General features: G+C 63.6%; 47 protein-coding genes (1 of these 47 only partly in view). 15 read left to right on the top strand and 32 right to left on the bottom strand.

What is annotated here, in order from left to right; translation table 11 throughout:
- Nucleotides 1-98 precede the first annotated feature (98 nt).
- From PDMSB3_RS23490 to PDMSB3_RS23480, 3 genes are read left to right on the top strand one after another with little or no spacing between them, the layout of a single operon-like run.
- Nucleotides 99-2,450 carry an FdhF/YdeP family oxidoreductase gene (locus PDMSB3_RS23490; RefSeq protein ID WP_165187902.1) on the top strand — a complete coding sequence of 784 codons (2,352 nt, stop codon included), beginning with the start codon at nucleotides 99-101 and terminating at the stop codon, nucleotides 2,448-2,450.
- Nucleotides 2,437-3,834 (top strand): cytochrome ubiquinol oxidase subunit I, encoded by a 1,398-nt coding sequence (locus tag PDMSB3_RS23485; RefSeq protein ID WP_165187899.1) that lies wholly within the window; start codon nucleotides 2,437-2,439, stop codon nucleotides 3,832-3,834. The genes PDMSB3_RS23490 and PDMSB3_RS23485 overlap by 14 nt, the downstream gene beginning before the upstream one ends.
- A gap of 25 nt (nucleotides 3,835-3,859) precedes the next feature.
- On the top strand, nucleotides 3,860-4,849 hold the full coding sequence (locus tag PDMSB3_RS23480) for a cytochrome d ubiquinol oxidase subunit II (protein ID WP_007176404.1): 990 nt from the start codon (nucleotides 3,860-3,862) through the stop codon (nucleotides 4,847-4,849).
- A 47-nt stretch (nucleotides 4,850-4,896) separates the two neighbouring features.
- Here the strand turns inward: PDMSB3_RS23480 and PDMSB3_RS23475 are convergent, their stop codons facing one another.
- The 7 genes from PDMSB3_RS23475 to poxB all read right to left on the bottom strand — a co-directional run bounded on the left by PDMSB3_RS23475 (nucleotide 4,897) and on the right by poxB (nucleotide 14,271).
- Nucleotides 4,897-5,853: a helix-turn-helix transcriptional regulator gene (locus PDMSB3_RS23475; RefSeq protein WP_165187896.1), complete on the bottom strand. Its 957-nt coding sequence runs from the start codon at nucleotides 5,851-5,853 to the stop codon at nucleotides 4,897-4,899.
- Nucleotides 5,854-6,689: 836 nt separating this feature from the next.
- Complete coding sequence (locus PDMSB3_RS23470) at nucleotides 6,690-7,127, bottom strand: PRC-barrel domain-containing protein (protein ID WP_007176401.1); 438 nt, start codon at nucleotides 7,125-7,127, stop codon at nucleotides 6,690-6,692.
- 216 nt (nucleotides 7,128-7,343) lie between these two features.
- Nucleotides 7,344-8,303, bottom strand: coding sequence for an HlyD family efflux transporter periplasmic adaptor subunit (locus PDMSB3_RS23465; protein WP_007176400.1), 960 nt, complete (start codon nucleotides 8,301-8,303; stop codon nucleotides 7,344-7,346).
- Between the two features lie 63 nt (nucleotides 8,304-8,366).
- Nucleotides 8,367-8,567: a DUF1656 domain-containing protein gene (locus tag PDMSB3_RS23460; RefSeq protein ID WP_007176399.1), complete on the bottom strand. Its 201-nt coding sequence runs from the start codon at nucleotides 8,565-8,567 to the stop codon at nucleotides 8,367-8,369.
- Nucleotides 8,551-10,056 carry an efflux transporter outer membrane subunit gene (locus PDMSB3_RS23455; RefSeq protein WP_165187894.1) on the bottom strand — a complete coding sequence of 502 codons (1,506 nt, stop codon included), beginning with the start codon at nucleotides 10,054-10,056 and terminating at the stop codon, nucleotides 8,551-8,553. The genes PDMSB3_RS23460 and PDMSB3_RS23455 overlap by 17 nt, the downstream gene beginning before the upstream one ends.
- Nucleotides 10,053-12,230 (bottom strand): FUSC family protein, encoded by a 2,178-nt coding sequence (locus tag PDMSB3_RS23450; protein ID WP_165187892.1) that lies wholly within the window; start codon nucleotides 12,228-12,230, stop codon nucleotides 10,053-10,055. The genes PDMSB3_RS23455 and PDMSB3_RS23450 overlap by 4 nt, the downstream gene beginning before the upstream one ends.
- Before the next feature lie 319 nt (nucleotides 12,231-12,549).
- Nucleotides 12,550-14,271: a ubiquinone-dependent pyruvate dehydrogenase gene (poxB, locus tag PDMSB3_RS23445; protein ID WP_007176396.1), complete on the bottom strand. Its 1,722-nt coding sequence runs from the start codon at nucleotides 14,269-14,271 to the stop codon at nucleotides 12,550-12,552.
- A 307-nt stretch (nucleotides 14,272-14,578) separates the two neighbouring features.
- Between poxB and PDMSB3_RS23440 the strand changes: the two genes are divergently transcribed.
- Nucleotides 14,579-15,499 (top strand): LysR family transcriptional regulator, encoded by a 921-nt coding sequence (locus PDMSB3_RS23440; RefSeq protein WP_007176395.1) that lies wholly within the window; start codon nucleotides 14,579-14,581, stop codon nucleotides 15,497-15,499.
- 7 nt (nucleotides 15,500-15,506) lie between these two features.
- On the opposite strand, the gene PDMSB3_RS23435 is transcribed toward PDMSB3_RS23440, so the two are convergent.
- The 3 genes from PDMSB3_RS23435 to PDMSB3_RS23425 all read right to left on the bottom strand — a co-directional run bounded on the left by PDMSB3_RS23435 (nucleotide 15,507) and on the right by PDMSB3_RS23425 (nucleotide 20,490).
- On the bottom strand, nucleotides 15,507-18,512 hold the full coding sequence (locus tag PDMSB3_RS23435) for an ATP-binding protein (protein ID WP_007176394.1): 3,006 nt from the start codon (nucleotides 18,510-18,512) through the stop codon (nucleotides 15,507-15,509).
- 312 nt (nucleotides 18,513-18,824) lie between these two features.
- Entirely contained in the window at nucleotides 18,825-19,313 is a 489-nt protein-coding gene (locus PDMSB3_RS23430; protein ID WP_035517056.1) for a DUF3331 domain-containing protein, read from the bottom strand.
- A 214-nt stretch (nucleotides 19,314-19,527) separates the two neighbouring features.
- The gene (locus PDMSB3_RS23425; RefSeq protein WP_405044905.1) at nucleotides 19,528-20,490 is read right to left on the bottom strand and encodes an MBL fold metallo-hydrolase; all 963 of its coding nucleotides are present in this window, start codon (nucleotides 20,488-20,490) and stop codon (nucleotides 19,528-19,530) included.
- Between the two features lie 312 nt (nucleotides 20,491-20,802).
- Between PDMSB3_RS23425 and PDMSB3_RS23420 the strand changes: the two genes are divergently transcribed.
- A complete protein-coding gene (locus tag PDMSB3_RS23420; RefSeq protein ID WP_007176391.1) occupies nucleotides 20,803-21,717 on the top strand; it encodes a helix-turn-helix domain-containing protein in 915 nt (304 codons plus the stop codon).
- A gap of 246 nt (nucleotides 21,718-21,963) precedes the next feature.
- Nucleotides 21,964-23,805, top strand: a complete 1,842-nt coding sequence (locus tag PDMSB3_RS23415; protein ID WP_165187890.1) for an ATP-binding protein — start codon at nucleotides 21,964-21,966, stop codon at nucleotides 23,803-23,805.
- On the opposite strand, the gene PDMSB3_RS23410 is transcribed toward PDMSB3_RS23415, so the two are convergent.
- The 10 genes from PDMSB3_RS23410 to PDMSB3_RS23365 form a co-directional block, all read right to left on the bottom strand.
- Nucleotides 23,795-24,616 (bottom strand): alpha/beta fold hydrolase, encoded by an 822-nt coding sequence (locus PDMSB3_RS23410; RefSeq protein ID WP_165187888.1) that lies wholly within the window; start codon nucleotides 24,614-24,616, stop codon nucleotides 23,795-23,797. The genes PDMSB3_RS23415 and PDMSB3_RS23410 overlap by 11 nt on opposite strands.
- Nucleotides 24,617-24,758: 142 nt before the next feature.
- Nucleotides 24,759-26,480 (bottom strand): FAD-dependent oxidoreductase, encoded by a 1,722-nt coding sequence (locus PDMSB3_RS23405; protein ID WP_007176388.1) that lies wholly within the window; start codon nucleotides 26,478-26,480, stop codon nucleotides 24,759-24,761.
- A 73-nt stretch (nucleotides 26,481-26,553) separates the two neighbouring features.
- A complete protein-coding gene (locus tag PDMSB3_RS23400) occupies nucleotides 26,554-28,080 on the bottom strand; it encodes an alginate export family protein (RefSeq protein ID WP_165187886.1) in 1,527 nt (508 codons plus the stop codon).
- The gene (locus tag PDMSB3_RS23395; protein ID WP_165187884.1) at nucleotides 28,070-29,017 is read right to left on the bottom strand and encodes a VOC family protein; all 948 of its coding nucleotides are present in this window, start codon (nucleotides 29,015-29,017) and stop codon (nucleotides 28,070-28,072) included. Before PDMSB3_RS23395 ends, PDMSB3_RS23400 begins: the two co-directional genes overlap by 11 nt.
- Before the next feature lie 84 nt (nucleotides 29,018-29,101).
- A complete protein-coding gene (locus tag PDMSB3_RS23390; RefSeq protein ID WP_007176385.1) occupies nucleotides 29,102-29,344 on the bottom strand; it encodes a DUF1427 family protein in 243 nt (80 codons plus the stop codon).
- 28 nt (nucleotides 29,345-29,372) lie between these two features.
- On the bottom strand, nucleotides 29,373-30,014 hold the full coding sequence (locus tag PDMSB3_RS23385; RefSeq protein WP_007176384.1) for an HD domain-containing protein: 642 nt from the start codon (nucleotides 30,012-30,014) through the stop codon (nucleotides 29,373-29,375).
- A gap of 190 nt (nucleotides 30,015-30,204) precedes the next feature.
- Entirely contained in the window at nucleotides 30,205-31,677 is a 1,473-nt protein-coding gene (locus PDMSB3_RS23380; RefSeq protein WP_165187882.1) for a mechanosensitive ion channel family protein, read from the bottom strand.
- Nucleotides 31,678-31,716: 39 nt separating this feature from the next.
- Nucleotides 31,717-33,585 (bottom strand): amidohydrolase, encoded by a 1,869-nt coding sequence (locus tag PDMSB3_RS23375; protein ID WP_165187880.1) that lies wholly within the window; start codon nucleotides 33,583-33,585, stop codon nucleotides 31,717-31,719.
- A gap of 121 nt (nucleotides 33,586-33,706) precedes the next feature.
- Nucleotides 33,707-34,342, bottom strand: coding sequence for a hydrolase (locus PDMSB3_RS23370; protein WP_007176381.1), 636 nt, complete (start codon nucleotides 34,340-34,342; stop codon nucleotides 33,707-33,709).
- A 178-nt stretch (nucleotides 34,343-34,520) separates the two neighbouring features.
- Nucleotides 34,521-35,441, bottom strand: a complete 921-nt coding sequence (locus PDMSB3_RS23365; RefSeq protein WP_007176380.1) for a LysR family transcriptional regulator — start codon at nucleotides 35,439-35,441, stop codon at nucleotides 34,521-34,523.
- A 118-nt stretch (nucleotides 35,442-35,559) separates the two neighbouring features.
- On the opposite strand from PDMSB3_RS23365, the gene PDMSB3_RS23360 reads away from it, so the two are divergent.
- The 6 genes from PDMSB3_RS23360 (at nucleotide 35,560) to PDMSB3_RS23335 (ending at nucleotide 43,104) form a co-directional block, all read left to right on the top strand.
- A complete protein-coding gene (locus PDMSB3_RS23360; RefSeq protein WP_165187877.1) occupies nucleotides 35,560-36,213 on the top strand; it encodes a DsbA family oxidoreductase in 654 nt (217 codons plus the stop codon).
- Nucleotides 36,210-37,358: an FAD binding domain-containing protein gene (locus PDMSB3_RS23355; protein ID WP_165187875.1), complete on the top strand. Its 1,149-nt coding sequence runs from the start codon at nucleotides 36,210-36,212 to the stop codon at nucleotides 37,356-37,358. The genes PDMSB3_RS23360 and PDMSB3_RS23355 overlap by 4 nt, the downstream gene beginning before the upstream one ends.
- A gap of 37 nt (nucleotides 37,359-37,395) precedes the next feature.
- A complete protein-coding gene (locus PDMSB3_RS23350; RefSeq protein WP_007176377.1) occupies nucleotides 37,396-38,610 on the top strand; it encodes an MFS transporter in 1,215 nt (404 codons plus the stop codon).
- A gap of 440 nt (nucleotides 38,611-39,050) precedes the next feature.
- Nucleotides 39,051-40,334, top strand: a complete 1,284-nt coding sequence (locus tag PDMSB3_RS23345) for a c-type cytochrome (RefSeq protein ID WP_007176375.1) — start codon at nucleotides 39,051-39,053, stop codon at nucleotides 40,332-40,334.
- Nucleotides 40,331-40,843, top strand: a complete 513-nt coding sequence (locus PDMSB3_RS23340) for a (2Fe-2S)-binding protein (RefSeq protein WP_165187873.1) — start codon at nucleotides 40,331-40,333, stop codon at nucleotides 40,841-40,843. The genes PDMSB3_RS23345 and PDMSB3_RS23340 overlap by 4 nt, the downstream gene beginning before the upstream one ends.
- Nucleotides 40,840-43,104: a xanthine dehydrogenase family protein molybdopterin-binding subunit gene (locus tag PDMSB3_RS23335; RefSeq protein WP_165187871.1), complete on the top strand. Its 2,265-nt coding sequence runs from the start codon at nucleotides 40,840-40,842 to the stop codon at nucleotides 43,102-43,104. The genes PDMSB3_RS23340 and PDMSB3_RS23335 overlap by 4 nt, the downstream gene beginning before the upstream one ends.
- Nucleotides 43,105-43,231: 127 nt before the next feature.
- On the opposite strand, the gene PDMSB3_RS23330 is transcribed toward PDMSB3_RS23335, so the two are convergent.
- Together PDMSB3_RS23330 and PDMSB3_RS23325 are read right to left on the bottom strand one after the other, a co-directional pair.
- Nucleotides 43,232-43,639 carry an Hsp20/alpha crystallin family protein gene (locus tag PDMSB3_RS23330; RefSeq protein ID WP_007176372.1) on the bottom strand — a complete coding sequence of 136 codons (408 nt, stop codon included), beginning with the start codon at nucleotides 43,637-43,639 and terminating at the stop codon, nucleotides 43,232-43,234.
- A 25-nt stretch (nucleotides 43,640-43,664) separates the two neighbouring features.
- Nucleotides 43,665-44,108 (bottom strand): Hsp20/alpha crystallin family protein, encoded by a 444-nt coding sequence (locus PDMSB3_RS23325; protein WP_007176371.1) that lies wholly within the window; start codon nucleotides 44,106-44,108, stop codon nucleotides 43,665-43,667.
- A gap of 252 nt (nucleotides 44,109-44,360) precedes the next feature.
- Here PDMSB3_RS23325 and PDMSB3_RS23320 point away from each other — a divergent pair, with 252 nt between their 5' ends.
- The gene (locus PDMSB3_RS23320) at nucleotides 44,361-44,783 is read left to right on the top strand and encodes a hypothetical protein (protein WP_007176370.1); all 423 of its coding nucleotides are present in this window, start codon (nucleotides 44,361-44,363) and stop codon (nucleotides 44,781-44,783) included.
- 235 nt (nucleotides 44,784-45,018) lie between these two features.
- Complete coding sequence (locus tag PDMSB3_RS23315) at nucleotides 45,019-46,191, top strand: porin (RefSeq protein ID WP_035517054.1); 1,173 nt, start codon at nucleotides 45,019-45,021, stop codon at nucleotides 46,189-46,191.
- 89 nt (nucleotides 46,192-46,280) lie between these two features.
- On the opposite strand, the gene PDMSB3_RS23310 is transcribed toward PDMSB3_RS23315, so the two are convergent.
- From PDMSB3_RS23310 to PDMSB3_RS23295, 4 genes are all read right to left on the bottom strand, one after another.
- Nucleotides 46,281-46,583 carry a hypothetical protein gene (locus PDMSB3_RS23310; protein ID WP_165187869.1) on the bottom strand — a complete coding sequence of 101 codons (303 nt, stop codon included), beginning with the start codon at nucleotides 46,581-46,583 and terminating at the stop codon, nucleotides 46,281-46,283.
- A 6-nt stretch (nucleotides 46,584-46,589) separates the two neighbouring features.
- Nucleotides 46,590-46,958 carry a hypothetical protein gene (locus PDMSB3_RS23305; protein ID WP_157187681.1) on the bottom strand — a complete coding sequence of 123 codons (369 nt, stop codon included), beginning with the start codon at nucleotides 46,956-46,958 and terminating at the stop codon, nucleotides 46,590-46,592.
- 262 nt (nucleotides 46,959-47,220) lie between these two features.
- On the bottom strand, nucleotides 47,221-47,526 hold the full coding sequence (locus PDMSB3_RS37950) for a lysozyme inhibitor LprI family protein (protein WP_232064421.1): 306 nt from the start codon (nucleotides 47,524-47,526) through the stop codon (nucleotides 47,221-47,223).
- 585 nt (nucleotides 47,527-48,111) lie between these two features.
- Entirely contained in the window at nucleotides 48,112-48,576 is a 465-nt protein-coding gene (locus PDMSB3_RS23295) for a hypothetical protein (RefSeq protein WP_165187866.1), read from the bottom strand.
- Nucleotides 48,577-48,728: 152 nt separating this feature from the next.
- Here PDMSB3_RS23295 and PDMSB3_RS23290 point away from each other — a divergent pair, with 152 nt between their 5' ends.
- A complete protein-coding gene (locus PDMSB3_RS23290; RefSeq protein WP_007175844.1) occupies nucleotides 48,729-49,766 on the top strand; it encodes an IS110 family RNA-guided transposase in 1,038 nt (345 codons plus the stop codon).
- 672 nt (nucleotides 49,767-50,438) lie between these two features.
- Here PDMSB3_RS23290 and PDMSB3_RS23285 read toward each other — a convergent pair.
- From PDMSB3_RS23285 to PDMSB3_RS23260, 6 genes are all read right to left on the bottom strand, one after another.
- On the bottom strand, nucleotides 50,439-52,046 hold the full coding sequence (locus tag PDMSB3_RS23285; protein ID WP_165187864.1) for a rhodanese-like domain-containing protein: 1,608 nt from the start codon (nucleotides 52,044-52,046) through the stop codon (nucleotides 50,439-50,441).
- 72 nt (nucleotides 52,047-52,118) lie between these two features.
- Nucleotides 52,119-53,135: an ABC transporter substrate-binding protein gene (locus tag PDMSB3_RS23280; protein WP_232064308.1), complete on the bottom strand. Its 1,017-nt coding sequence runs from the start codon at nucleotides 53,133-53,135 to the stop codon at nucleotides 52,119-52,121.
- A 60-nt stretch (nucleotides 53,136-53,195) separates the two neighbouring features.
- Nucleotides 53,196-53,933 (bottom strand): ABC transporter ATP-binding protein, encoded by a 738-nt coding sequence (locus PDMSB3_RS23275; protein WP_007176363.1) that lies wholly within the window; start codon nucleotides 53,931-53,933, stop codon nucleotides 53,196-53,198.
- Nucleotides 53,926-54,753 carry an ABC transporter permease gene (locus tag PDMSB3_RS23270; protein ID WP_007176362.1) on the bottom strand — a complete coding sequence of 276 codons (828 nt, stop codon included), beginning with the start codon at nucleotides 54,751-54,753 and terminating at the stop codon, nucleotides 53,926-53,928. Before PDMSB3_RS23270 ends, PDMSB3_RS23275 begins: the two co-directional genes overlap by 8 nt.
- Nucleotides 54,754-54,816: 63 nt before the next feature.
- Nucleotides 54,817-56,181, bottom strand: coding sequence for an LLM class flavin-dependent oxidoreductase (locus tag PDMSB3_RS23265; RefSeq protein WP_007176361.1), 1,365 nt, complete (start codon nucleotides 56,179-56,181; stop codon nucleotides 54,817-54,819).
- 39 nt (nucleotides 56,182-56,220) lie between these two features.
- Nucleotides 56,221-57,088 carry the 3' portion of a rhodanese-like domain-containing protein gene (locus PDMSB3_RS23260; RefSeq protein ID WP_165187860.1) on the bottom strand. 797 nt of this gene lie beyond the right edge of the window, so only the last 868 of its 1,665 coding nucleotides appear in the window; the start codon falls outside the window, past its right edge; the stop codon is at nucleotides 56,221-56,223.

Here is a 57,088-nt window from a genome sequence, read left to right as displayed (position 1 = left end):
TGCGAATTTGAAATTGACGGGCATTTAAACAAGACCTGTGTCCGGCGGCGGCTCATCCTTCGACTTCATGTTCCTCAACGAAACATCGGGAAACGGTCATGTCCAAACGAAAGACTATTCGCATCTATAGCGAGCCCGCGGGCGGCTGGGGTGCGCTGAAGGCAACCGGCGAGGCACTCGCGCTACAAGGCGTGGCCGTGTCCGGCGCGAAGACGCTTCTGCGGATGAATCAGCCGGAAGGCTTCGACTGTCCGGGCTGCGCGTGGCCGGACCCGAAACACACGTCGTCGTTCGAGTTCTGCGAAAACGGCGCCAAGGCCGTGGCCTGGGAAGCCACCGCGAATCGTTGCACGCCCGGTTTTTTTGCTGCGCACAGCGTGTCGGAACTGACCGCATGGGACGACTACGACCTCGAAATGGCCGGCCGTCTGACCCATCCGATGGCTTACGACGCGGCCTCCGACCGCTACCTGCCGATCGAATGGGACGACGCCTTCGCCTTGATCGCACGGCATCTGAACGGCCTCGACAGCCCGGATCAGGCCGACTTCTACACTTCAGGGCGCGCGTCCAATGAAGCCGCGTTTCTCTACCAGATCTTCGTGCGCGAGTTCGGCACGAACAACTTCCCCGACTGCTCGAACATGTGCCACGAGGCGACCAGTGTCGGTCTTCCCGAATCGATCGGCGTGGGCAAAGGCACGGTACTGCTCGAAGATTTCGAGCAAGCCGACGCGATCTTCATCTTCGGTCAGAATCCCGGCACCAACAGCCCGCGCATGATGAGCGATCTGCACAGCGCCTCGCGGCGCGGCGCGAAAATCGTCTCGTTCAATCCGTTTCGCGAGCGCGCGCTGGAGCGTTTCGCCTCGCCGCAGAATCCGGTGGAAATGGCCACGCTGGGCTTCACGCAGATCAGCTCGTTTCTTTATCAGGTGCGTGTGGGCGGCGACGTCGCCGCGCTCAAGGGCATGATGAAAGCCGTGATCGAAGCCGACGATGCCGCCCTCGCCGCCGATCAGCCACGCGTGCTCGATACGGAGTTCATCCACGGACATACGCACGGCTTCGACGAGCTGGTCGCCGATCTGCGCGCCACCAGCTGGGATGCGATCGTGCAGCAAAGCGGGCTGTCGCGCGGCGACATCCAGAATGCGGCGGATATTTACGCAAAGGCCAAAAACGTGATCCTCGTATACGGCATGGGGCTCACGCAGCATCACCGCGGCACCGAAAACGTCCAGCAGATCGCCAATCTGGCGCTGCTGCGCGGCAATATCGGCCGGCCCGGCGCGGGCGTGTGCCCGGTGCGCGGACATTCGAACGTGCAGGGCAACCGCACGGTCGGCATCACGGAGAAGCCCTCGCCGGCGTTGATCGACGGGATAGAACGGGCCTTCGGCTTCCGGCCGCCTGCGGCACACGGCCATGACGTGATCGCCGCCATCGATTCGATGATGCGCGGCGACGCCCGGGTGTTCGTGGCGCTCGGCGGCAATTTCGCCGCCGCCGTGCCCGACTGGATCCGCGTGCAGGCGGCAATGCGCAAGCTCGATCTGACGGTTCACATCGCCACCAAACTCAATCGCAGCCACCTCGTGCATGGCAAGGACGCGTTGATTCTGCCGTGCCTCGGCCGCACCGAGATCGACATCCAGGCCGACGGCCCGCAGTCGATTACCGTCGAAGATTCGATGTCGATGGTGCACGCTTCCGGCGGCCGCAATGAGCCCGCGTCACCGCATCTGAAGAGCGAGCCGGCGATCGTCGCGGGCATTGCGCGCGCCACGCTCGGCCCGGACTCGCACGTCGACTGGGAACATCTCGTGGCGAGCTACGACCGCATTCGCGACAAGATCGAAATCGTCTATCCGATCTTTCAGGCGTACAACGAACGGATTCGCGTACCGGGAGGCTTCCATCTTGCATCGAGCGCGCGCGAGCGCATATGGGCCACGGCCACTGGCCGCGCCAATTTCCTCGTCTTCAAAGGACTCGACGAAAACCCGGTTCACAACGATCCCGATGCGCTGTGGCTCACCACCATGCGCAGTCACGACCAATACAACACGACGCTTTACTCGCACTCGGACCGTTACCGCGGCGTGTTCGGCCAACGCGACGTGATCTTCATGAACACGCGTGAATTGCAGAAACGCAACCTGCATCCCGGCGAGAGGGTGGATGTGTATGCGCTGTCCAGCGATGGAATCGAGCGCGTGATCCGCAGTTTCAAGGTGATCGACTATTCATTGCCCGACGGCTGCTGCGGCGCCTATTACCCCGAAGCGAATCCGCTCGTGCCGCTCTACGCGTTCGACCCGAAAAGCCGCACCCCCTCGTACAAATCCGTGCCGGTGAAGATCGCGCGCGCCGCGGCGGTCGGTCCCGACTCCACTTATCAGGCGACCATTGTCGGCGCCACGGGAGCTCATCATGCATCTCGGTGACGTCCTCGATCTGTCTCGCGCCCAGTTCGCGATGACGGCTATTTTTCACATTCTGTGGCCGATCCTGACCATCAGCCTGTCGGCCTTCCTTCTTCTGATCGAAGTGCTGTGGCTGCGCACCGGCAACGTCGGCTATTACCGGCACGCGCGGTTCTGGAGCAAGCTGCTGGTGCTGAATTTCGCGGTGGGCGTAGTCAGCGGCATTCCGATGGAGTTTCAGTTCGGCACCAACTGGGCCAGCTTTTCGCGCTATAGCGGACAGTTCTTCGGCAACATTCTCGGCTTCGAAGGCGCAATGGCCTTCATGCTGGAAGCCGGCTTTATCGGCGTGATGCTGCTCGGCTGGGGCCGCGTGCCGCGCGGGGTGCATCTGTTCGCCACCTCGATGGTCGCGCTCGGCTCCAGCATCTCGGCATTCTGGATCATGGTCGCCAATTCGTGGATGCAGACACCGGCCGGCGTCACGGTGGAGAACGGCAAGATCATCGTGACCGACTATGCGGCGGCAATCTTCAATCCGGACATGGTCTGGGGCGTGACGCACATGTGGGTCGCGGCCATCGAAACGGGCATGTTCGTAATCGCCGGCATTTCCGCATGGAACCTGTTCAGGCGCCGCAATCCGGAGTTCTTTGCACGTTCGTTCAAGATCGCTTTGCTGGTGCTCGTATTCGTCGCGCCGATCCAGATCTGGCTCGGCGATTCGAGCGGCGGCAGCGTGTTCGCGACGCAGCCGGCCAAAGGCGCCGCGATTGAAGGTCACTGGACCACCAACCCGCCCGGCACCGCCGCGTCGTGGTCGCTGCTCGCGTGGCCGGACCAGACGACGCAACGCAACGACTGGTCGATCGAAGTGCCCGGCATGCTGAGCATTCTCGCCACCCATACGCTGCACGGCGAGGTCAAAGGCCTCACCGACTTCGCGCCGGCCGACCAGCCGCCGATGCTGCCGTTGCTCTATTACGCGTTTCGCCTGATGGCGGGCATCGGTTTCGCTTTCATGGTGCTGGCCTTCTGGACCGCCTACGTATTGCGCAAAACGCGCGGCAATCTCGAACGGCTGCTAGAGCAACGCAAGCTGCTATTCGCCTGGGTGCTGTGCATTCCGCTGCCCTATGTCGCGGTCGAAGCCGGCTGGATCGTGCGTGAAGTGGGACGTCAGCCGTGGGTCGTGTACGGCTTGCTGCGTACGAAAGATGCCGTGTCGAGCGTGGCGGCCTCGTCGGTGACGCTGAGCATGGCGATGTTTTTCTGCTTCTACCTGGTATTGCTCGGCACCTTCTTCGTGCTTGCGCGCAACTGGCTGCGCGCCGGTCCCGACCTCACGCTGATTCCACCCGCGGCCGTCAAGGCCGAGGCGGCGTCGACCGTCGCCGAGTACTAAACCCTTCCCGTTCCGAGGCAATCTCATGGACAGCTCCACTCACACGATGCTCGCCGTCACCTGGTTCGGACTGATCGGCCTGATGCTGGTGTTCTACGTCGTCACCGACGGCTTCGATCTCGGCGTCGGCATACTCAGCCTGCTGCGCAAACGCCGCGAGGACCACGACGTGATGGTGCAGACCATCGGCCACGTCTGGGACGCCAATGAAACGTGGCTCGTCGTGCTGGGCGGCGCGCTGTTCGGCGCGTTCCCCCCGGCCTATGCGTTGCTCCTGCAGGATCTGTATCTGCCGGTGATGCTGCTGATCGGCGGGTTGATCATGCGTGGCGCCGCCATCGAGTTTCGTCACAGCGTCTCGCACGGTCCGACCTGGGACAAGGTGTTCGGCATCGGCAGCCTGATCGCCGCGATCGCCCAGGGCGTAATACTCGGCAAGGTGATCACCGGCCTGATTCCGGGAGACATGAGCGGTGTGTTCGTCGCCGTGTCCGCTATCGGCGTGGTGGCGGGTTACTCGCTGCTCGGGTCCACCTATCTCGTGAAGAAGACCGTGGGTTCCATCGAGCAATGGTCGCGCCGTCTCGCGCTGCTGAGCGCGTTCGTCACGGTGGCCGCGGCAGTCGTGCTGACCGCGGCGACGTGGTTCTTCAGCGAGGTGGGACACGACCGGTGGACGCAGCACGGCGTGTTTCATGTACTGATCGCGCTAGGGCTCGCCTCCGCGTTGGCCTTCGCTTACATCATGGGATCGTTGTATCTCGGCAGTGTGCGCGGGCCGTTTCGCGCGTCGGTTGCGCTGTTCGTGTTGTCGTTTGCCGGGCTGGCCGTCAGTCTGTTCCCGGACTTTGTTCCGGGCAAGCTGGGGATTGTCGAGGCTGCGTCCGATACACCCACGCTGGTGTTCATGTTGATCGGGATCGGAATGGTCTTTCCGGTGATGATCGGATATAACCTGTATCAGTACTATATTTTTCGCGGCAAGGTGGTGGGACAGGCACATGCAGGCGAATGAGAGGCCGGCCTTCGCGCGGCGAGCCGGCATAAAAGCCGCGTATGTGTCTACCGATCGACATTCGCTTTCATCCGCCAGCAATACGGTGTTTCTCCAACCAGGCGTTTGAACACCGTCGTAAAGTGAGCCTGCGAACGGAAGCCGCAGCTCAATGCAACGTCGAGCACGTTATGTTTCGACTCCCGCAAAAGCTGCTGCGCATGGTCGATCCGGCGGCGCAACAGGTATTCGTGCGGACGCATGCCGGTGGCGCGGCGAAACTGCGAGGCGAAATGCATCCGGGTCAATCCCGTGCTGTTGGCGATATCGGCGAGTCCGATCGGTTCGGCAAGGTGCGCGTCGACGAATTCGATCGCGCGGTTGAGCCGCCAGAGCGGCAACGCACTCGCCTCGCGCGTCTGCCGGTCTTTCGCGGTGAAATGCCGGACAATCACGCGCGACACGATCGCAAGGCTCACGCTGTCGGTGAAGACCTTGCCGAGCGCGGCGTCGTCGGATTGCGATACGGCGAGCGCCTGTCCAAGACGTTCGAGCGCGGGATCGCGCACGAGCCCGGGATCGTCGATGCGGATATCGCCCGCATGCGGCCGGCCGAACGTGTCTTCGAAGCATTCGCTCAGCACCTGCTGCGAAACGAACAGGTGCAGCACGTCGCCCGGCGATTCGAACACGGCGCGGCACGCCACCTCCGGCGCGGTGATCTGCAAGGCGCCCGCAGTCACCCTGCCGCGCACGAGCGTGCGGCCGGCATGGGAGAAGGTCAGCGACGTGCATTTGAGATTCATCGCGAAGCAATGACATGCCGCACTGCCCGGATTGACGACCTCGATGGGCTGGGTGTCGTTACGGGTCCAACGCGACACGAGAATATTGCCGCGCTGGGCCGTGTCGGCGGCTTCGTCGCCGGGACAGCGCCATTGATGCTCCATGCCGATCCGGCTCACCAGACTTTTCCGGGCGACATCCGCTGCGGGTTCGGGATATAACGTCGACGAACTGATCATGATCGGGGCATCCGTTCAAGTGGTGAGGCAGTGCCCAATAAACGCGGCGCTGCATGGACTCCAAGGTATCGCACGGCGATTGGTCCAACCTGTCCTACCTACGGTTGTCTGCAATGACCATTGGTTGGGTCGTTTCATATCCGGGTTTAATCGAGCGGCAAACGGCGCACGCCGCGCGGGGCGCGCGGAAGCGAACGTCGGGGCGTGCCGGAATCAGTGGAAACTACCGCGCTTCTTTGAATAGAAGCCATGAACGACCTATACCCGCGTAGGAGTCCGCTAGCCTCGAAATCCGCGGACACCACGCACGAATTGCGCCGTCGCGCACACCGCGTTCAACTGCGAGAACTACGCGCCGGCGTCGTCATGCCTTGCGGCGGCTCGATGCCGGGCACGATGACGGCGGCCGGCATCGACATGAGATTGGCGTCGAGCGGCGCTCCGGGAGGAGCTCGGCGGCAGGCTTTCATGACGGCCGGACCGACGGGTGGCCACAGGCCAGCAGAGCGCAAGGAAGAGGTAGGCAGGTACATGGACATGGCGTTCGAGGCGGGCATTCGTTGACGAATACCGGCAGCCTGTCCGTCAGGATGACAGCCAGCGCGGCTGTCAGGGCACATGACACTCAGACCTACCGGCGAGCGATAGCTTTCTGTCTGAAGTGGATCATGCGCGAGCACGCGTCAATGGCGGTACTTATTTTTTCTTAAACCTTCAAAAACCACGGCCGCGACAGACTTCCGCACTTGCGCCGGAAGTCATGTCGCACAGGCGGCCAGGACGTGAGCCGCCATTCACGCGGCGGACATATCGAGCCGCCGCGTGAGACTCATCCATTAATGATGGCCGTAGTCCTTGCGAGCGATAGGAACCGTGCGAACCTTCGAATAGACGAACACGGGCAGCGACTTGACCACCTCACGCGTGGCGCCGGCCCAGACGAGCTTGCCGTTCGAATAGTCCAGCTGCGACATCGGAATCGCCACGTCGTGCTGGGACACGCCGAGGAACTGGTGAGCCGCCACGATCCCGAAGGAAACGGCGTTGTCCGGCGCGACGATGATGTCGTGGAGCACGCCGACTTTCTCGCCCTTGTCGTTGTAGATGCTCTTGCCGAGCAGGCTCTTCTTGACGCTCCAGCCTTCGACGACGAGTTGCGCCTGCTCCACGGTAATGCCGATCGGCTGCGCGCCCGCCACCTGTGCATTTGCCTGCTGGCTCATCGCGCCGAACGCCGACGCTGCCAGAAACACGAGTGTCCACTTTGCCTTCATGATGATTTTCTCCGCGAGATGCGTTGTTGAAAAAAAATGAATCGCAACACAGTGACGGCATCTGACGTGCCGCTGCCCAGGTCGCGCTGACCGCTACTATGAACCGATTGCGGGCGTAGCGCTTTCGAATTTGCACGGCGGCGGAGCTCTCGCATCCGCCATGTGGTCTCCGCCGGTGCCCCGCGCACCGGCCGGGCGCAGCGGCGCGATCGGTGATCATTGGCCTGCATGCGGCTGCAGCGTGACCGTGCAGGTCATGCCCATCGCGAGCTTGAGGCCGGCGGGAATCTGGTCGAGGTGGATCCGCACCGGCACCCGCTGGGCGAGCCGCACCCATGTGAAGACCGGATTGACGTCCGCCAGCAGGTCGCCGTTGCTGGTCGGGTTGTCGCGGTCGGCAATCCCGCTTGCCAGACTGTCGACGTGCCCCTGGATGTCCTTGCCGCCCGACATCAGCCGCACCACCGCGTGATCGCCGATATTGACGTGCGGCAGTTTCGTTTCCTCGAAGTAGCCGTAGACCCAGAACGAGTGCGAGTCGATCAGCGCCATGCGCGCCGTGCCGGCCGTGGCGAAGTCGCCGGGATACAGGTTCAGGTTGGTAATGAAACCGTCCGACGGCGCACGCACCTCGCTGCGCGTCAGGTTCAGCACGGCCGTCTGCTGCGCCACCACGGCCGCCTTGACCGCAGCTTGCGCCGCGCCATAGGCGGCGACGTCGGCGGAATAGTCGGCGGCGGACTGTTTGGCGAGCGCGGCCGAATCCAACCGGCTTTCGTCCGAAATCACGTCGCCAGCCAGGTTGGCCCGCCGCGCCGCCTGGGCGCGCTTCATCGCGAAACCGGATTCGCTTGCCGCCATGCGCGCCCTGGCCTGCGCCAGTTGCGCCTGGGCGCGCAGAAGATCGGCGTCGGCCTGCGCGACCGCATAGTGGAAGCGGGCCGGATCGAGCACGAACAGAATGTCGCCCTTGCGCACCAGTTGATTGTCCTTGACGCGCACTTCGCTCACCAGCCCCGACACATCGGTGGCGACCTGCACGACCTGCGCGCGGACGCGGCCGTCGCGGGTCCAAGGCGAGAACATGTAGTCGAGCCACAGCATGCGGACCAGCGCGATTGCCACCACGAGTAGCGTAAGCGTAAAAATGGCGCGCAGGATGGATTGCGTTTTCATCTTGATGACCTGGCGTGAGCGGGAGCAGTCAGCGGGTTCATGGGGATCAGTAACAGGCGAGCGTCATCGCCACAGCAGCAGCGACACGCCGCTGAACATCGCGGCAAATAGCGCAACGCGGAACAGGCTCGGGTGCCAGGTGTAGCGATAGAAGCCGAGCCTCGCCAGCACCAGGTCGAGGACGACGAACAGCAGCACGCAACCGGCGAGAATCGGCAACAGCCCTGGCACGAGCAGCGCAAACAGATCAATTTCGCCCGGCATCGGCCACTCCTTCCGGCACACGATCCGCCGGCGCCGCGGCGAAACCGCCGCCAAGCTCCTTCATCAGCAGGGCCCATGCGTCGAGCCGCCTGGCCTGCACGGCCGCAAGGCTTTCCTCCTGCTCCAGCTGGGCGGCCTGCGCCGCCAGCACATTGATGAATTCGGTAATGCCGCTGCGATAACCCGTGTCGGCGAGCTGAAACGATTTGCGCGCCGAATCGAGCGTGGTTTCGATCGACGCCTGCTGCTGTTCGAGCGAACGCAGCGACACGACCTGCGTCGCGACGCCCTGCATCGCATTCACCACGCTCTGGTTGTACGCATCCACCGCGGCATCCCGTGACGCGACCGCGACGCCGTAGTGGCCGCGCCGCCGCCCCCCGTCGAAGATCGGCAGCGAGATCGCCGCGCCCACGCCATGACCCACGCCGTCGCTATTGACGAAGTTGAAGAAGCCGCCGAAGGTCGCCGCCGAACCCAGCGAGGCGCTCGCCAGCAGATTGATGTCCGGATAGAAATCGGCGTGCGCCGCGTCGATGCCCTTGTCCGCTTCGAGCACGCGCCAGCGCCCCGCCACCACGTCCGCGCGGTGCCCGATCAACTCGGCCGGCAGAGATGCCGGCAAGACCACCGGCACGTTGAGCGCGAGGCCCGGACGGCGCAGCGCATCGCCATACCCCGGCCCCTTGCCGGCGAGACCGGCGATGCCGATGCGCTCCAGCGCGAGTTGCTGCTGCGCCTGCCGCACCCGCGTCGTGCTCATCGCGAGCTGGGTCTGCGCCTGGCTGACTTCGAGACCGCTGCCGACACCCGCGCGCCAGCGGCGCGTCGCGATGTCGAGGGTGCGCTGCTGTTCGGCCTGCACTGCGTGGTAGACGTCGAGCAATGCATACTCCAACGCCAACTGCACGTAGCTGCGCACCACGGCGGTCTGCAATTCGATTTCCGCGAAGCGCGCGTCCGCGGCTGCCGCGTGCACATTGTCCAGCGCGCCTTCGCGAAGCGCGCGCGACTTGCCCCACAGATCGAGGTCATAGGAAAGGTCCGCCTGGATGGTGTTGCTCCACACCGTGGTGCCGCCCGGCGGCGCCGGGGTCGTATAGCGCGCATAGCGCCTGCGCTCGAAGCTGCCGCTCGCTTCGAGTTGCGGCAACTCGTCGGCGCCGGCAATCTGCGCCTGGAAGCGCGCCGCGTCGATCCGTTGCTCGACCGCGCGTAAGCCGGGGTTGCCTTCGGTGGCGTCCTGCACCAGCGTATCGAGTTGCGGATCGTTCCATTGACGCCACCACCCGCTCGCCGGCCACTTCGCATCGGCCTGCGTGGCGCGCAGCGCGGCGCCCGGGTCGAGCGTCGCGGGGTCGAGCATCGACTCGTGCGTGCGGATGCCGCCGCTGTCGATGCACGCCGTGAGCAGCAGCGCACAGGCGAGCGCGGCCGCCACCGGCCGGCACGTCGCGCGCAGCGGCAAGAACAGGCGCCGGGGCTTCATGCCGGCGCTCCGCTGGCTTGCCATAGAGCGAGACTGTCGTCGCGCAGCGTCAGTTCGGTGAAATGCAGCAGCGCTCGCATCCGGTAGCGCGCGAGCGTCTGCGCGTCGACCGCGATGTTCGGTCCGAGCGGCAGCAGGTCCAGCGCCTTGCGCGTCGCGGCCAGCGCGCGTTCGGCGGCCCGCGGCGTGGCCGCCGCGAACACGTCGGCGAGCGCCGCAAGCCACGCATCCTGCTCCGCGGGCCAGCCCGCCGGAAGGCTTGCGGCGAGCTGTTCGCTATCGAGTCGCAACTGGATCATCGAGCGGCCAATCTCCAGCGCGGCGAACGCCCAGCCGATCAAACGATCGCGGTCCACCCGCGCGTCGACCGGCGCCGACGCGATCTGCAGGATGAAGTCCCGCAAGCTCAATTCGAAGCTGTAGAGCAGATCGTCGAGGTCGCCGTCGCGCGCGTCATACGCGATCAGCCCGCGAATCTGCTTCATGTACTGCGCCGAGATCCAGTCGCCCGCGCGCGGCACGAGCACCGAAAACGCGACTGCGGCCACCCCGATACCGCATAGCAGTGCGAAGCCGGTGTCGAGATAGGCACTCGGGTGATAGACGGTGGGATTCGTGATGCCCACGATGAAACAGAAATACAGGCTGAAGCCGAGCCCGAGAATCGCCGTCTTTGCAAACGTATTCAGATAGCTGCCCACCATCACGACAATCGCCATCGAAGCGGCCAGCAACCCGAAGGTATCGATCCGCGGCAGCACCAGAAAGTTGAACGCGAAGCCGGTGAGCCAGCCGCCGAGGCAGCCGCAGAAAATCTGCCAGCTTGCGACCGCCGGATTGGGCGCCAGCGCGAACAGCGCGCTCGTGATCGCGACCGCGACAATCGCGGTCGCGCCGCCAACCCAACCCGAGGCAATCCATGCCGCGCCGACCGCGAGCACCGCCACGGCCGCGCGCGCACCGGCGATCGTCGCGGCGGTACGGTTGGCCGTGGCGCGGGTTCGGCCGATCCGGCTGATGGCCTGAAGCACCGATTGCGGCCACGACAGCCGGCCGACAGTGCGCACGTCGATATAGCTTCGGCACATCACGCGCAAATCGGCGATCGAGAAGAACAACGCCGCGCCGGTGGTCGCCACGAACTGACGCTGATGCGGCGAAAGATCGGCGAGCGATTGCAGCAGCCGGCCCAGAAGCGCCGGCAAGTCGCGCTCGAAAGCATCGAGGCGGCTCGACATGATCTCGACCTGCTCCATCGTGACCAGATCCGGTTGAGCCTCGTTCGGCACGACCGCGAGCAGCCCGCCGATCAGTTCTCCGACTGCCGCGAGCGCGCGCGGATCAGCCTCGGCGGCAACCCGCGCCTTCAACTGGTGAAGTGCGTGAATCCATGTGACGGTATCGAGAAAGCTCCGGTCGAGATCGAGAAACACATGGTTGCGCAGACGGACGGAAGGATCCTCGAACACGGCGCCGCTGCGCAGACTTTCCACGCCGACGCGCTCGCGAATCAGATCGAGAAACGTGTCGAAACCCGCGACGCCCTCCGTGCGGCCGAGCATCGTATGCATCGCGCTCAGCAGGTTCGTGAAATTCTTACGGCTCGCCGCGTAGAGGGCCGGCGCGACCGGCTGCGGAAACACCACCGCGCTCACCACGCTCGCGCACACCACGCCGATCACCACTTCGCTGACGGTGAACACGACGTTGTCATAGACGCCGTAGGGATTGGACCAGACCGGTATCGCCGTGATGGCGGTGCCGTAGCCGGTCAGCACGAAACCGTACGACTGGAAATTGCGGTAGTAGGCGGCGCCGAATACGCACACGCCGATCCACACCGCCAGCACGGCAAGGAACAGCAGCGGCTGCTGCGGAAACAGTGCGATGAGCAGCAGACCCGCGAAGCTGCCGCACACCATGCCCAGCCCGCGATAAAACCCCCGCGCGATCACCATGCCGCTTTGCTGATGCATCATCACGATGACGCATGAAACCATCGCCGTGGCCGGCGTGCGCAGTTCGAGGCGCATGCACAGCCCCATCGCGAGCGTCATCGCGATGGCCACCTTTGCGATATGCAGCAGGCGCGGGCCGTCGTCCTTCCAGTAGGTGATCAGCTCGTCCCGCCATCGAGGCTGGACCGCGCTGCCGGCAGCGGCTTGCTGGGTCATAGGGCTCTCGTCAGTCGCTCAACGTGTGCTGGTTCGTGTGGGTATTCGTGCGCGTGTTCGTGCGCCTGTTGCCGGGTCCGCCGGCCGCCAGGCCTTGCGAATACCGCTATGTCTACGATGCGTAGTCTGCAATAGACGGGCACGGCGCATTTGCGCAATCGCACGCTTTTTTTCGTATGCGCTGTGTGGCATGCATCTGTGTGGCATGGGCTGCGCAAGCCCGTACGCTGCGTGAAACGCCTTCGCCGCATGCGCACGTTGCACCAAAGAGGCGCCTGGAATGCCAGGCGCCCCGCTTCACTGCAAGCCGTTCGTACGGCTAGCGCAGGTTGGTGCGCGCCAGTTCGACGATCTCGTCGCCGCGTCCGTTGAGGATCGCCCGCATCATGTAGAGGCTGAAGCCCTTGGCCTGCGCGAGCTCGATCGTCGGCGGCATGGCCAGTTCGTGTTTCGACGTGACCACGTCCAGCAGCGCCGGACCGGGATGGTCGAACACCTGCTTCAACGCGCCCGCGACGTCTTCCGACTCCTCGACGCGGAGACCGAAAATACCCGCCCCTTTCGCGATTGCCGCGAAATCGGTTTTGGCGAGGTCGACGTTGGTGTCGAGATAGCCGCCCGCCTTCAACTCCATCGAGACGAAACCAAGCAGGCTGTTATTGAACACCACCACCTTGATCGGCAGGTTGAGCTGCCGCGCGGTGAGCAGATCGCCGAGCAGCATCGACAGGCCGCCGTCGCCCGACAGCGACACGACCTGGCGCCCCGGATGCGCGCCTTGTGCGCCGAGCGCCTGCGGCATCGCGTTGGCCATCGAGCCGTGGTTGAACGAGCCGTGCAACTGGCGCTTGCCGTTCATGGTCAGATAGCGTGCGGCCCAGACGGTCGGCGTGCCGACGTCGGCGGTGAAGATCGCGTCGTCGCTCGCGGCTTCGTCGATCATCTTCGCCAGATATTGCGGATGGATCGGGCGGCCCGCGCCGGCCGGCGTCGCGAGATCGTCGAGCCCCTTGCGCGCGGACGCGTAGTGCTTGCGGGCGTTGTCGATGAAACCGCGGTCGGTCTTGCGCTGCAGCTTCGGCAAGGTGGCGGCGACGGTTTCCTTCACCGTGCCGACGAGACCCAGCGCGAGCGGCGCACGGTGGCCGAGCTGCGAGCCCTTCCAGTCGATCTGGATGATCTTCGCGTCGGCCGGATAGAACGGCCGGTAGGGAAAGTCGCAGCCCAGCAACAGCAGCGTGTCGCACGACATCATCGCGTGATAGCCCGAGCTGAAGCCGATCAGCCCGGTCATGCCGACGTCGTACGGATTGTCGTACTCGATGAACTGCTTGCCGCGCAACGCGTGAACCACCGGCGCGCCGAGCGTGTCGGCAAGCGCGACCACTTCGTCGTGCGCGCCCTGTGTGCCGCTGCCGCACATGATCGTGACCGCGCCGGACGCGTTCAACAGCGCCGCGAGCCGATCGAGATCGGCTTCGGCGGGCACGATCCGCGGCGGCGCGCTTTCCGTCCACGACGGCGCTTCAGACGGTCCCTCGCTCAACGCCACGTCGCCCGGCAGCACGATCACGGCAACACCGCGCTCCTCCACCGCGGTACGCATCGCGCGCGCCAGCACGCGCGGAAACTGCGCCGCGGAGGACACCAGTTCGACATAGTGGCTGCACTCCTTGAAGAGCTCCTGCGGATGCGTTTCCTGGAAGTACCCGAGGCCGATTTCGCTCGACGGGATATGCGCCGCGATCGCGAGCACCGGCTGGTGATTGCGATGGCAATCGAACAGGCCGTTGATCAGATGCAGGTTGCCCGGTCCGCAACTGCCGGCGCACACCGCGAGGCGCCCGCTCGAAGCCGCGTCGGCGCCGGCCGCGAAGGCGGCCGATTCCTCGTGACGGGTATGCATCCAGCGGATCGAGCCGACCTGATCGAGACTGTAGGCGAGTCCGTTCAGGCTGTCGCCCGTCACGCCCCAGATCCGTTCGACGCCCGCCGCGGCGAGCGTGCGGGCGAGATAAGCGGCAATGGTGTTGCTGGCCATGCTTGACTCCTTTTTCACGGTAGTGGCAGAACGACCGGGCGCCGAAGAATCGGGACCGCGGTCGGGAAGACCGGAAGAAAACGTCACGGGAAACGGCGCGGCACGCCTTGGCCGATCCTTTTAAACTAGGCGACTATCCGAAAAATGTCCTGAAATAGCCCTGAAAACACCTTAATGACGCGGGCACCATACAGCCGGTTCAGGTTCGCAGAAGCGGATTGAAAGGCCGCCGTCCCTCGCGCGCGGCACTCGCGAGAAGCGGGGATTCCAGTATGCTGACGTACCTCCTCATATCCGGCTGTACGACATGAATCTCTCGTTCGAAGTTCTGCAGGTGCTCGATGCCATCGATCGAACCGGTACTTTTGCCAATGCGGCGGAACAGCTTCACAAGGTGCCGTCGTCGCTGTCGTACCTGGTCCAGAAGCTGGAGCTCGATCTCGGCGTCAAATTATTCGACCGCAGCGGCCGTCGGGCGATCCTCACGCATGCGGGGCGGGTGGTCGTGGAGGAAGGGCGGCGTCTGCTGGAAGCGGCGGAAGATCTCGAGTGCAAGGCGAAACGTATCCAGCATGGCTGGGAGTCGGAGCTGCACGTCGCCATCGACGAGATCATTCCGTTCGATCTGCTATGGGATCACGTCGACGCGTTCTACAAGCTGAAGCTGGACACGCGGCTGCATCTGTCGAAAGAAGTGCTGGGCGGCTCATGGGACGCGCTGTTGACGCGCCGCGCCGATCTGGTCGTCGGCGCCGCGGGCGAGCCGCCGCCAATTCCCAATCTGATCGCCAAACCGATCGGCTCGCTGCGCCACGTGTTCGTGGTGGCGCCGCATCATCCTCTCGCTGCGGCGCCGGGACCGCTGACGCTGGAAATGGTCGCGCGGCATCGCGCGGTGGCGATCGGCGATACGTCGCGCAAGCTCGCGCCGCGCACCATCGCGCTCGCCGCCAACCAGGAGGTCATGACGGTCCCCACGCTGGAGGCGAAGCTCGCCGCACAGATCAAAGGGCTCGCGGCGGGCACGATTCCGGAGTGTCTGGCCGCCGAGCCGCTGAGCCGGGGCGAACTGGTGCAAAAGGAGGTGCTGGGCATGCGCGACGTCACGCATTTCTTTCTCGCGTGGCGCAGTGACGAAACCGGCAAGGCGCTGCGCTGGTGGGTCGATCAGTTGGACCGGCCGGATCTGATCGACGAAGTTGCGCAACAGAGAATGTTGCACGGCTGAGCGCCAATCAGCTGCCCGATCTGATTCGGCGCGACGGCGCGACGTCGAGCGCTTCCGCCGCACGACGGGAGGCAGATGGACAGATCATCGGGACGGCAGCGCGCGCTTCGCTCTCCGATGTCGTGATCCGCAGCAGATGCGCGGCGGCCTGATAATCGTCCCAGTCGAGACCTTCGGTGACTCTCGCGCAGGCGGATTGCAATAGTTTCGCGGCGTCCGCGCTTCGGCCCCGCATGTGCCAGAGGCCGCCCAGACTGGTCGAGGCGCGCAACTGGAGCGAGCGGCAGCCTTGCACCAGCGACACCTCCAGCGCCGCGACCAGACACGCCTCCGCATCGCGCATCACCATTTCGGACTGCGGCATGTCCGCCTGCCTCATGAACAGCAATTCGCCGTGGATGCGCTGGAGTTCCGCGGCGTACCAGTGGTCGCCGGTTTCGTCGCAGCGCGCCAGCACGCCGACCACGGTGGCGATGCCCTCTTCCCGCCGCCCCGCGCGCCCGAGTGCGAGGCTGTATTGTCCGGCCAGCATCGCGCGTTGCGCACCGAAGTCGAGCGACTCGAGATCGTCCAGCGCCGCGCGGAACGCTTGCAGGTGCTGCGCGCCGCCGTCCTGCACCGAGCGCAGATACTCGTCGAAGCAGCGGCAGCAGGCCTGCGCCACGCTCAGGCCCGCGCGCGCCGAGGTGTCCCGCAGCAACGCGATGGCTTGCGCCGCACGCTCCCATTTGCCCGACAGCAGCGTCAGCGGCACCAACGCCTCCACCAGCACATAGCAGGTGACAATGGCCTGTTGCTGATCGCATGCCGCGATCACGCAGTCTTCCGCGAGCCGCAGCGCCTGATCGCGCAAGCCCTGCAGCCAGAGCACCCGCGCGAGCGTCGCATGGCCGACGAGGCGCTGATCCACCGACTGCCCGAGCGGCAGGCCATGCTGCAGTTCCCCGCCGTGTTGCAGCAGTTGTTCGAGCGATGCGCGCGCCTGCTGTTGATCGCCGCTGTAATGCGCCGCGATCCCGAGCAACCGGTAGGCCAGAATCGTTCCGCTGGCGTCGCCCACCTCGGCGGCGAGCAAGGCAAAGCGGCGCGCGAACGCCTGCGCATTGCGCGCCGCGCCGGACGACTGGCTCGCATTCCACATGCCCCACAAAGCGCGCGCCTCGAACACATGATCGCCCAGCGCGATCGCCGACGCCAGAATCTCCGACCAGACGCCGAACGTTTCCCGGTTCGGTCCGCTGACATAGACAAGCGCCGCGGCAAGCGCCGCCTGAAGCTGCATGCGCACGCGCAGATGACGCGTCGAACGCGAGCCCTGCTGCGCGACGGCTATCGTATCGAGCGCGCGTTGCGCCCACGCGCGGCATTCGTCGACGAGCGACAGTTCGTAGAGCAGAAAGACGAAGTTCACGGCCAGCGTCTCGCCGAGCGCCTCGTCGCCCTTCGGCGACAAGGCCCAGGTCAGCGCGGCGCGCAGGTCGTCGAGCAACGCGCGCATGCGGTAGTGCCAGCCGTCGGAGAGCGCCAGCGCCGGGTCGGCGCAACGCGGCGCATCGCGTTCCAGCACGCTCAGAAAGTAGCGGGCATGCTGCAGCGTGACGAAACGCCGTTCGCCGTTATCGTCGAGCTTCTGCATGGCGTAGGCGCGCGTGGTTTCCAGCAGACGATAGCTGGCCCTGCCGCGCTCCATGTGCGTCACCACCAGCGATTTCTCGACCAGCCCCGACACCGCCGCAACCACGTCGATTTCATGCAGCGCCCCGTCGCCGGCAACGGCGATCGCCGCTTCCATCGTAAAGCTGCTCACGAAAACGCCGAGCCTGCGCAGCGTGGTGCGCTCGGCGTCGTCGAGCAGCGCGTGACTCCAGTCGAGTGTCGCCTTCAAGGTCTGATGCCGCGGCAATGCCGTGCGGTTGCCGCCCGTCAGCATATTGAAGCGGTCGTCCAGATGGCCGGCCAGCGTTTCGATACCGAGGATCGCCGCGCGCGCCGCCGCCAGTTCGATGGCGAGCGGTATGCCGTCGAGCCGGCGGCATACCGTGCCGGTCAGATGAATGCTTTTTTCATCGGACGAAAAGCGCGCGTCGATCGCGCGAGCGCGCGACAGGAACAACTTGACGGCGCTGCATTGCAGTACCTCCTGGCTCTGATCGTCCTGACCGGGCACCTGCAGCGAAGCGACCCAATACAGATGCTCGTTCATGATGCGCAGCGGCTCGCGGCTCGTGGCCAGCACGCAGATTTCCGGGCCGACGCCGAGCAAGGTTTCAGCGAGTTCGGCCGCGGGGCCGAGCACATGCTCGCAGTTGTCGAACACGAACAGCACACGCCGCTCGCCGAGCTCTTTGCCGACGCGCGCGAGCGTGAGCGGGCCGATGGCCGGATTCACGCCCACGCTGGCGGCGAATGCCGCGAGAACGCTGCCTGCGTCGGAGGTGGACGCGAGCGGCACCAGATAGACGCCGTCCGGAAAGCGCGCCAGCAAGCCGCGCGCGACTTCGACCGCGAGACGCGTCTTGCCGATGCCGCCGGAACCGACGAGCGTCACCTGCCGTGCGGCGGCGAGCGCCTGCGAGACGTCGTCCAGTGCCTTGTCGCGTCCGATCAGCGGAGAAAAATGGACCGGCAGATTGTTCCGGACGCTGCCGCTTGGCGGGAAGTCCGCGGGTTCATCGCCGGCATTCGATTCGCCGGCACGCGATTCGCCGGCCGCGGCCGGCGCCGACGCGCTCTGCACCAGCCTGTAGCCGCGTCCCGATACCGTTTGTATCAGCCCGCGGCTTTCGCCGAGCAGCTTGCGCAGCGTGGACATATGCACCTGCAGGTTGTTCTCTTCGACGATCGCATTCGGCCAGACCTGCCTGAGCATCTCGTTCTTCGACACCAGCCCGCCGTTCGCGGCGATCAGCACGGCAAGCATGTCGAAAGCACGTCCGCCGATCCGCACAGGCGCACCATCGAGAAACACTTCGCGACGGTCGATGTTCACCTGAAGCGGGCCAATGCAAATCATGCGGAGTATCCAGGACGCGACGCTGAGAAAGAGAACGGGAAGGAACGGAGAAACTGCGGAATCGCCGCCGGGCGTGGCGTCCCAGAAGTCTAGATCAATGGGAGATCAGCGTGCGCGGAAAAAACTGAACCTATTGTTCAAATTTTTTGCACTAAGCGGACACAATGAGAAGACCGTCATGCGTCGGCTCGCGCCTGAAGTGCGGGAACGTCGGATCGTGCCGAAGCGGTCGATCAATGGGACAGGAGTTGGGGGAAACTGCGCCGGGCTCACTACGTATCCCGGCAGCAACGCAGCACAGTTGCTGAAGATCTAACGCGCATCGTCCGCCGTGGTCAGGGCGGACATTTGCTCGACCACCGAGGCGAGAATCATCGCGGTAGCGTTGGCCGGCATGCTCGCCCGCACTCGCGGCTTGTAGATCGGATCGTCACGACGGATCACCGCTCCGCTCAGCGCACAGTAACCCTTCTGGCGGGCGCGGCAACTGATCCACACCTGGTCGTCGTAGCGGCAGCGGGTCGCATCCTGCCAGAGCACCGCCACCGACGTATCGGACAGACGCTCGATCACTTCGACCTGGATATGCGGCGACGGCACGCAAGCGGCCATGCGAGGCGTGCGCCGCTCGCGGGATGCTTCGCCGCCTTCGCCGCGATAGCCCGGCAACAGAGCGTGAATCACGTGATCCCACACCGAGGCGCGCAGTCCGTCGGGGGACGCGTCGGCCGGCTCGCGCGGTGCGCAACATGCTTCCCGGCTTGCCTCGCCGCGCGGCGTCAAACAGGTTTCGCTATGCATCATGCTTGCTCCCATCAACTGGCAGTGAACCTTGCGACGCGGCCGACGATTCCGGCAAAACCGCGATCGTCCACCGTCGCCCTTGCTTGACTCATCCGGCGGACGAACGATATCCAGCCCCACGTTGCGCCCGTCGTATCCCGTCCCCAGGTCCGTTTCGCCATAGCCGGGCAGATCCGGCGCAATAGCGCGGTTTCCCGGGCGCGAGCCGGGTTCAATGCCCCGGCTCGGCCTCGTAGTTGACCGGCACCCAGTCGTACACGCTACCGTTTTTCCTGATATGCCCCAATCCGGGAAAAGCAATATGCGCGGCGCCGACAAGATAATGTTTGTCCGCTGCGAGCTTGAGCGCATAGCGGCGCGAGCGCTGCGCCGCGGCGGCGGCGGTATCGTATTCGACGGATGCCGTGGGGTTGCGCAACTGGATCGCCGCCACATGAATGACATCGCCCCACACGAGCAGATCTTTCGAATCGCTCTGCACGAGATAGGCGGTGTGGCCCGGCGTATGACCGGGGAGCGCGACCGCGCGAATGCCCGGATCGAGTTCCACGTCGCCGCTGAACGGCTTGAAGCGGCCGGCCGCGACATAGGGCGCGACAGACGCGATCGCGGCATCGAAAAAAGAACTGAGAAAAGCGGGCGCGCTGGCTTTATTAGCCGGATTCAGCCAGTAGTCCGATTCGACCTGGCTGACCCGGACAATCGCGTTGGGAAACGCCATTGCGCCGTTCACGATGACACCGCCGACGTGGTCCTTATGCAGATGCGTGAGCAGGACTTCGTCGACCTGTTCGGGCTGATACCCCGCGGCGCGCAGGTTGCCGGCCAACCGGCCGCAACAGTCGCCATACAGCACGCCCGCGCCGGAGTCGATCAGAATCAGCTTCGCACCGGTATTGATCAGGAATGCATTGATCGATCCCTGCACCGGCGCCTGCAGAAAATCGCGCGACAGGTCTTGCCCGATTTCGGACTTCGGTACGCCTTGAACGACGGTATCGATCGGAAAGGGATGCGTGCCGTCGAGCAATGCGGTCACTTCGAAACCGCCGACCATGATCCGGTAAAAGCCCGGCCCCTGTGTCCTGACCGGCGGCGCGGCGGCCAGCGCGGCGCGCGGCCCGACGCCCGCCGCAACGCTCAAAAAAAGTGCGCACCATAAGCCTAAGTGCATGAGCCATCTGCGCTGAATCAGTTCCGACATTCCGTTTCCCATGCCTGGTGCAATCGTGAAAAAAGCATACGACGGCGCGTCCCAAACCGGTGCTAATTTTTATTAATTGTCCTGAGGGGCGGTAATCAGCGGTTCGTATGAGCAAACATTCGTCGAATTCCCGATAGCGGCACTCGACCTGAACGAAAATAAATATTCAACGATAATAATTTCCGAGATAATCGCGGGACTCCGCCGGATATAAAACATCTCTCGATTTTGGCAACGCGAACGGGCATGTGAATGTAGCGCGACGAACCGAGGTGACGGATCATGTTCAACCAGACTGAAATTGCCCCCATCACTGCTGCACGCAAGAAAGACTCGCTGGGCTGTCTTGCGAACCAGTTGCACAAGGACATCGAACTCGAAGCAGGCGACTTCACGTTTTATCGCAAGTGCCGCCGTCAGGAGAAGACCAGCGAAGTCGCCACGCCGGCCTCCGATCGCGGCGTGCTGATCGGCGTTTCGCTCAGCGCGGGCCATCGGCGCCGCATCATCTCGGGCAACCGCTCGGCCATGCACGAATTCGACAAGGACTCGGTCTATATCCGCAATTTCGAAGAGGACTACCGCGCCGATCTGCACGGCGCATTCGACTTCGTGCTGGTGGAATTCTCGCGCGCGTTCATTACGAACACCGGCTACGAACGAAGCGGCACGCATATGACCGGCTTCTCCGCGCAGCCGGGCGGCAAGGATCCCATCTTCGGCCACCTCGCGCAGGTTCTCGCGCTGGCGCTGGATCGCGAGAGCGAAGCGAGCCCGCTGTTCATCGAACAGCTCGGCGTCACCATCGGCACGCATCTGGTCGATCATTATGGCGGCGCGCCCGCTCAATCGGTCAAGCCAGGCCGGCGGCTTTCGGGTCTGCACGAAGCACGCGCCAAAGATATGTTGCTCGCGAAGACCCAGGACAATGTCTCGCTCGAAGAGATCGCGAATGCCTGCAACCTGTCGCGCAGCTATTTCATCCGCGCGTTTCGCGAGACCACCAATCGCACGCCGCACCAGTGGCTGCTGGAACAGCGCATTGAACGCGCGCGCCATCTGCTTCGCAGCTCCGACGCGTCGCTCTCGGAGATCGCCATTGCATGCGGGTTCTCCGATCAGAGCCACTTCACGCGCACCTTCACGCAACTGGTCGGCACGCCGCCAGGAAGCTGGCGGCGACTCGCCGGCAGCTAGGCGAATCGCGCGCGCCCGGCCCGCCTGGAAACCAGCCGGGCCGGGCGCCGTCGCGACCACGAACGCGACCCCGATCACGACAATAGACTTTCCTACAAAGCATCGCACTAACGTGCAAGACATGTCTGCCGGGGCGCGGTACTTTTGCTCCTGCCAGGCCCGGCGCACGCGACCCTCTCTCCCCTCATTGCCGGCCCGCCGACGTGATCTCCGTACTTCGCCCGCAATCCTCAACCTGTCGACGCCATGATGGAAATAGGCAGCTTTCAGATCGATCTGGAGATGCGCAATTTACGGCGTGACGGCGAAGTCGTGCGCCTCGGATCGCGCGCATTCGACATCCTTGCCGCAGTCTCGTCAGCCGCCGGCCGTCTCGTCACGAAAGACGAGTTGATGAATGCGGTCTGGCCCAACACGATTGTCGAAGAGAACAATATTCAGGTTCACCTGTCGGCGCTGCGCAAGGTGCTTGGGCCGGACCGCGACCTGATCCTCACCGTGCCCGGCCGCGGTTATCGGCTTTTGCAGCGCAAGAAAAATGCTCTGCTCGACGAAGCGAGTTCGCAAGTCTCCCTGGCGCACCGCCTGCCTCCGCCCAAGTCCGGCTTGCTGCCCCGCGACGCCCAGGTCGAACTGATCCGCTCGATGCTGCAGCACGCACATGTGTTGACGCTGGCCGGCGCCGGCGGTATCGGCAAGACCCAGCTCGCCATCGAGGCGGCCCGCCATAGCGCGGCGCAGTTCGCCGATCCGGTCTGCTTTATCGAGCTCGCCGCCTTGACCACGCACGAAAGCGTGCTCTGCGCCATTGCCGAAAGCTGTGGGCTGATTCTCCCAGGTACGCAAATCGACGTGACGCGCGTGGCCGCGGCGCTCGCCGGCAAGCCCAGGCTTCTGCTGCTCGACAACGCGGAGCATGTGGTGGGCGCGGTGGCGCAAATCGCCGACGCGCTGGTAGCCGGCAACGAACGCCTGCGTGTGCTCGTCACGAGCCGGGAGCCGCTTCGCATCATGGCCGAGACGGTGTTCCGGGTCGACCCGCTCGATGTACCGCCGCCGGATGCCGGCGATGAGGAGATCCTGGCATGTTCCGCGGTGAACCTGTTTCTTCTGCGCGCCAGCTCGTTGCAGGAAACCGTGGCCGCCGGCAGCGCGGAGCTGCGGCTGGTCGGCGAGATCTGCCGCCGGCTGGACGGCATTCCGCTCGCGATCGAACTGGCGGCGGCCCGCGTCGTCGCGCTCGGTGTGGAAGGCGTGTACCGCCGGCTTGACGACCGCATGGCGATCCTGGCGGGCGGTTATCGCACCGCGCTGCCGCGCCATCAGACTTTGCGCGCAACGTTCGACTGGAGCTTCGCGCTGCTCGATCCCGTTACGCGCGCCGTATTCCGCCGTCTTGCGGTATTCAGCGGCACGTTCTGTTTCGAGTCCATGTGCGCAGTGGTCTGCGACGAGGAACACACCATGGCGAATGCGATCGGCGGCATCACCGAACTGGTGGCGAAGTCGCTCGTGAGCGTCCAGTTCGTGGGAGCCGCGGTGAAATACCGGCTCTCGGAATCGACCCGGGCCTACGCACTGGAGCAGCTCAAGGCTGAAGGTGAACTTCGGGAGATCGTTGCACGCAACGCGCGTTATGTGTCGCGCTGCGTCCAGGCCCGGCTGTCCGGCGACAGGCGGGACAGCGAAAACGAACCTGCCAGTGCGCATGATCTTCAGCCAATGCTCGACGACGCGCGCGTCGCTTTCGACTGGGCGTTTTCCGCCGATGGCGACCCGCGAACCGGAATCGAACTGGCGTCGAGTCTCGCCGATGCATTGCTCGATGCGGGCCTGTTCGAAGAATGCTGCGCACGCGCCGCACAAGCGGTCGATGCATTGGAACGCCAGCCTTTGGGAACGGTGAGCGCGACGAGCGAACAGCGGGTGCGTGCCGCGCTGGACGCAGCGTCGCGCGCTGTTCGCGAGCCGCTGCCGGCGCCTGCGCAACGCGCACGCAATCCGCTGCCGAAAAAACAGGAAAAGCACGAACCGCATGCGCCGACGGCCGCCGCAATGGCGCCGCCGGCCTGCTTCATTACGACTTGATGAACTCCAGCAGGTCCGCATTCACGCGGTCCGCGTGCGTGGTGCACATACCGTGCGGCGCACCTTCGTAGATCTTCAGCGTGGCGTTCGGCATGATCTTCGACGACAGCTTGCCGGAGTCGTCGAGCGGCACGATCTGGTCGGCGTCGCCTTGCAGCACCAGTGCCGGCACCGTCACCTTCTTCAGGTCTTCGTTGAAGTCGGTTTCGGAGAATGCCTTGACGCAGTCGTACAGCCCCTTGATCGAACCGAGCATACCGATCTGCCAGAACGAATCGATCGTGCCTTGCGACACTTTCGCATCCGGGCGATTGAAGCCGTAGAACGGCACGGCGAGATCCTTGAAGAACTGCGAGCGGTTATTCTGCACACCTTCGCGAATGCCGTCGAACACGGACATAGGCAGGCCGCCCGGATTCGCTTCCGTCTTCAGCATGATCGGCGGCACGGCCGAGACCAGCACCGCTTTGGCGACACGCTTCGTTCCATGACGCGCGATATAGCGCACCACTTCGCCGCCGCCGGTCGAGTGACCGACCATCATGATGTTGGTCAGATCGAGCGCTTCGATCAGTTCGGCCAGATCGTCTGCGTAGGTGTCCATTTCGTTGCCGTTCCACGGCTGCGACGAGCGGCCGTGGCCGCGACGGTCATGCGCGATCACGCGGTAGCCGCGTTCCGCGAGGAACAGCATCTGCGCGTCCCATGCGTCCGCATCGAGCGGCCAGCCGTGGGAGAACGTAATCGGCTGGCCCGTACCCCAGTCCTTGTAATAGATTTGCGTACCGTCTTTGGTGGTGATGTATGCCATTGCTATTGCTCCATTTGAGGTGATTGTCCGGCACATGCCGGCGTCCTATACGCCAATCGAGTATTGCCGACGGCCAGTCCCCGCTTTTTTCTGATCGCCCGCATTTTTCAGATTCGCACGCTGCGAGCGGGTGGCTTATCGCCTAAGCGGCCGCCTTGGCGAGCTGGCTCAGATACGCGTGAATCTGACTCACGACAGCGGCGCCGTCGCCCACCGCCGCCGCTACCCGCTTCGCGGATTCCGAGCGCACGTCGCCGACGGCGAACATGCCCGGCACGCTGGTTTCGAGCGGATAGCGTGCGCTCGATGCGGAGAAGCCCTGCTCGCTGCGCGCAAAACCGGTCACGACAAAGCCCCGGTTGTCGAGCTCCACGTCGCTCGCTGCGAGCCAATCCGTCTTCGGGTCCGCGCCGATAAAAAGAAACAGGTGGCGCGTGGGAATGACTTCGTCCGCGCCCTCGTCCTCATGATGGATGTGCAAGCCGGTCAGTCCGCTTTCGTCGCCTTCGAGTCCGCGCAACACGCAACGCGTGCAAAGCGATACGTTCGGCAAGGATCCGATCCGGTCGATCAGGTATTTCGACATGCTGGCGTTGAGGTCAGCGCCGCGAATCAGCACGCGGACGCTGCGCGCGAAGTTCGCAAGAAACACCACTGCCTGGCCCGCGGAGTTGCCGCCGCCCATCAGCACGATGTCCAGTCCCTTCACGAGCCTGGCCTCGATCGTCGACGCCCAGTAGAAAGTGCCGCGCCCTTCGAAACGGTCGAACCCGGGCACCGTCGGCTTACGGTACGCGGCGCCGCTCGCCACCACGACGGTGCGCGCGCTGATGCGCTGCCCGTCCTGCAGCGTCAGCGTGAAGATGTCTTCATGGCGGCTCACGTCCATGACCTTGCCGGGAATCGCCAGATGCGCACCGAATTTCAACGCCTGCTGGAACGCGCGCGCAGCCAGCGCCTGGCCCGAAATGCCGGTGGGAAAGCCCAGATAGTTCTCGATGCGCGAGCTCGCGCCGGCCTGCCCGCCCGGCGCGCGCTGATCGAACACGGCGACCGACAGACCCTCGGTCGCCGCATACACGGAGGCCGCCAGTCCCGCCGGGCCGGCGCCGACGATCGCCACGTCGTAGACATGCGATTGCTCGAAGGTCGGCACGAGCCCGAGGCACGACGCGAGCTGCGCCTCGTCCGGCGCGCGCAGCACGTAGCCGTTCGGACAGAACACCAGCGGGAAATCGCCGGGGCCGGTCGTCATGCCGCCCAGCAGCTTGATCGCGTCGGGATCGGTGCGGGCGTCGATCACCATCGCCGGGTAGGCATTGCGGCGCAGGAAGCCTTGCAGCCGGATCAGCCGCGCGTCGTCGCCATTGCCGACGATCACCGGCCCGAGCCCCTGCTCGATCAGCCCGAGCCGCCGCAGAATCAGCGCGCGCATGATGTGCTCGCCCAGTTGCGCATCGGCGACGATCAGCGCGCGCAAGCGCTCCGGCTCGATCACGAGCGTCTCGACGTCCGTCAGCGCGATGCCGTCGATCAACGCCGGCTTGCCGGAGAGCTGCGCCATCTCCGCCATGAAGTGTCCGTCGTCATGTTCGGTGACGACGGTCGAGCGCCCGAAGCTGTCGCGCGATTCGATCCGCACGCGGCCATGCAGCAGCACGAACAGGCCGAGCGCCACCTGCCCGGTTTCGAAGATCAGTTCGCCGGCCTTGAACGACATCGGCCGCGCAAAGCGGCGCAGGCTCGCAATCTCCGCGGCGCAAAGACGGGGGAACATCTGATGCCGGCGATACTCCAGCGAGGAAAACGGAATCTCGAGTTCCGAGGGCGTGGCTGCGTCGACGGATGTGCCCGGAGTGCTCATAGCTTGACCTCGTCTAGCCCGTCGCCGTAACGACAGTGTGCGGATTGCGCTCGTGCTGCCGCGTGTGCCATCTCTACCAGCCGAACTTGAGTTCGGCGCCCACGTAGTCGGCGTTGCGCGCGCCCAGATCGCGCAACGAAGGACCGACCTGAAAATGCACGGCTTCCAGCGCCGCCGCGAGATTGGCGGTGACCGCATAGTCGGCGCGCAGTTGCGTATAGAAGCCGGTCCAAGGGCTGCCGTGCCCCGCCGTTCCCGGCACGACCGCCGAACCCTGGCCGTACACGGCGTCCGCGGTGGTCTGACGCCACTGCAGACCCACGCCCGCCAGCAGCGTGAGCTTGCTGCTGGGCTTGAGAATCAGAGTCGGCTTGACGTGCACCAGGTTCGTGTAGCCGGTGTAGCCGGCCAGCGCGAAGTAGTAGCCGTTCGGAAACAGCGGATTGAAGGTGCCGATGCGCCCGTCCCCCGGATGACTGTCGCCCGAGGCGGCATCGATCTGAATGCCGAGGCGCGGGGTCCACGGCAGGGAAGCCAGCGTGTAGCCGGCCAGCGAGCCGACCGCCCACGCGCCGATGGTCTTGTTGCCGACATGACCGGACTGATACATCGCCTCGACGTCCCAGTCGATCGGCGCGACATTGCCGGCGTAGCGCGTGTCGAACACGTCGCGGTGTTCGTCGCCGCTCGCGTCGAGGAACTTCGCGTTGCTGCGGTTGTAGCGCGAGTAGTACGCGGACAGGTCGCCCGGTCCCACGTTCTTGCGCTCCACGCGCACGCCGCTGAACGTCAGATCGCGATTGGAGACGTCGTCGAAATCCGAGTTGTCGCGGTATTGGACCGGCTGCGTCGCGTAGGCGATCCAGCGCCACGGGCCGGTTTCATAGTCGGCCCAGATCGCGTCGAACGCCTGACGCACGTTCGGGCCGTCGCGCACGGAAACGAAACGCTGCAAGTCGAACGCCATTTCCTGGCGGCCGACGCGGAACTTCACCGTGCCGGGCCCGAGCGGCTCGGTAATCGCGACGAACGCCTGGCGCAAGTCGAGCGGGTTCTTGTCGACCGGCGTGACGACGTCTTTGCCATAAGGCTGTGCGTCTTCGAATTGCGTGAAGATCTGCACGTGGGGGCCGAGGCGCACGTCCGCGTGAACTTCGAGCCGTTGTAGCAGGTAGGTATCGTCGTGCTGCGCGCCGAGACCGAAGAGCGGCGCGTCGTTGATTTCGAGCCGCTCGCGCAGCACCACGCCCAGCGAAATGTACGCATCCGGATTGCCGAACAGCGGAATGTACTTCAGCGAATCGAAGGGCTTTTTCGGCACGCAGGGATTGGCCAGCACCGACCAGTTTTCCTGCCAGCGATTGAACATGATCGCGGGCCGCGCGCACGAGGCTGCGGCAGCGCCGGCAGCAGTCGTGGCGGTCGCCGGGCTGCCGGTCGTGGAGGTATCGTCCGCGCCGCCGAGCGCGGTGTCCGCCGCCGCGGTCGGCAGCGCCGCCGCCAGCCCCGTACTGAGCAGCAATGCGCGGACGGCGTGCCGCGCCCGCCGGCGCACGCGCCGCAGCGTGAACGACGGCGCGACGTGCGTCTCACTTGCCATCGTGCACTTCGGCAATGTACCCGCCCGGAAATTCGAGCATCGCGGTCTTGCCCGATCCGACCGCATACGCCGGATACAACACCTTCGCGCCGGCCGCCTGCGCGCGCTCCAGCGTCTGCGCCACGTCGTCCACGTTGTAGCCGGTGGTTTCACGTCCGAACGGGAACGGCAGCTTGCCGTCCGTCACGAACACGATCATGCGGCCGAAGCCCGACGTGATGCGGATCTCGCGAATCGTTTCGCCTGGTCGGCCGATCACGCCGGCGTCCGCGCGCGGATTGTCCGACACCACCTTGCCGTGCGAGAAGTGCAGCCAGCGGCGCACGAAGTTGTTCGCTTCGTAACGCGACACGTACACGCGGTTGTCCGGCACGCTTTGCAACGGCGCGTAATTCGGCGCCTTGGTGTGCCAGTAGAGCTGCATGGTCAGGCCGCCCGGCCATTGAATGATCGCGTCCTTGCCGATCGGATCGTCGAACGGCTCGACCAGCACGTCCGCGCCGGCCGCGCGCGCCGCTTTCACGCCCTGGTCGATGTCCGTGACGAGGTAGCCGGTGCGTTCATTGCCGAACGGATACGGGATCGGCGTCTCGAAGCCGAACACCGACAGCATGCCGACCGGCGTCTGCACATATTGCGAGGCGGTCTTGCTCGGCGTCGGCGTCACGGTGAAGACGGCGCGCTGCGAGGCCTTGCCGCCGAAGGTCGCGAGAAAGCTGTTGACGAACGCGTCGAGGTCGGCCGAGGCGACGTACACATGGGTGGTGTCGTACTGCGCGCCCACCGACACGTCCGGGTGTTTGACCAGCGCGGTCTTGCCGCTCGACACTTCCGGCGGCCCGGCATCGGCGAAGGCTGACGAAACCGCCGTCGACCCGATCAGCAGCGCGGCGGAAACGAGCGCAATGGCGCGGTACCTATGAAGCGACTTGAACATTTGAATACCCATTTGAGTTGGCAATATCTGAACCGCAGGCCCCGGAACGGCGCCCCGCCCCGTGAGCTGCATGCACCCTCCGCATCAACCGCCGTCCTTGCTCGCCTCGGGCTTTTGCACGGCGGCGCCCTTCGTCTGTTCGGCAACCTGCGCCGTGGCGGTCTGCGCAAAGAGCTGCGCTTTCACGACCGGGATGGCGTGCTCGCCCAGCACCATGCCGAGCAGCCCGGCCAGCGCGATCAGCGGCGGCGCCGGCGACTGAACCTTGAGCAGCCAGTAGAGGAGCCCGATGCCGAAGCCGACTCCCAGTGAAATGATGTAGCCCATGCCGATCGTCCTTTGTGTCAAACATCCATCAATTCGGCCAGTCCGATCCCAGCACCAGTCCGCAGAAATTCAGGCGGCGATAGTTCGGATCCCACCGGTCCAGCACATCGGCATTCACGCTCCCGAATGTCGTCTCGGGACGATGCTCCATGCCGTGCGCGTATGCTTCGATCAGCTTCTTCTTGAAGCCGGATTCGCGCGGATAGGCCTGCACGATTTCGTCACGCTGATGCGCGGTGAATTCGTCATAGCGCGCGCCCCGCACGTCCATCTGCACACCGGCGCTGATGAGCGCGACCAGCGCCGACAGGTGTTCCGGTATGCCGGGGGTCGTGTGCAAGGCGATCCCCACCCAGACCTCTTCGATCTCGCGCTCGGCGACGCCGTGCCGGCGCAGAAAATCGCGCGCGGCGTTGGCGCCGTCCACCTCGAAGCGGTATGGCGAGCGCTCGTACTTCGCGTTCAGGCCGACGTTGTGAAACATCGCCCCGACATACAACAGTTGCGCGTCGAACGTCAGGTTCTCGCGGTATCCGGTCAGCGCAGCGAACAGGAAGGCGCGCAACGCGTGATGAAACATCAGTTCGGACTCCGTGCCGCGAATCAGGTCAGTCGCCGCCTGGGCCATGACACCCTCGGGGATGTCGACGCCGGCAATGGTCTTCTTCATGTCAACTCCTCCATGTCAGCTCCTTTCCCGACGCGCCCTGGCGCGCATGCCGACCGGGTGCCGCAACCCACCCGTGCGCTGAACCGGCGGCAGTCCGGGGACTACCACCGCAGCGTAGCGAAACAAATCCATAAAGACTTTGGCGGAATCTTAAAAACCCTTAATCGCCACGCTACTTATGCGCATTCGCTCAAAGCGTCAGTTCATGGAAGCGCCGCACGCCGTCGCGAATCCATTGCAGCAAGCCGCCGGTGTTCTCGTCCAGACTCGCCGGCGAGGCCAGCAGCATCTCCTCCTTGGCATGGTGTTCCGAGAGCAGCCGGCACATTTCCTTGACCACCTCCGGGCGCCGCGTGAGAACCGGCGTCAGCGCGCTCTTGTCGAGCCGGAAAACCGTGGCGCGCGTCAGCGCCCGCACCACCACGGCCGTCCTGACGCCGGCGAGAATCCCCGACTGGCCGATCGAATCGCCCGGCGCGAGCCTGCGCAGTTCGATCTCCCCGCCGTCCTTGGTCACGATCACTTTGGCTACGCCCTGCGCCAGAATGTGCAGCTCGTGGCCGCTTTCATCCGTCGCGGCGTAAATCGTGTCGTCGGCGTCGAACTCGTGCTGCGTGAGTTTGCCGGCGAGTTCGGCAAGTTCGTCGCGCGCGAGCGTCTGGAAGATCAGCACGTTGCGCAAGAGCCGCAGCTTCTCGTCCGCGGTGCCGCCCGTCACGGGCTCAGGCACCGATAGCGGCCGCAACGCCACCCCGCGCGAAAGCAGATGACGGTGCGCGAGATCGAACAGATCGTTGCGCACGGCGATCTTTTTGCCCAACTCGCTGACATAACAGACGATCTCGTACTCGATCGCGTCGTTGGTGGCGCGCCGCACGCTCACGACCGGTTTCGGATCGTCGAGCACATCGCGCGAGCTTTGGGCCGCGCTGGAGAGCGCCGCCAGCACCAGCGCCGGCCGGATCGACGGCTTGACAGGCAGCACCACGCTGATGCCATGCGTATGCGACGGTTCGTTGGCGTTGACGATATGGGCGCGCGCCGCCACGCTGTTCGGAATCACGACGATATTGCCCTGACCGTTGAGCAGGCTCGTTGCGCGCCAGTTGCTCTCCACCACTTTTCCTTCCACGTCGCCGATCGTCACCCAGTCGCCGAGTCGAAACGGCTCGGTCGCGTTCAACACGACGCCGGAAAACACGTCGTTGAGCGTGCTCTGGATCGCGAGACCGAGCACGACCGCAAGCGCGCCCGACGTCGCGAGCAGGCCGCGCACCGGCAACTGCAGCACGAACGCGATCGCGCCGACCGTGGCGGCGAGAAAAACCAGCGCGCCGAACACGTCCTGAAAGAGCCGCTCCTTGTGCCATGCCTCGGGCAGCACCACGCGGTCGAGCAGAATCGTGACGAGCCGCGCCCCTTGCAGCCACCACACGATTTCCAGCACCTGCGCGAGCAGATGGCGCAGCGGCTCGGTCGGCCAGGGCGCCGCGCGCAACGGGTTCATGCCATAACTGAACAGCACGTAGCTCGACAGGGCGAACATCAGCGCGCGAAAGGCGAGCCGGGTCTGGTCGCTCTTGCGGCTCATGAAGCGCCAGGCGAGAAAGTCGAGGACCAGAATGACCAGCCCAAACAGCACGCCGTCGGTCAGGGTCGGCATAAAAGCCCTCGCTCGCCTGGTGGCTCGAACCCGGCGTGATCAGAACGCGAAGCAGCTACATCCCAACGCGCCCCAGAAGCCGTTCGAATCGCCGACCGGTACGTTCTTGCGCCACGCCCAGCCATGCGCGTGGGCGTGCACGCCGCACAGGTTCAAGCAGCCATCCACGCACGCCACCGCCGTCGGCTTGTAGCGGCTGTAGCCGCCGAACTCCGCCACCGGCGACCACGACGGGCTGACCGGCAGATCGGGCGGCGCGAGCGGCGCGAATTCGTCGTCCGCATAGACGACCTTGCCGCCCACCACCGTCATGTTCGAAGTCAGGTATTTGATGCGGCTTTCGTCGATGCTGAAGAAGTCTTCGCTCAGCACCGCGAAGTCCGCGAACTGGCCCGGCACCAGCGCGCCCTTCTTTTCCTCTTCGCTCGAGAACCATGCGCTGCCCACCGTGTAGCGGCGCAACGCTTCCATACGGTCGAGTTTGTTTTCGCTGCCGTACATCGCGGTGCCGCCCACTGTCTTGCCCGACACCATCCAGTACAGCGACACGAACGGGTTGAAGCTCGCGACGCGCGTGGCGTCCGTACCTGCGCCGACCGGCAGCCCGGCGTCGAGCATGTGGCGAACCGGCGGCGTACGCTTCACAGCCTCTTCGCCGTATTGATGAATGAAGTACTCGCCCTGATACGCCATCCGGTGCTGGATCGCAATGCCGCCGCCGAGCGCCTTCACGCGTTCGATGTTCTGCTGCGTGATGGTCTCGCAGTGATCGAAGAACCAGCGCAGGCCGTTGAACGGAATCTCGGCGTTCACGCGTTCGAACACGTTCAGGAAGCGCTCGATCGATTCGTTGTAAGTGGCGTGCAGACGGAACGGCCAGCGGTTCGCCACCAGCAGCTTGACGACCGCTTCCAGTTCGGTCTCCAGCGACTCGGGCAGGTCCGGGCGCGGCTCGAGAAAGTCTTCGAAGTCCGCGGCGGAGAACACCAGCATCTCCCCCGCGCCGTTCACGCGCAGGAAATCGTCGCCTTCGCCGGGCTTGGTCATCTTCACCCACTTGGCGAAGTCTTCGATTTCCTTCTTCGCGTTCTGCGTGAACAGGTTGTAGGCGATACGAACGGTCAGTTCGCTTTTCTTCGCCATCTCCATGATCACAGCGTAGTCGTCCGGATAGGCCTGATAACCGCCGCCCGCGTCGATCGCGCTCGTCACGCCGAGGCGGTTCAGTTCACGCATGAAATGCCGGGTGGAATTGTGCTGATCTTCCGGCGCGAGCTTCGGGCCTTTAGCGAGCGTCGCGTATAGCAAGCCGGCGTTGGGCCGCGCGATCAGCATGCCGGTCGGGTTGCCGCGCTTGTCTCGCTGGATCTCGCCGCCCGGCGGGTTCGGGGTGTCTTTGGTATAGCCGACCGCGCGCAGCGCCGCCGCGTTCAGCAGCGCGCTGTCGTACAGATGCAGGATGAACACCGGCGTGTCCGGCGCGATCGCATTGATTTCTTCGAGCGTCGGGCCGCGCCGCTCGGCGAACTGGAATTCGTTCCAGCCGCCCACTACCCGCACCCATTGCGGCGCCGGCGTGCGCGCCACCTGTTTGCGCAGCATGTCGAGCGCGTCGGCGAGCGACGGCACGCCGTCCCAGCGCAACTCCATATTGAAGTTCAGGCCGCCGCGAATGATGTGCAGATGCGAATCGTTGAGGCCGGGAATGACCGTGCGCCCTTTGAGGTCGACATGGCGCGTGTTGTCGTTTGCGTGGCGCATTACCGTCTCGCGCGAACCCGCAGCGAGGACGCGGCCGTTCGCGACGGCAAGCGAATCGGCGAATGAGCGCCTGTCGTCCTGGGTGGCGATCTTGCCGTTGAAGAACACGACCTCGGCCGGCGTCAATCCGGAAGTACTGGAATTCATGGCGGACCTCATAGGGAGCGCACCGCGTTTCGGCACGCGGAGCTATTCCGGGGAAGCGGGGAAGCGGGAAAAACCGGAAAGTGCCCGCTCGCGACGAGCACCTTTCCGCACGGCATGAAGCTCAGCCCGCCTCGCTCGCGTGCTCGCCGAGAATCGCCTTGGCGTAACGCACGCCGATCCCGTATGAGCTGTGCGCTTTCAGGATGTCCATGCAGCCTTCGTAGGTTTCGCTGCGCGCCCAATCGCGTTGCAGTTCGAACATGAATTGCAGCGACGTCATCGGCACCGCGCCCGCCTGGATGATGCGCTGCACCGCGCGTTCGTGCGCTTCCTGGCTGACGTCGCCGCATGCGTCGGTCGGCACGTAGATTTCGTAGCCTTCGGCGATCATCTGGATCGTCGGGAACGACACGCACACTTCCGTCCACAGGCCGGAGATAACGATTTTCTTGCGACCGGTTGCTTCGATCGCCTTGCGGAAATTGACGTCTTCCCACGAGTTCATCGACGTGCGGTCGACCGGCACATATTCCGGAAACACCGATTGCACTTCCGGCACCATGTCGCCGCTGAACGACTTCGCGGCGACCGTGGTAAGGATGGTCGGAACCTTGAACAGCTTCGCGGCTTTCGCGATCGCTTGCACGTTATGCAGGATATTGGTCCGTTCATGCGACATCGTGCCGAAGAACATTTGCGGCTGATAGTCGATGAGCGCCACGGCACAGGTGTCGGGGGTCAAAAGTTCTCTGGACATTTCGGGCTCCGTATGAAATTGAATGGGCAGTCTGAACAGACGTGCCGCGCTCGCCGGTGTAGCGAGGAAAACTGGAGCCCATTCTAGCGACGGGTTTTTGAAGAGTCCTTGGCCAAAGACCTTAATAGTTCTTAAAAAAGATGTACCGCAAAGCGCGCTTCGCGGCGAGCGCCGCCGTTCAACCTTCGAGCGACGCGCGAAGCCGCGTTTCCAGAAACTGAACCAGCGCGCGCACTTTGCTGGACTGGCGGCGATTAGGCAGATACGCGGCGTAGACGACGGCGTCGCCCGCCTGAGGACTCGCGTCGAAGTGTTCGAACAGACGCAGCAGGCGGCCCGCGCGAATGTCGGCCGCGACCTGCCATTCAGGTAGCAGCGCGATGCCGCGTCCCGCCATCACGGCTTCGAGCAGGATGTCGAGATTGTTCGACAGCAGATGGCCGTGCACGTCGACGCGTTGCCCGGCGTCCTCGCGCCGGAAGGTCCAGGTCTGGTGCGTGCGGTAGCCGCCGCCATAGGCGAAGCGCAGGCACTCGTGCTCAGCGAGATCCTGCGGCGTTTGCGGCGTGCCGTTGCGTTCGAGGTAGTCGTGGCTCGCCACCACGTAGCGCGGATTGTCCGCCAGTTTTTTGACGATCAGGCTGGCGTCGCGATCGGCGAGGCCGATCCGGATCGCAACGTCGATCCGGTCGAGCGCGAGATCGGCGAAGTGATCGGCAACCACGACGTCGAGAAACACCCGTGGATTTTCGGAGAGAAAGGCGGCGAGGTGCGGCGCGAGGCGAAGCCGGCTATAGGTGGACGGAACCGAAATCCGCAGCGCGCCGACCGGCGACGCGCCGCTGTCGAAAACGCTCTCGTCCGCCTCGGCAAGATCGTCGAGCACCTTGGCGACCTGTTCGACGTAAGCAATGCCGGCATCCGTCAGGCTGACCTTTCTCGGCGTGCGGGTCAGCAGCGCGGTGCCGAGCGAGGCTTCTAGCGAGTCCATCAGGCGCGTGACCGACGAGGTCGCCACCCCGATACGTTGCGCCGCCTTCGAAAAGCCGCCGGCGTCCGCCACTTCCAGCAGCGTTTTGATGGCGAGGAATTTGTCCATATGCGGCTCCGTCTGCAATTTGGTTGCGATCAGCGCAACACCAGCTTGCATTTTAGACCCATTCAACATAGCTAACGCAACAGATAAGCTGCCTCCATTACCTAGTGAGGGATGCAACATGCAAGCCATTCAGGTCGAGGTCAATTACGACTTCATTTGCCCGTGGTGCTGGATCGGCCAACGGAATCTCGCGGCGGCGCTGGCGGAAACCGGCATGAACGCGACTGTTTCGATCCGCTATGTGCCGTTCGAATTGAATCCGGCCATGCCCGCCGAAGGCATGGACCGGCGCGCCTATCGCAGCCGGAAATTCGGCAGCTGGGCGCGCTCGCAAATCATGGATGCGCAGGTCACCGCCGCCGGACTGGCGGCTGACGCGCATTTCCATTACGACAAGGTGCTGCGCACGCCGAACACGCGTCTTGCGCATCGTCTGATGCAGTTCGCGCAGCAGCGCAACGACCCGAGCGCGACGGCCGCGTTGTATCAGGCAATCTACGCCGCTTACTTCTCCGAAGGCCGCGACATCGGCTCGCTCGACACGCTGGTCGCGATTGCCGCGGAACATGCGTTCGACGCGGACGCAGTGCGCGCGTCTCTGCAAGGCTCCGCCGGCAACGAGGCAATCGACGCGGCGCGCGCGCGGGCCGACAGCCTGGGCGTTCAGGCCGTGCCGACTATCCGCATCGACGGCGATGTGATCAGTGGTGCGCAGCCGCCCGCGGTCTTCATCAACACACTGCGTGCGGCAGCGCAAAGGAAAGCAGCATGAGATCGCTCGAAAAACCGCGTGCCGTGGTGATCGGCGGATCGCTTGGCGGCTTGCTGACGGCCAATACGTTGCGGGCGGCCGGCTGGGACGTCGACGTGTTCGAGACCTCGCCCAATCAGCTCGAAAGCCGCGGCGGCGGCGTCGTGCTTCAGCCGGACGTGCTGGATGCGCTCGCCTTCGCCGGCGTCGAACTGCCGGACCCGCCGGGCGTGGCCTCGGGCGATCGCATCTATCTGGACCGCGAGGACCGCGTGGTCGAACAGCTCCACATGCCGCAGATGCAGACTTCGTGGAGCCTGCTGTACCGTGCCATGAAAAACGCGCTGCCCGCGTCCAACCTGCATGCCGGCGAGACCTTCGTCGACTTTCGCATGGAAGGCGAGCAGATCGTCGCGCAGTTCGCGAGCGGCCGCAGCGAGCAGGCGGATCTGCTGGTGGGCGCCGACGGCACCCGCTCGACGCTCAGGCAGCGCCTGCTGCCCGAAATCGTGCCACAGTATGCGGGCTATGTGGCATGGCGCGGCCTCGTCGAAGAACCCGATCTGCCGCTGCACGCGGCGGAGATGCTGCGGGAGCGCTTCGCCTTTCAGCAAGGCGACGGACATTCGGGCCTCTCCTATCTGATTCCGGGCGAGAACGATTCGACCGTGGCCGGCCAGCGACGCTTCAACTGGGTGTGGTATCGCAAGTACAGTGCGGCAAGACTCGAGGAGTTGCTGGTCGATCGTCACGGCATACGGCGGGCGTTTTCACTGCCGCCCGGCTCGACCAAGGGCATCGACATCGTACAGTTGCGCAAGGACGCGCAGGCCTCGCTAGGCCCAACTTTCCGCGCCCTGGTCGATGCCACCGACGATCCCTTCATGCAGCCGATCGTCGATCTGCGCTCGCCGAAGATGGTGTTCGGCCGCGCGGTGCTGCTCGGCGACGCCGCTTCGGTGCCGCGCCCACACACGGCGGGTAGCACCGCGAAAGCGGCCGCCAATGCGCATGCGCTGGCGCTCGCGTTGTCCTCGACATGGCATAGCGGCGCCACGATCGATTCAGCCCTCAAGCGTTGGGAGAACCAGCAGTTGCAACGCGGCAGGCTGATGACCGATCTGGGCATTTCGCTCGGTGACCGTGTGATGAATCTGGCGCGCTAGGTCTTCGTTTTCCATTTGTTTTCTTCAAGGAGTTGTCATGTCAACCGAGGTATCCACGACGACGGCCGGGACCAACCCCGTCAAGCTGACACGCGGACTGATCGCGCTGTTCGCGTTCTGCTGCGGCGCCATCGTCGCGAATCTGTACTACGCGCAGCCGATCACCGAACTGATCGCACCGGCCATCCACATGTCCGGCGGCACCGCCAGCCTGATCGTCTCGCTGACGCAGATCGGCTATGCCTTCGGTCTGTTCTTTCTGGTGCCGCTCGGCGACCTGCTGGAAAACCGCAAGCTGATGATCATCACCGCGCTGGTGTCGATCGCCAGTCTCGCCGCCGCGTCGTTCGCGCAGCAACCGGGGGTGTTCCTCGGCATTTCGCTGCTGGTCGGCTTCAGTTCGGTTGCGGTGCAGATCCTGATTCCGCTCGCCGCGCATCTCGCGCCGGACGAATCGCGCGGCAAGGTGGTCGGCACCATCATGGGCGGCCTGCTGCTCGGCATCCTGCTGTCGCGGCCGATCTCCAGCGTGGTGGCCGGGCACTTCGGCTGGCGCGCGGTGTTCGGTTCCGCCGCCGTGCTGATGGCGATCGTCACCAGCGTGCTCGCGCTGACGATTCCGCGCCGCCAGCCCGATCACCAGGCCACCTACTTCGAACTGATCGGCTCGCTCGGCCACCTGGTCCGCACAATGCCGGTGCTGCGCCACCGTTCGTTTTACCAGGCGCTGATGTTCGCTTCGTTCAGCCTGTTCTGGACCGCGATTCCCGTCGAGCTGACCCGCCAGTTCGGGCTTTCGCAAACCGGCATCGGTATCTTTGCGCTGGTCGGCGCGATCGGCGCGACCTCGGCGCCGGTAGCCGGCCGTCTCGCCGATGCGGGCCATACGGTGCGCGCGACGTTGATCGCTTTGGTGGTGGGCGCGTTCGCCTATACGCCGGCGCTGATCCATCCTGCCTGGGGCGTGATCGGACTCGTCGCGACCGGCATCGTGCTCGATTTCGCCGTGCAGATGAACATGGTGCTCGGTCAACGTGAGATCTATGCGTTGCATGCGCCGAGCCGCAACCGTCTGAACGCGCTGTATATGACGAGCATCTTCGTGGGCGGCGCGTTCGGTTCGGCGCTCGCCAGCCCGCTTTACGAACACGGCGGCTGGCCGCTGGTCGCCGTGGTCGCCACGGCCTTTCCGCTCATCGCGCTGGCTCATTACCTCGTGATCGGCCGTCCGTACGCTGCCCGCCACGCCTGATAGACGCACATCGCTGCATGACCGGACGGTTCGCCGTCCGGTTTAACAACGTTTCAGCGCGGCTTCAGGATATTTCGCGGGACCGGCGATACGCTGACTGGCACTGTCATTCATCTGAGCACCGGAACACCTGAACGACGCCCGCTTGCTCGCAAAGGAATCACCATGCCCTCCCTTTCTCGCCTGCTCGGCGGCTATGACTTCTCGGGACCGCGTTTGCCCGACCGCGTTGCGATAGCGCCGACGCATCGCTCGCAGTCACGAAGCCAGCCGGCCAGTACGGCAGCGACGCGGCCGGTTATATCGACTGTCCGCTCCAAGGCAGAGCCCGCCAGGGCGCGCAAGCAGGCACCGCAAGCGCATCACGCAAGCGATGCCGCAAACATCCGCCGCGATCCGCGCGGCCGGTTCGATTCAGGACTTTTGTGAGAGGTGCGTGAATGACCCGCAAGTCCAGACTTCTGGCGGGCGGCGGCGTGGTTGTCGTGGCCGCGCTAGCCGTCGCCTTTCTGCTGATGTGGAAGCCCGCCATCGCGCCGGTCGACCCTCCGGCGCCAGCTTCGTTCGACGCGCAGACGCGGCTCGCGGGCGCGCGTGTCGTTGCGCTGGGCGACTGTATCGTGTGTCACACCGCAAAGGGCGGCAAGCCGTTCGCCGGTGGCCTGCCGCTCGCCACGCCGTTCGGCACCATCTACGCGACCAACATCACGCCGGATCTCGAAACGGGCATCGGCAACTGGTCGCTCGAAGCCTTCATGCGAGCGCTCCGTCATGGCGTTGCTCGTGACGGGCATCTGCTGTATCCGGCGTTTCCGTATATTCACTTCACGCGCATGTCCGATGGGGACATCTCGGCAGCCTACGCGTATCTGATGACACGCGAGCCGGTCAACGCAGTCGCGCCAGCCAACGAACTGATCTTCCCGCTGAACTTCCGGCCGCTGCTGGCATTCTGGAACGTGCTGTTCCTGCATCCCGGCGTACAGCAGCCGGACGCGTCGAAAGATGCCGACTGGAACCGCGGCAAGTTGCTGGTGGATGGCCTCGGCCACTGCGCTTCGTGTCATTCGCCGCTCAATCTGATCGGCGGCGAAAAGTCGGGCCACGCGTTCGACGGCGGCGTGGTCGACGGTTGGGAAGCGCCCGCGCTCAATGCACTGGGCGCGGCGCCCAGGCCGTGGACCCAGGACCAGCTCGTCGCGTATCTGCGCTCGGGCCGCGCCAGCGAACATGGTGCGGCAGCCGGCCCGATGCTGCCCGTCACGCGCGATCTCGCCACCGTGCCCGAAGAGGACGTGCAGGCGATCGCCACCTACGTGCTGTCGATCCAGAAAGCGCAGCCGGTCGCCGCGAACGTTTCTACCGCGGCCCAGGGCGGCAGTTCGCCCGAAGCGCAGCGCGGCGCGACGCTGTTCGCGGCGTCGTGCGCGCAATGCCACGGACCTGCCGCGCCGATGCAGTCGATCGGCGAGCGCCCTACGCTCGCGTTCAGCACCGCCGTCAACGCCGCGACGCCGCGCAACGCGATCCAGATGATGCTGAGCGGCAACGGCTGGCACGGCGAAGACAGCGAGAACTACATGCCGGCCTTCAGCCAGATCTACGACGACCAGCAGATCGCCGATCTCGCTGCCTACATTCGCGCGACCTATTCGCAGCGCGGCCCGTGGCAGGACGTCGAGACGACGGCGGTCAGGCTCAGAAAGGAGAACAACGCGCGATGATCAATCTGACCGTGAATGGCGTGCAGCACGCGCTCGATATCGATCCTTCGACGCCTCTGCTCTATGCGCTGCGTAACGACCTGCAACTGCACGGCGCGAAGTTCGGCTGCGGCCTCGGACAATGCGGCGCCTGCACCGTGATCGTGGATGGCGAGGCTGTGTTCTCGTGCCTGGTTCCGGTCTCGTCGATCGGCAAGCGGCCCGTGCGCACGATCGAAAGTCTCGGCACGATCGAACACCCCGGCCCGTTGCAGAAAACGTTCATCAATCACCAGGCGGCGCAGTGCGGTTACTGCATTGCCGGCATGATCATGCGCGCGCAGGCGTTGCTCGATCGCAATCCGCGGCCCACCGAGCGCGAACTGCTCGAACATATGGAACCGAATCTCTGCCGATGCGGCACCCACACCCGCATTCTCGCCGCGATCCGCGAAGTCGCGCATCTGCCGGCCGGCGACGCCACGGCGCCGACGCCCCAGCGCACGGCCAGCCAGGGAGGCGCGCAATGAGCGTCAAGGACGAGGAAATCAACGAAGGACGCCGACGCTTTCTGCTGTCCGGCGCGCTCGTCGTGAGCTTCAGCATGGTGCCGGGCGTCGGCGCGATGGCTCAGGAAGTCATCGCGGACGAAGGCGCCGCCGTGCATGTCGGCAAGGAAACGCAAGCGCTCGCCGGCAGCCTGAAGACCAACCCGTACCTCGATTCGTGGATCAGAATCGATCGGGCGGGCAAGGTGACCGTCTACACCGGCAAGGTGGAACTGGGCACCGGCGTGCGCACCGCGCTTTTGCAGATCGCCGCGGAAGAACTGGACATGGCGCCCTCGCTCATCACGTTCCTGACCGCGGACACAGGCGCGTCGCCCGACGAAGGACTCACAGCGGGCAGCCACACGATCGCCGACAGCGGCAGCGCGTTGCTGAACGCGTCGGCTCAGGTGCGGGGGCTGCTGGTCGATGCCGCCGCCCAGCACTTCGGTGTTGCCGGCAGCGTGCTGAGCGCGCGCAATGCGGTGATCAAGGCGCCGGACGGCCGCAGCATGACCTACGGCGAAGCGGTCGGCCTGGTCGACCTGCATCGCATGGCCTTGCCCGTCTCGCCGCTGAAGAACCCCGCCACGTTCGCCGTGATCGGCACGTCGTTGCCGCGCGTGGATATTCCCCGCAAGGTGACCGGCGGCGTGAGTTATGTCCAGGACCTGACGATGCCGGGCATGCTGCACGCCCGCGTGGTCATGCCGCCCGTCTACGAAGCGCGGCTTCTGCAGACGAACACGCCCGTGATTCTGAAGATGCCGGGCGTCGTCAAGGTGGTCAGAAACGGCAGCATGCTGGCCGTGGTCGCGAAAGGCGAATGGCAAGCCGTGCAGGCGCAACGCGCGCTCGCCGCAGGAAGCCAGTGGACGCCCGGACGCGAGCTGCCCGATCCCGCCACCGTACACCGCGATCTGAAGGCGATTGCCACCCAACACATCGAGATCGCCAACACGCACGCCGCCGCCGGCGCGGCTGTCAAAACGCTCGGCGCGAAATACACCAAACGCTACATGCTGCACGGCTCGATCGGACCGTCCTGCGCGGTCGCTCTGTTCAAGGACGGCGCGATGACCGTCTGGACCCATTCGCAAGGTGTCTACCCGTTGCGCGACGGGCTCGCCGAAATGCTCTCGATGCCGAAAGACAAAGTCCGCTGCATTCATGTCGAAGGATCGGGCTGCTACGGCCACAACGGCGCCGACGACGTAGCCGCGCACGCCGCGTTGATCGCGCGCGAAATGGACGGTCAGCCGGTGCGCGTGCAATGGATGCGTGAGCAGGAACAGACCTGGGACCACTACACGCCCGCGATGGTGACCGAAGTCAGTGCTTCGCTCGACGCGAGCGGCAGCATCGTCGACTGGAACTACGCGCTGTGGAGCAGTTCGCACAACGAGCGTATCGTCAACGCCGGCCGGCTGATTCCGGCGCAGTGGCTGGAAAAGCCGTTCGTCCCGGCGCTTTCTGTCCCGATGGTGCAGCCCGAAGGCGGCGGCGATCGCAACGCTATTCCGCTCTACGCGTTGCCGAACCTGCACGTGGTGAACAACTTCTCGCCGACCATGCCGCTGCATACCTCGGCAATGCGCTCGCTCGGCGCACACATGAACGTCTTCACGATCGAGATGTTCATGGACGAGTTGGCCGCCGCGGCCGGCATCGACCCCGTGGCGTTCCGGCTGAAGCACATGCAGGACCCGCGCGCCCGCGACGTGATTCAACTCGCCGCCGCGAAATTCGGCTGGCCGCGTGCGCCGCGCAAGCGCAATCACGGCGTGGGCTTTGCATTCGCCAAATACAAGAACCTGATGGCTTATGTCGCGATCGCCGTCGAGGTGTCCGTCGTGCCGGAAACCGGCCAGGTGATTCTCGAACACGCTGAGGCCGCAGTGGATTCAGGACAGATCGTCAACCCCGACGGCATCCGCAATCAGATCGAGGGTGGCGTGATTCAGTCGGCAAGCTGGACGCTGTATGAACAGTTGCAGTTCGATACGAAGAGAATTCGCAGCTTCGACTGGAGCAGCTATCCGATCCTGCGCTTCTCCGCGGTGCCGCGCAGCGTCAACGTGCATCTGATCGATCAGCCGGGTGCGCCGTTTCTCGGCGCGGCGGAAGCGTCGATGGGGCCGACCGCGGGTGCGCTCGGCAATGCGCTATTCGATGCCACCGGCAAGCGCCTGCGCGACCTCCCTCTTGCCGGCGAAGGCCTGCGCAAGCTGATCGACGTTTAGCGGCCCGGCAAAGCTGTCGTGCGCATGATGCTGCGTGCGGAGGACTCGCGCCAATGCACCGGCCTTGTCCTCCGCGACAGCCCGCGCGTCAACCTACGTTGCCGACGTGAGCCGACATTAATCGACGTTAATCGACGGCCACCTCGATGCGTCGCGGCCGCGCCTCTTCGCGCCGTGGAATCGACAGCTTCAGCACGCCGTCCTGGAGCTTCGCCTCGATCTTCGACGTATCGAACTCCGGTCCGAGCGTAAACGACCGCGCGAAGTGCGGCACGCGAACCTCCGCGTGCTGCAGACGCAGCCCTTCCCGCGTCGGTATGTTGGCGGATGCTTCGATACGCAGATTGCCGTCCTGCACCCTGATCTCGAGATTCTCTCTGGGCACGCCGGGCAGATCGGCCCACAGTGTCACGCCGTGCGCGTTTTCGATCACGTCGACTGCCGGGCTGAGCGTCACGCGCTGTTCCGTTCGTTCAGGCTCCGCACGATTGATGGAGTTCGAGTCACGGCGAGCGAGTTGCGTAGTGTCGTTCATGATTGGCTCCTTTTCGTCTGTCCTGTTACTGCACGGTGATCGCGCGGGGTCGGGAAGACTCGCGCTTGCCGACCGTGATGCAGAGGCAACCGTTCACATAGCGGGCCTCGACCTTGTCGGGATCAGCGTGCTGCGGTAACTCGATGACGCGGCGAAATGCACCGCTGAAGCGTTCCCGCGCGTAATGACGTGCCGCCTCATCCGACGCATCCGGCGTCACGGCAGCGCGTTCGCCGGCGATGGTGAGGAGGCCCTTGTCGATCGAGACCTCCAGTTGCTTCGGATCGATGCCCGGAGCGAACGCGACTATGTCGATAGTGTCGTCGGTCGTACCGATGTTGATTTGCGGAAACGCCGACAGGCGGTCCGAACGGATGCTGGAAGGATAGCCGCCGAACAGCGTTGCCATCTGCTGATGCAGACGATCGAACTGGCTGAACAGGTCGGTCGTGAAGTAGAGATCACTCATGGTCGTTTCCCCGGTAAATGCGGCGAGGATGCGAACGGGCCTACGCGCTCCAGTCCGCCTGCCCCACCGCGGCAAACAAATCGAAACACGCAGCGCACGATACGGGACCGTGCGGCTGCCTGAGCGAAATACAAAATAGACGTTGCTGCACGGATTTCAAGGGCGGCGCCAAAAATTTTTTCGCTCTTGAAAAAGCGTTCTGAAACCCTATCCTCCGCCCAGATATCGCGGACATTTCTGGCAGGAGGATCTATGGAATTCGATTCTGACTGGCTCACGCTCGGCAGGCACCGCGTTCGTCTGCGCTCGCCGAGGGGCTTTCCTACCGAGGGCATGCGCACGGCGGTGGACGTGATGCGCCTCGCCATCGAAAACAATATGAGCGCCCGCGCCCGTCTCGTCGATGTGGCGGTGCGTGAAGAAAAATCGTATGACGTCTCGGTTGGCACGACGTTCGCCGAAGACCGGTTGTGCGTCCCCCAACTCGAGGCGGCGATCGCGGTCGTGCTCGGCCTGTTGCCCGGGCAGATCCGCATCTTTGTGACGGTGGTAACGCAGGAGGAGGTCGATCTACATTTCGGCGTGTACGAGAGAATGCTCGCGGAAAAAATCGGCGGACTCGCGCCCATTTCGCAGACGTACTCGGCCAACGCAAGCAACGCATCGGACGGATGAGCGCTCTGGGGGTATCCGCGTTTCATTCACGCAACGCCAAACGGTGTGCCGATTGTCGGATAGCGCCTGGGAATTCGCGCGCAAGCCTTGTCATAGAGAGATTTTGACCGCCATATGACAAACATTCCGCTGCGCCGCCGTGACGGCAATTTTTGCCATAGGCGAGTATGGTTTCCGAAGGCAAATTCCTGCCGCGATGAATGAACGTGTGTTGCTCATTTCCCCGGAGGCGCTCGTGAAAAAGATTTCCACTGTATGTGCTATTTCTGGCCTGATGGCTGCCTCGGCAGTTCATGCACAGAGCTCGGTGACGCTGTACGGTTTGATCGATGCCGGCTTGATGTACACCAACAACGTGTCGAAAAGCGGCTCGAGCGGCGCGCTTGTCCAGGCGACCAGCGGCAACATCAACGGTAGCCGCTTCGGTGTGCGAGGAGCCGAAGATCTCGGCGGCGGGCTGAAAGCGATCTTCGTGCTGGAGAACGGTTTCAATGTTCAGAACGGCAAACTGGGCCAGGACGGCCGGATGTTTGGACGCCAGGCTTATGTCGGCCTCAGCACGTCGCAATTCGGCACCGTCACGCTCGGCCGGCAATATGATTCGCTGGTTGATTTCGTGGCGCCCTTGTCGGGCACGGCGGGCACGTTCGGCGACACCGGCTTCGCTCACCCGTTCGACAACGACAATCTGAACCATTCGGTGCGGATGAGCAACGCGGTCAAATACACCAGCACCAACTATGCGGGGTTGACGTTCGGCGGCCTGTACGCTTTTTCGAACAGCACCAGTTTCGCGGTCAATCGCGCATACAGTGCCGGCGCGAGTTATGCCTACGGGCCTTTCACCGCAGCCGCCGGTTATCTGCAGATCAACGGTTCGACGAGCACGACTTCGGGCAGTGCGGGCGCGGTCGACATCGTGGAATCGACGGCTAACGGCACAGGCGGATTCAATCTCGGCGCGGATGTTCAGCGTACGGTAGGCGCAGGCCTCAGCTACAAAGTCGGGCCGGCCGTAGTCGGCTTTGTTTACACGCATAGCCAGTTTCAAGGAACCACGTCGTTCGGCCAGACCAATGTCGGCAACAGTGGCACGATGCGGTTCGACAACTACGAACTGAATGCCAAGTATGCGCTCACGCCGGCGATCAACCTCGGCATTGCCGACACGTATACCGACGGCCATGTCGGCAACGGCAACAACACCACGTACGGCAACGATCCGAAGTGGAATCAGGTCAATCTGCAAGCGGTCTATCTGCTGTCGAAGCGCACCGACGTCTATGTCGAGGGGATGTATCAGCACGCAATCGGCCACCGTTATGTCGCGTTCATCAACACGTCGGGCGGCGCTTCGTCGACTTCCAATCAGGTCGTAGCCACGGTCGGTCTGCGCACGCGTTTCTGATTGCGCTTACGTGGTGCAGTATTCATGGGCGGGTGCGAGGCCGCACCGCCCGGTGCAAGTGCGGCGCAGGTAATGTCGGGTTTGATCCGTCATTCGCGAATGAGTGAGAGTAAATACAAGATGGCGGGCGGGTTATATTTGGCGGTTTCCTTCCGCCCGAAGGCCGATACCGTCCACACAATGCTAAACGCGGCGATCCACTTGGGAAATTCGAAGGCCCATTTTCTGCGCTTCATTGCGTAGACAAACGCGAGCGGATTGGCTGTGAGGCTCGCGATTATTGCGCCCCAACCTGTTGGCTTTAAAGGCAGGCTCCATAACAAAACGGCGTCCACTGATGCCTCATACAGAAAGGCCAGAAGAAACGCGATAAGTGAAAAGCGGCGGGTCATAGTGTTCTATCGGCGCTCGTCAAGCGTCTTTCTTATAGCTGCACATTTTGGAATTGGGGACGTTTCCATATCGTCAGGGCATACGAGCCACTTATAAAACTCAAGCTCCTGAGCCGCGATTTTCTTTCGACACTCTGAAATCTGGAAGTCAGTATCCGGTGCGTAGTCTTCTCCCCAATCATTAAATGAATAGCCTAATACCGAGCAATCCGATTTAATTTTGTCCTTCCATATTTGATAATTCTTATCTAATGCAGCCCGCTTATCTCCTTTGGCGAGCTCCCTGACCTTCAGATATAGCTTTTTTCGAGTCGGAAAGTATCTTGTCAGCATCAATTTGTGAGCACTTGAGAAAATCATCACGCGTTTTTGCATGCTTCTCACATGCCACATCCGCAAATACAGCCGTTGCAAACACAAAACCAATTGCCGAAATGATTGCTTTAATGACTCGAATCATAACTCCCGCCCTTGAACATATTTCCCTCCGCGCGGCGTCGTCTTAAAATGCCACGCGGCTGTATGTGGCCTTGACGCGTTATTCCCTCAAACCCTAAATCGCCGTCAATAAGGGCGGGGCTTTGTTATGCAGCCAGAAATAACGGACAGGGCATTATCGAAAAGACTATTTCCCTTACTAGTCTTCATTAGCCGTTGTCAATTCGTTAAGCCTGTTTCGGGTGACCCGGGCCATACAATCCCAAAATTCCACAAACCGAAGGGATGCCGGACCGACTTCGTATGTCCTGGCGTAGCATTGATTGTCTCTGTATCGCTTCCAGTTTGCCTGGGCTTTTTTCAAGTAAGGAGTTGCTTCCGGCTCCCCGTTCGCACGGCGGTCCTTGTCGCCAATTGCGACTTCTCTTTCAATTTCGCTGAATTTCTTATCGAGCTCTTGGGCCACCCCCTCAGATCTGAATTGAGCACATACCGATAGATCTATCGTCGCGCTGGCGACTTTTTCGCAATATATTTTTATTTCCGCTTGTGTTTTCCCGGAAAAATAGATATTTTCAGGTTTTGCCTTCTTGTAGTCGAACGCCGAACCATAGATTGATTCCGATGAATATACCGCAGTACAAATAAAGAAAAGCAGGAAGAATAAATTAAGTGGCTCGCATGATAATTTCCGGGCTCGGAAAGTCGCGCCTCCAGGCGGCGGCGGTTTGGCACACGGGTCGCGAAAAATACCCGGATCACGTCCCGCATTCTATTGAACTCCCCTCTGTTTAAAAAACTTCCCAGATAACGCGAGCGGGTTTCTGGAAACTACGGGTCGACTTCACGTTTGGCTGGACAGCCTTGTCCCACCACCACGGCTTTAGCCACTACAAGCTCAAATCATCTGTCGAAGCCTGCGCGTGCGTATATGGGATAAATCGGAAAAGGAATGTGACCAATGCGCGCTGCATGGCAATGCGCACCGGAGTTGATAGATCGCAGATCAGCCCGAGTGCCCCGCATGCATCAGCGAAAAAAAGCGCGATGCTCCGCGCTTTCTTCCTGGCTGCAACGTCCCCGCACTCGGCTAGTGCGACATGGACGCGTGCGCCGCGGCGTCGCCGCGTGATGCGACGTCGCGCGGCAGAATCTTGCGTGATGCCGTGGCGGCACTCTCTGCACCAGCGTCTTCGCCGGTCTCGTTGGCTGCGTCCGCAAGGAGATTTGCCGCACATCGTGCCGTGATGCGCCGGTGGGGTACGCCCTTGGCATCCAGTGCGATCACGAGGAAAAGCTCAAGGTCACATTCGATCTCGCGCTCATAGCTTTCGGCGGTTTCTACCAGTAGTTCCAGCAAGGATTGCTGGCTATGCCGTTCGGCCATTGTCAGGGAAGAGCTTCGACGGATAGATGCCGCAAGCCTCGCCAGGCGCTGAAGTCTGCCCAACTGGCGTGCGCACAGTTCGTGCGCCGAAAGCGCCAACTTTTCATACTGGAGCGCATCCACGGGCGGACGGGAAACGGATTTTGATTTCTTGGTGTTGTTGCTCATGATGCGGATTCCTGATTGTCTCTTCTGGAAACCCGTCACCACCAACAGGGGTGAGCGGGCACGTGGCAAGGTTAATGGAATGGACGCCCCCTCTCCTGCGGTACGGATATGCCAAAGTAAGGGTCTCAAACGTTAGCGCGAAGGAGAGCATCATGAAGATCGCGACCATTGGCCTTGACCTTGCCAAGAACGTTTTTCAGGTCCACGGCGTCGACCCGCGCGGCGTCCCCGTCTTAAGGAAGCAGCTAAAACGCATTCAGGTGCTGCCATTCTTCGCCACGCTGGAACCCTGCCTTGTCGGCATGGAAGCCTGTTGCGGTGCACACTTCTGGGCGAGAAAGCTGCAGGCGTATGGGCATACGGTGAAGCTCATTGCGCCACAGTTCGTCAAACCTTACGTGAAGAGCAACAAGAATGATGCCGCGGATGCAGAGGCAATCTGTGAAGCCGTCTCGCGACCGAACATGCGGTTCGTACCCGTCAAAAGCGTCGAGCAGCAGGCGATACTGGCACTGCACCGGGTCCGGCAAGGATTTGTTACCGCGCGTACCGCCCACGCCAACCAGATCCGCAGTCTGCTCGCAGAATACGGTCTGGTTGTGCCGCAAGGTATTCATCATCTACATCAGGATGTCCCTGATCTTCTGGAAGACGCCAGTAACGAACTGCCGGGCGTATTCCGGCAACTGGTCATGCGTCAGCTCGACTATCTGCGGGAGTTGGACCACCAGGTGCAACTGCTCGAAGCGCAAATAAAGACCTGGCATCGGGAGAACGAAGCAAGCCGCAGACTTGCGCAGATTCCCGGCGTCGGACCCATCACCGCTACTGCGCTGGTCGCATCAGTGGGCGACGCGCGATGCTTTGCAAGCGGCCGGCAACTAGCGGCATGGATCGGTCTGGTGCCGCGCCAGCACTCAAGTGGCGGCAAACAGGTGCTGCTCGGCATCGGCAAACGTGGGGACGCTTATCTGCGCTGCCTGCTTGTCCACGGTGCACGGGCTGTGATCAGCGCCGTACGCCAAAAAGACGGCACCTCCACAAGCTGGCTAGGTCGTCTGCTTGCACGGCGACATACGAACATCGCAACCGTGGCACTTGCCAACCGCAATGCGCGCATCGCCTGGGCCTTACTCGCACATCACCGGGAGTTCTGCTCCGACTATGGGCGCGCAGCACCGGTCGTCTGACACATGGACACGGATATTAGATGATACAGGATAACTAACTAATGAATAGGTGGTAGCTTCCAGCGATTGCGCGGGCAATCATGACGTGATGGCAAAACAGGTGAGACCGGGATCGGGAAAATTCTGTGGTCTGCCACGCGCTTCGAGCGCGATGGGTTAACGAGAAACCGATCTGCACATTCCATCAGGGACAGAGGCAAGTCCTCACAAGTCCGGATGTATGGCTGCAATCCTTCATCTGCTAACGATCACCGAATGACGGCTGTGCAAACTGGGGGCGTCCATGTATGACAGACCGGGAGTAAAACCATAACCGGCGAGCCTTGCGGCTCCCTCACCACGACCCGCCCATTGGAACGCGCATGGCTGGGCACTACCCACTTTCGCAGGTAGTGCGGTTTCACTCAGCAGGCTGTCAAACCCGCGCCGTTTTGTCTAACGGCAGACACAATCTAACCCATCATTTTTTTGGGAGGATCAGTCAGACAGGCTAAGGGCGAAATTATAGCTGCGCCTCGCGGATGATTGAAAAAATGTGTGATAAGCCTCTGAAAGCACATCTATACAATCCCATGCATTCCTATGCATCCACCTTCTCGTCAGACTCGCCGCCGAGTTCACGAAGCTCGATCACGCCCGCATCATGAGTTTCATACTCCATCGCAGCCCACGTTATTCCGGCGCGGCAACCACCCGAGTCAATGGACGGAACGCGCTACGCTCAAGCTCATCGAGTTGCCCGAGCAAGCCCAGCTCCCAAGAAAGATATTCGCGGGACGCCGCCTTGTTGCCCGCGTGCCGGTCGTGAGTGAAGAACAGATAGTCGATACGCGCGGACGGCGGCAATACATCCGCAACCGCGTCCGCATCCGTTTCCACACGCCAGCCACCCGCCGGCCAGGCGGCGAAGCCACCATCGAGCACGCTAAACGTGTGCCCTTCACCACCGGGGAGATCACTCACGGCCCAAGCGGCGATACGCGGATCGTCCACTACGAACGTCACGGCCTGCTCGCATTGCGCGAGCGTGGCCGCAAGACGCGGGCGAATCGACCAGACGCTACCGGGAATATGCGCGGCCAGCCACGCCGCGCTCGTACGCAGATCGACGACCGACTGACCGCCTGCCGCAAGGCGCTGCGCGAGAGTATCCCCATCGACCAAGGGAAGCGCGGCGGGTTCGGGGATCCGCGTGTCGGCCAGCGCGAGTCCGCTATGCAGTCCGCCTTCCAGCACCCACGCTTCGTGTCCCAACTGACGCAACCAGCTGGCGGTGACTGGCGCGCGAATGCCGTCGTCGTCGAACAGCACGATGCGTGCGTTGCGCACACCGATGTATTGATCGGTCGCCTGCTGTAGCTGGCCACCCGGCGCATGCTGCGCGCCGGGCAAAGTGTTCGCCGCGAACTCTTCCGGCGTCCGGACATCGCACAGATACAGCGTGCGACCGTCCGCCTTCGCCCAGTCGCGAACGGTATCCGCATGAACCCATTCCACGCCCGCGCGCTCCGCCACCGCACGCGCGGCAGCGACGCGCGCCGGTTGCGGCCGCAGGTCGGCCGGATAGCCGCGCTGCTGGCCTCGTTCGAGCGGCAGATCCGCAAGGAACCAGCCCTGCGTTCCGTTTTCGAGCGCGTACACCGGGTTGCGAATGCCGAGATTAAGAAGCGTCTGCGCGCCGATGATGCTGCGCGTCCGCCCTGCACAGTTGATGACGATCGGCGTCTGCGCATCCGGCACGAACGCGTCGATGCGGTAGGCAAGTTCGCCGTTCGGGCAACACGACGCGCCGGGAATGTTCATCGTGCGGTACTCGCCCGGCGGGCGCCCATCGAGCACCACAGGCGGTGTATCTGACTGCTGCCACTGCAACAGCGTCTGCGCCGATATGTGGGGCGTGTGCGCGACCTGCTCGACCAGTTCGCCGAACGCCTTGGAGGGCACGTTCACACCCTTGAACAAGACGAAGCCCGCATCTTGCCACGCACGCGTGCCGCCTTCGAGCACGTGAACCGAGGCATAACCCAGCGTCTCCAGCCGTGCAGCAGACCGCGCGGCGGGGCCATCGTCGCCGTCACCGCCGTCGTACACAACCACCCGCACGCGCCGGTTCGGTGCGAGACGTCCGACGTCGCGCTCCAGCACGCTATACGGCAGCGGCACCGCGTAGAACGGGTGACCCTCGCCGTATTGCCCGTGCTCGCGCACGTCGAACAGTGCGATTTCGCTGCCGTCGTCCAGCCAGTGCTTCAGCGTGGCCGCGTCGATTCCCTTTGGCATTTTCTGACATCCATAGCGGAGGGGCGGGAGCCGCCCGTTCACGTTGTGTTCGCCGACAGCGCGATACCGCGATCAGTTTTTGACCTTGATCGGCCAGACGGCTTTTTGCACCGCATTGAATTGCGGATCGTATTCGACAGCCACGTCCACCTTCTTCCGGATCGCGTGCCCGTCGTACAGAATGTCGGCGATTTTCTGTTCCTGGCCGATCAGCCCGGAATCGAATTTGACGAAACTGCCGCTGCGAACTTCATACTCGAACGCGGCCCGTTCGTCGGACACCTTGAGCGTGTCCTTGAGAACGCCGATCACCTCGTCCTTATGCGTGTCATGCCATTGCCAGTAGCCCGACAGTCGCGAGAAGTAATCCCGCAGCGCGGCGACCTTGGTCGGGTCTTTCAACACCGTGGACGTCGTCGTCCATACGTTCAGCGCCGGAATCTGGGTGTCGCGGTCTAACAGCAGGATACGGCCGGCGCCCGACTTGATCGTGGGCAATATCGGGCCGAGGGCGCCCGCGTACACGTCCACCTCGCCGGCGTTGAAGCCGGCGGCCGAAGTCGCGCCGTCGGCGAACTTGATGGGCTGAATGTCTTTCTCGGTCAACCCGGCTTTAACCAGCGTGGCCAGGTATTGCGAATGGTTGTAGCCGCCGTAGTTATAGCCGACCTTGTGTCCTTTGATCTCCTGCACGGTATTGATCCCGGCACTTGTCCGCACTGCCGTGACGACCGGCGGATAGTCCTTCGAATAGAAATTGCGCCAGCCCGCGACAATACGCAGCGGTGTCGACTCTTTCGTCCATTCCGTGCGCGCGTTGGCCTGTTCGATCGTGAGCGACGTATCGCCCATATGGCCCAGATCGATCCGGTTGGCGTACAGCGCCGACAGGTTGGCGGCCGGCCCTGTCAGCAGCACCCATTCGATCTGGTAAGGCGTCCCGTTGACCACGCCCGATTTGCGGATCAACGCGGGAAAGGCCGGATCCTGATATGCAATGACGAGCTTCGTGCCCTTCAGGTCGGGCGTGGGCTGGGCTGCGGCCGTACCGGACACGGTCAGCGTGGCGGCGGCAAGAAGGACAGCCATGCCAGCGAATAATGATTTCTTCAGCGACATAAATACCTTGACTTAACGATTGAGAAAACTTCAGGACAGACTGAGCGAAAACTGTTTGAGCAAGTCGCGCTTGAGTGCGTTGAATTCCGGCGAGGTCACGTCGCGTTCGCGCGGCATATCGACTCGCGTTTCGTGGCAGATCCTGCCTTTGGAGAGAATCACGATGCGGTCGGCAAGAATCAGCGCCTCGTCCAGGTCGTGCGTCACGATGACGAGGCCGAACCGGTACTTGGCCCACAGCTTCAGGACCAGGCTCTGCATGCTGCGGCGGGTAAACGCGTCCAGCGCGCTGAAAGGCTCGTCCAGCAGCATGAGTTCCGGGCTGCGATAGAGCGCCCGAGCCACGGCAACACGCTGCGCCTGTCCGCCCGAGAGGCTGACGGGCCAGCTCTCCAGCTTGTCTTCGAGCCCGACGTCTTGCAGCGCGACACGGGCGCGCGCTTTTGCATCAGGCTTATGCGCGTCGTCCAGCAGCACGTTCTTCCACACGCGCAGCGCCTGTATCAGCCGCGGCTCCTGGAAGACGACGGAGGTGTTCTGCGTCACCTCGGTCCTGCCGCCCGAAACCGATTCGAGGCCGGCCAGCAACCGCAACAGCGTGGTTTTGCCCGTACCCGACGGGCCGACCAGCGCGACACACTCGCCCTTGCGGACCGTGAAGTCCACGTTGTCGAGCACCGTGTTTTCGCCGTAGCGTTTCCTGGCGCCGGACAGTCTTGCGACAACCGGCGCTGCGTCGTAATCAGGCTGATAGGCGAGCTCAGACATGCGCACCTCTCCAGACGAGGGCCTTGCGTTCGATGAAACGCAGCAGCGCGTCCACCGCAATGCCGAGCGCCGCATAGACGAGAATGCCGGCGATGATGATATCGGTGCGCTGGAACTGGTTGGCGTTGTTCAGAATGAAGCCGATGCCGGCGCTTGCATTGATCTGCTCCGCCGCCACGAGCGCGAGCAGCGAGATGGCTGCGGAATAGCGAACGCCGACGAGGATGCCGGGCAGCGCGGTCGGCAGAATGATGAGACGTATCTGATGCCCGCGCGTCAGGCGGAACGTGCGGCCGAGTTCCAGCAGCTTCGGGTCGATACCGCGTATGGCGTGGTACGTGCTGAGATACATGGGAGAAATCGCCGCGCCGACGATCAACGCGACTTTGGACAGTTCGCCGATTCCGAACCAGACGACGAAGATCGGCACCAGCGCAATGAACGGTATGGTCCGCAGCATCTGCAGCACCGTGTCGAAACCGCGTTCAGCGGACTTGCTGAGACCCGCCGCCACGCCCAACAGCAAACCCGCGCCGCCGCCGATCAGCAGCCCCAATGCCGCGCGCGCAAGCGATATCTTCAGCGCATCCTGCAGATCGCCGGACTGCCACAACTCCCGATAGGCCGTCAGCACCGATGCCGGCGCCGGCAGCACGAACTCGCTGACCACACCGAGTGTCGAGGCCAACTGCCAGAGCGCGACCAACAGCACCGGGACCGCGGCCCGCAACAGCGGCTCGCGCAGCGTCGCAAGCCGCGAGGTTGTCGCGACTGGAGCCGGTGCGGGAGTCGCCGTAAAAGTGGATTCTCTCGTAGACATATACGTCCTGAAACGTCCTGAAAAATGAAACTGACTACATGTTCGGAATGAACGAACTACTACTCAGGAGACCGTACCGAACGCGTCCGCATTCGCGACAGCGCTCGTCGCGGCATCGGCATAGCGGCTGGACGGTCGCGCGAGACCATAGTGGTCGCGTAACGTCGTGCCCTCGTACTCGCGGCGGAAAATGCCTTTGCGCTGCAACAGCGGCACGACGTGATCGACGAAGTCCGCGAGCCCTGAAGGGAATACGTCGGCGTTGAGGTTGAAGCCGTCCGCGGCGCGACCGGCGAACCAGCGTTCGATGTCGTCCGCAATGGTCTCCGGTGTGCCCACGATCATCCGGTGTGCGCCGGGATTGCGGTCGAGCAGATCGCGAACCGTCAGGTTCTCGCTTCGGGCCAGCAGCACCGTGGAGCGGATGAATCCGCGCGACACGTCGGCGCGATCGCCCTTGTCGATCAGGTCATAAGGCAAGGGCGCATCCAGTTGCAGATCGGCGGCGTCGATACCGAGAGCACCGGCGAATTTGGCGAGCTCGGCGCCGCGGTCGAGAAGCGCATCCATTTCGGCTTTACGCCGGCGCGCCTCGTCAAGGGTGCCGCCGATCACCGGGTAAAGGCCCGGCAGCACCAGCAGATGATCGGCGTGGCGTCCATGCGCGACGGCACGCGCCTTGATGTCCCGATAGAAATCCTGTGCGCCTTCGAACGTGGTCTGCGCCGTGAACACCGCATCCGCATGGCGCGCGGCCAGCGCAACGCCCGCCTCCGAGCCGCCCGCCTGCACCAGCACCGGCCGTCCTTGTGGACTGCGTGGCAGGTTCAGCGGCCCGCGCACCTGGAAGTGACGGCCGGCATGCGCGATGGCATGCACGCGCGCCGGGTTGGCATAGCGGCCGCTTGCGCGATCGGCGATCAGCGCATCGTCTTCCCAGCTATCCCACAGCTTCAGCACGACTTCGACGAACTCCTCGGCGCGCGCGTAACGCGCCTGCTTGTCAGGCGACTCTGCAATGCTGAAATTGGCGGCCGCTTCCGGGTCGTAAGTCGTCACGGCGTTCCAGGCAACCCGCCCGGCGCTCAGGTGATCCACCGAGGCGAAGCGGCGCGCAAGATTGAACGGGTCGTTGAAGGTGGTCGACGCGGTGCCGATCAGCCCGACATGTTGCGTCACGCCGGCAAGCGCGGTAAGCAGAACCGTCGGTTCAAGCGACTGCGCCGGCCCCTGTGCGTGCCCGCGCAGCGCCACCGCGTCGGAGAGAAACACCGCGTCGAGCTTGCCGCGCTCGGCGATCTGCGCGATGGTGGTGAAGAACCCGAGGTCGATGATCGACTTCGGATTGTCGAGCGTCCGCCAGCCGGCCGGGTGGCGTCCCGTGCCGGTGATGTTGGTATTCAGATGCAGTGTCCGTGCCGCACTCATGTTCCTGCTCCAATGCATTAGGTAGACCGGGCAAGCCGGTCAGTTCGCGCGACGCAGCGCCGCGAGGCGTTCCTCGCTGCGGCGATGGGTCGGTGTGTCGAAGTCGATGACATTGATCGACGCAATGCCGTCGCGTTCAAGTTGCCCGACGAGCTGCAACTCCCATGCGAGGTACGCCTCCATCTGCTGCGCGGCCTGCGCCGGCGCGTAGTGATATGGGCTGTACCAGGCATCGTCGTCGCCGGTCAGGTTGCCCTCGTCGCCGGCGGCCTGCGGCAGGCCGAGCGCCAGCCAGCACTGCGTACCGCCGAGCAGCGCCGCCACGCCTTCGCGCCGCTCGCGCAACTGGTTGGCCAGCAGGCTGGCGAGTACGCCATCGCTGGAAGTGAGGACGAGTTGCCGCGATGCGTCGTCGATCTGCTCCAACAGATCGTCCAGCGCGCTCGCCGCGACGAAGCGGGCCCCGGCGATATGCGCGCGGCGGAACGCGAGACTGCTGTCCACGTCCACCACCTGTGCCCTGCCCGCTTCGAGCGCCTGCGCAAGCTGGTCCGCTTCTATCCACTGCGTGCGGCCTGGCGTGCGGAATATCGGCAGCGGTTCCGGGCCGGTTTCGAATGCTGCGGAAGCATCGTCGTCGGCCAGCACGAACACCTGCAGATAACCCAGCTGCACGAGCCACGAAGCCGTCATGCGGGCGCGCACGCCGTCATCGTCGGAGAGCACCACGCGTGCGTGGAGCGTCCCAACGTATTCATCGGTTGCCTGCACCAGTTGTCCGCCAGGCGCCGAGCGCCAGCCGGCACGATGGCCCGCTTCGTATTCCAGAGGAGCGCGCACGTCGAAACGGTAAAGCGTATGCGTGGCCGCTTCGCTTTCGAAACGGGCAAGCGTGGCACGGTCGATC

Source organism: Paraburkholderia dioscoreae, assembly GCF_902459535.1.
GTDB lineage: Bacteria > Pseudomonadota > Gammaproteobacteria > Burkholderiales > Burkholderiaceae > Paraburkholderia > Paraburkholderia dioscoreae.
This window is presented reverse-complemented; position numbering and strand designations above follow the sequence as displayed.

What these genes read in the sequence shown, in the direction of transcription:
- PDMSB3_RS23490 (WP_165187902.1), top strand. Translation starts at nt 99, where the DNA reads ATGTCCAAACGAAAGACTATTCGCATCTATAGCGAGCCCGCGGGCGGC.
- PDMSB3_RS23485 (WP_165187899.1), top strand. Translation starts at nt 2,437, where the DNA reads ATGCATCTCGGTGACGTCCTCGATCTGTCTCGCGCCCAGTTCGCGATG.
- PDMSB3_RS23480 (WP_007176404.1), top strand. Translation starts at nt 3,860, where the DNA reads ATGGACAGCTCCACTCACACGATGCTCGCCGTCACCTGGTTCGGACTG.
- PDMSB3_RS23475 (WP_165187896.1), bottom strand. Translation starts at nt 5,853, where the DNA reads ATGATCAGTTCGTCGACGTTATATCCCGAACCCGCAGCGGATGTCGCC.
- PDMSB3_RS23470 (WP_007176401.1), bottom strand. Translation starts at nt 7,127, where the DNA reads ATGAAGGCAAAGTGGACACTCGTGTTTCTGGCAGCGTCGGCGTTCGGC.
- PDMSB3_RS23465 (WP_007176400.1), bottom strand. Translation starts at nt 8,303, where the DNA reads ATGAAAACGCAATCCATCCTGCGCGCCATTTTTACGCTTACGCTACTC.
- PDMSB3_RS23460 (WP_007176399.1), bottom strand. Translation starts at nt 8,567, where the DNA reads ATGCCGGGCGAAATTGATCTGTTTGCGCTGCTCGTGCCAGGGCTGTTG.
- PDMSB3_RS23455 (WP_165187894.1), bottom strand. Translation starts at nt 10,056, where the DNA reads ATGAAGCCCCGGCGCCTGTTCTTGCCGCTGCGCGCGACGTGCCGGCCG.
- PDMSB3_RS23450 (WP_165187892.1), bottom strand. Translation starts at nt 12,230, where the DNA reads ATGACCCAGCAAGCCGCTGCCGGCAGCGCGGTCCAGCCTCGATGGCGG.
- poxB (WP_007176396.1), bottom strand. Translation starts at nt 14,271, where the DNA reads ATGGCCAGCAACACCATTGCCGCTTATCTCGCCCGCACGCTCGCCGCG.
- PDMSB3_RS23440 (WP_007176395.1), top strand. Translation starts at nt 14,579, where the DNA reads ATGAATCTCTCGTTCGAAGTTCTGCAGGTGCTCGATGCCATCGATCGA.
- PDMSB3_RS23435 (WP_007176394.1), bottom strand. Translation starts at nt 18,512, where the DNA reads ATGATTTGCATTGGCCCGCTTCAGGTGAACATCGACCGTCGCGAAGTG.
- PDMSB3_RS23430 (WP_035517056.1), bottom strand. Translation starts at nt 19,313, where the DNA reads ATGCATAGCGAAACCTGTTTGACGCCGCGCGGCGAGGCAAGCCGGGAA.
- PDMSB3_RS23425 (WP_405044905.1), bottom strand. Translation starts at nt 20,490, where the DNA reads ATGCACTTAGGCTTATGGTGCGCACTTTTTTTGAGCGTTGCGGCGGGC.
- PDMSB3_RS23420 (WP_007176391.1), top strand. Translation starts at nt 20,803, where the DNA reads ATGTTCAACCAGACTGAAATTGCCCCCATCACTGCTGCACGCAAGAAA.
- PDMSB3_RS23415 (WP_165187890.1), top strand. Translation starts at nt 21,964, where the DNA reads ATGATGGAAATAGGCAGCTTTCAGATCGATCTGGAGATGCGCAATTTA.
- PDMSB3_RS23410 (WP_165187888.1), bottom strand. Translation starts at nt 24,616, where the DNA reads ATGGCATACATCACCACCAAAGACGGTACGCAAATCTATTACAAGGAC.
- PDMSB3_RS23405 (WP_007176388.1), bottom strand. Translation starts at nt 26,480, where the DNA reads ATGAGCACTCCGGGCACATCCGTCGACGCAGCCACGCCCTCGGAACTC.
- PDMSB3_RS23400 (WP_165187886.1), bottom strand. Translation starts at nt 28,080, where the DNA reads ATGGCAAGTGAGACGCACGTCGCGCCGTCGTTCACGCTGCGGCGCGTG.
- PDMSB3_RS23395 (WP_165187884.1), bottom strand. Translation starts at nt 29,017, where the DNA reads ATGTTCAAGTCGCTTCATAGGTACCGCGCCATTGCGCTCGTTTCCGCC.
- PDMSB3_RS23390 (WP_007176385.1), bottom strand. Translation starts at nt 29,344, where the DNA reads ATGGGCTACATCATTTCACTGGGAGTCGGCTTCGGCATCGGGCTCCTC.
- PDMSB3_RS23385 (WP_007176384.1), bottom strand. Translation starts at nt 30,014, where the DNA reads ATGAAGAAGACCATTGCCGGCGTCGACATCCCCGAGGGTGTCATGGCC.
- PDMSB3_RS23380 (WP_165187882.1), bottom strand. Translation starts at nt 31,677, where the DNA reads ATGCCGACCCTGACCGACGGCGTGCTGTTTGGGCTGGTCATTCTGGTC.
- PDMSB3_RS23375 (WP_165187880.1), bottom strand. Translation starts at nt 33,585, where the DNA reads ATGAATTCCAGTACTTCCGGATTGACGCCGGCCGAGGTCGTGTTCTTC.
- PDMSB3_RS23370 (WP_007176381.1), bottom strand. Translation starts at nt 34,342, where the DNA reads ATGTCCAGAGAACTTTTGACCCCCGACACCTGTGCCGTGGCGCTCATC.
- PDMSB3_RS23365 (WP_007176380.1), bottom strand. Translation starts at nt 35,441, where the DNA reads ATGGACAAATTCCTCGCCATCAAAACGCTGCTGGAAGTGGCGGACGCC.
- PDMSB3_RS23360 (WP_165187877.1), top strand. Translation starts at nt 35,560, where the DNA reads ATGCAAGCCATTCAGGTCGAGGTCAATTACGACTTCATTTGCCCGTGG.
- PDMSB3_RS23355 (WP_165187875.1), top strand. Translation starts at nt 36,210, where the DNA reads ATGAGATCGCTCGAAAAACCGCGTGCCGTGGTGATCGGCGGATCGCTT.
- PDMSB3_RS23350 (WP_007176377.1), top strand. Translation starts at nt 37,396, where the DNA reads ATGTCAACCGAGGTATCCACGACGACGGCCGGGACCAACCCCGTCAAG.
- PDMSB3_RS23345 (WP_007176375.1), top strand. Translation starts at nt 39,051, where the DNA reads ATGACCCGCAAGTCCAGACTTCTGGCGGGCGGCGGCGTGGTTGTCGTG.
- PDMSB3_RS23340 (WP_165187873.1), top strand. Translation starts at nt 40,331, where the DNA reads ATGATCAATCTGACCGTGAATGGCGTGCAGCACGCGCTCGATATCGAT.
- PDMSB3_RS23335 (WP_165187871.1), top strand. Translation starts at nt 40,840, where the DNA reads ATGAGCGTCAAGGACGAGGAAATCAACGAAGGACGCCGACGCTTTCTG.
- PDMSB3_RS23330 (WP_007176372.1), bottom strand. Translation starts at nt 43,639, where the DNA reads ATGAACGACACTACGCAACTCGCTCGCCGTGACTCGAACTCCATCAAT.
- PDMSB3_RS23325 (WP_007176371.1), bottom strand. Translation starts at nt 44,108, where the DNA reads ATGAGTGATCTCTACTTCACGACCGACCTGTTCAGCCAGTTCGATCGT.
- PDMSB3_RS23320 (WP_007176370.1), top strand. Translation starts at nt 44,361, where the DNA reads ATGGAATTCGATTCTGACTGGCTCACGCTCGGCAGGCACCGCGTTCGT.
- PDMSB3_RS23310 (WP_165187869.1), bottom strand. Translation starts at nt 46,583, where the DNA reads ATGACCCGCCGCTTTTCACTTATCGCGTTTCTTCTGGCCTTTCTGTAT.
- PDMSB3_RS23305 (WP_157187681.1), bottom strand. Translation starts at nt 46,958, where the DNA reads ATGCAAAAACGCGTGATGATTTTCTCAAGTGCTCACAAATTGATGCTG.
- PDMSB3_RS23295 (WP_165187866.1), bottom strand. Translation starts at nt 48,576, where the DNA reads ATGAGCAACAACACCAAGAAATCAAAATCCGTTTCCCGTCCGCCCGTG.
- PDMSB3_RS23290 (WP_007175844.1), top strand. Translation starts at nt 48,729, where the DNA reads ATGAAGATCGCGACCATTGGCCTTGACCTTGCCAAGAACGTTTTTCAG.
- PDMSB3_RS23285 (WP_165187864.1), bottom strand. Translation starts at nt 52,046, where the DNA reads ATGCCAAAGGGAATCGACGCGGCCACGCTGAAGCACTGGCTGGACGAC.
- PDMSB3_RS23280 (WP_232064308.1), bottom strand. Translation starts at nt 53,135, where the DNA reads ATGGCTGTCCTTCTTGCCGCCGCCACGCTGACCGTGTCCGGTACGGCC.
- PDMSB3_RS23275 (WP_007176363.1), bottom strand. Translation starts at nt 53,933, where the DNA reads ATGTCTGAGCTCGCCTATCAGCCTGATTACGACGCAGCGCCGGTTGTC.
- PDMSB3_RS23270 (WP_007176362.1), bottom strand. Translation starts at nt 54,753, where the DNA reads ATGTCTACGAGAGAATCCACTTTTACGGCGACTCCCGCACCGGCTCCA.
- PDMSB3_RS23265 (WP_007176361.1), bottom strand. Translation starts at nt 56,181, where the DNA reads ATGAGTGCGGCACGGACACTGCATCTGAATACCAACATCACCGGCACG.